Source organism: Pandoraea horticolens (assembly GCF_902459555.1).
GTDB classification, from domain to species: domain Bacteria; phylum Pseudomonadota; class Gammaproteobacteria; order Burkholderiales; family Burkholderiaceae; genus Pandoraea; species Pandoraea horticolens.
The window spans coordinates 171,364-229,034 of sequence record NZ_CABPSM010000010.1 but is presented as its reverse complement, the minus strand read 5'-3'; the positions used below and the strand labels follow the sequence as shown (position 1 = coordinate 229,034).

The following is a 57,671-nucleotide window of genomic DNA, read 5'->3' as shown; positions in this document are numbered from 1 at the left end:
GCATCTCCGGATGCAGACCGCTATGCCCATCCAGTTGCACCACCTGCTCACGTTTGATGCCAATACTCGGGCGCAAACTCGCATACATTGGGTCGGCATAAGGAATGACCGTGTTCAACCCGTCATTGCCACCTTTGAGTTCGATCAGGATCAGCAGATTGCCGTAGTTTCCGCCCGCCCCCGGCAGTATCCCGGACAGATCGCGTGCAGCCGCCAGGACCGGCATCGGTGCCAGCCATGCAGCGCCAAGGCCACCGGCAAAAGTCAGAAAATCACGTCGACGCATCTCACACCTCTCATGGCTCGTCCCGTACGAATGGATACGCAGACGTCGCCCAATGACACCCATCCCGTGCTGCCCGCCATCACATCATCACTTCAACTGATACGCGGGGTCCATCAATAACGCCTGCAAACAGGCTGCACTGTTCACGCCGACCGTTTGCGGCACCGCAGGCGCGAACGGCAACACCGCCCGCTGCAACGCCTCGCGCGACGCCTCATCCGGAACGTCGACCGGCCCCAGCCCGTAAGCTTGCAGCCAGCGCGACAGATCGAACCGCACACCCGCGACCGTTCTCGGCATCGCCGCCGCAGGACGAAGCGCCGTGCGTTGCACACCGGAACTCGCTGACGACGACGGCAACACCATCGACGGACCACCGGCATTCGCGTTCTCCGTCGCCCGGAACATGCGCTCCACGAACTGCTTTCGCGCCAGCAATGTGGTGCTGTCGATCCACGCGTCACCGCCGGGCCACCCCTTCACATTCGGCGGACGGAACAGGTCCTGCCCAAGCGCCCGCATCTGCTGAGCCAGCATCTGCGGGTCGTCGTAGCCGATGTCGAACTCACGCACGGTGTCCGTCACGAACTCCGACGGCGACTTGACCAACGTACCCCGTGTTCGCGCATCCCAGAAGGCAGGCGTCAGCAATAGCGCACGCATCGCCACGCGGATGTCGTATCCGCTCGCGCGAAAGGCGCCCGCCACACGTTGAACCTGCGACGGCTCGGGCGTCGGCGATACGAACTCGCGCCACAATTTGCCAGCGATGAACGTTGCCGTCTCCGGACGCGCCAGCAAAATGTCGAGCATCTGATCGCCATCGAAGTCGCCGGTCTGGTTCATCACGGTCTTCGCGCCCACGTCATGAACATTGGCGCGCCAGACGTAGCTCATCGTCGGCCGATCAATACTCCAGCCGGTATAGGCACGCGCCGCCTCACGGACGTCCTGTTCGGTGTAATGCCCCTCGCCCAGCGTGAACAGCTCCATGACCTCACGCGCGAAGTTCTCATTGGGATGCCCCTTCCGGCTGCCCGCACCGTCGAGATAGACGAGCATGGCCGGGTCCTTCGACACCTCATGCAGCAACACGCCGAAATTGCCCAGCGCATTCGCACGCAGCAGCACGTTCTGACGGTAAAGTGCGACCGGCTCGCGAACCTTGTCGTCGCTCGACACGAAGTGGTTGTGCCAGAACATCGTCATGCGCTCGGTGAGCGGCGACGGCGTGCTCGCCATCTCCTGCGCCCACCAGGCAGCCAACGACGCCGCCATGCGATCGCGTCGCTGGTTCAGTTCGCGGCGCTGCTCGTCGGTCATGTTCTTGGCAGGCGCGCCATAAAGCGGCGGATCGGCCGCCCAGGCGGGCGGTGGCGTCACGGCAGTACGGCGTGTTTGCTCCAGCAGGCGGTCGACGGCCTGCGCGCGCGTCAACCCGACGAGTGGCGCCAGCTCGCGAGCGTCGGGAGAGTAACCGGTGCGCGTGAGGAGGTAGCGGGCGTCGTCGGCCGTGAGGGCGCGCGTCGAGGGATCGACAGCGGTATTCGTTGCATGCGTCGACGTCGAACGCGCCGTATGCGCCACACCCGCGTGCTTCACCCCCGCAGCGTGGACCGCCAACGGCGACGCCAGCCAAAAGGCGACGAGCAAGCTCGGCACGAGCCGCCGGCAGGCGAGCGGTTTCAGGTGGACGAATAGCAACGGCGGCGGTACGATCCGTTGCCTCGCCGTCTCATTACGCTTGCGGCGAGCGCAAAAAAAGCCAGCGTCGACAGCGGCTGGCGGTGTTGGATTCGGCTTCATGGGACGCTCGCGTCAAAGTGACATCACTGGCGTTTTGGGAGAAGCGTTTGGCGACGTTTCCGACACTGATCTGACACCAACGTCGTGCGCGTCATATTAGTGACTGTACAACTCGCGCACAGCGTCTTGAATATGCTGACGAAGCAAGCGCCGGTCTTCCGGCGTCATATGACCATTCGGACGGCGGCCCGGCGGCGTGTTCTGCAGATCGTCGTTACGGCGCTCGGCGGAGGTATCCCCCTGCGACTGCCCATTCTTCGACGGATTGCGAGGCGACGGCGCCGGGCGCTGCTGTCCCGACGGACTCGCGTCATGAGATTGCGTACTGAAATAGGGCACGGGACGGGCATACGTCACACCCAGGTGTCCCCAGAGCATGATTCCCCCGAACAGTAACGTCAACTCAGCAGCCCATCTCATCTTGTGCGTATGTCCTTCATGCCATGCAGCAGGTTTTCGCCCTGGCAGGGGTGCAAGTGTACCCACTGCCTATGGTCAGCGCACAAGGGGTAGAGTAAATTGTGTAACCCTTTGTAACCCGCTTTGGCGGCCTCCTCAGTTCGCAACATTTCGGGCTAAGATACGTGGCATGGAAAACAAAAATTCTCCCAAAATTCTGGTTGTCGACGACGATCCGCGCCTGCGCGACCTGTTACGTCGTTACCTCGGGGAACAGGGTTTCAATGTCTTTGTGGCCGAAAATGCAACGGCCATGAACAAGCTTTGGGTGCGCGAGCGCTTCGATCTGCTCGTGCTGGACCTGATGCTCCCCGGTGAAGACGGTCTATCTATTTGTCGCCGCCTGCGTGGCGCGAATGACCGCACGCCGATCATCATGTTAACGGCCAAAGGCGAGGATGTCGACCGTATCGTCGGCCTCGAAATGGGCGCCGACGATTATCTGCCGAAGCCCTTCAATCCGCGCGAACTCGTCGCCCGAATTCACGCCGTGTTGCGCCGTCAGGCGCCGCCTGAACTTCCCGGCGCCCCCAGCGAAACCATGGAGACGTTCGAGTTTGGCGACTTCGCCCTGAACCTCGCCACGCGCACGCTCACCAAGAACGGTCAGGAAATCGCGCTCACGACGGGCGAGTTCTCGGTGCTCAAGGTGTTTGCACGCCATCCGCGCCAGCCACTGTCCCGTGAAAAGCTGATGGAACTCGCACGGGGGCGTGAATACGAAGTGTTCGATCGCAGCCTCGACGTGCAGATCTCGCGCCTGCGCAAGCTCATCGAACCGGACCCGGGCAGCCCGCGCTTCATTCAGACCGTCTGGGGCCTCGGCTACGTGTTCATCCCGGACGGCGGCGCGTGATCGGCCACCTTCGCGTCTCACGCAGCAAAACAACGCCGGTCGCGACAAGCTCGCGCACCGGCGTTGTGTCTTGTTTCACGTCGCATACCATGCTGCACATCGCGCTTCGCCCAGGCACCCGTCATCCGGCACACCGGGCCTGCGAACACGCACAAATCACGCTTTAGACGGAGCCACCCCATGCATCCGATCCGGATGGTACGCGGGCTGTTCGGCGGTCTTTTCTGGCGTACCTTTTTCCTCATCGCACTGCTCATCGGCGTCAGTCTGGCCGCCTGGTATCAGAGCTTTCGTGTGATCGAACGCGAGCCGCGCGCACAGCGGGTCGCGCAGCAACTCGTGTCGATCGTCAAGCTCACGCGCACCGCCCTGCTCTATTCCGAACCCGATCTGCGCCGCGCATTGCTCCAGGATCTGGAGAGCAATGAGGGCATCCGCGTATATCCGCGCGAACCGGCTGACAAGATCGAGAAGCAACCCGGCGGCGTGGTGCAGGATCTGATCGTGCGCGACGTGCAACGGCGTCTTGGCACGGACACGATCATCGCCGCCTCGGTCAACGAGATCCCGGCCATGTGGATCAGCTTCAAGATCGACGAAGACGACTACTGGGTCGCTATCGAGCAAGACCGGATCGACACGGCCACCGGCCTTCAACTCTTCAGTTGGGGGACCTTCGCGCTGGCACTCTCGCTCATTGGCGCCGCCTTCATTACCGCGCTCGTGAACCGGCCGTTTGCCCGGCTCGCCCACGCCGCGCGTGCCATCGGTGAAGGGCAACGCCCCGACCCGCTACCCGAGCGCGGCATGGGCGAGGCCGCCGAGGCCAACCGCAGCTTCAACCAGATGGTGGACGAACTCGACCGCCTCGAAGCCGACCGGGCACTGATGCTCGCCGGCATCTCGCACGACCTGCGCACGCCGCTCGCCCGGCTGCGGCTGGAGACGGAGATGAGTCCGTCCGACGAGAATGTCAAACGCGACATGATCAGCGACATCGAGCAAATGGACGAGATCATCGGCCGCTTTCTCGATTACGCTCGTCCGGCGTCGCGCACGATGCAGGCACTGGACCTGTCGGATATCGTGCGCGAGACCGCCACCTCGTTCGACGGCCGGGAAGACCTCAACGTCACCGTCGAACTTGCCGAGGCCACCGCGGTGCTCGCCGAGCGCACCGACCTCAAGCGCCTGCTCACGAACCTGCTCGAGAACGCGCGCAAGTATGGCCGCGACGCGCAGACCGACATCGCCAACGTTCACATCACGACGCGCGTGCTCGGCGAACGCGTCGAGATGCGTGTACGCGATACCGGCCCCGGCATTCCCGAGGAGCAACTGGCCCTCGTTTTCCGCCCGTTCTATCGGGTGGACACCGCACGAACCAAGGCAGACGGCACCGGCCTTGGCATGGCAATCGTGCAGCGCATCGCCACGCGCTATAAAGGCATCGCCTCGCTGCGCAACGCTCGTCCGGGCACCGGCCTTGAAATCATCGTGTCATTCCCGCTTGCTAAATAGGTGTGATCGCACGGAAATTTGGCTATGCTCAAGGCTTCTTCCGCGCGGCATCGCGCAAAATCCTATCGACGGGATTTGATTTAACTATCCTCAACATAAAAATAAACTATTGCTGCTATTGATTTGATAGCGTATAGTGCTTTAGTTGACTGAGGATCGCATGATCCCGGTCAGTTGCTGGTTGCGATGTACCTGTGACATCTCGACATAAACCGCACTAATTTAGGAGTAAATCGATGAAGACTGTCGGCGACAAACTCGAAGCGTTCTCGGTAGTAGCTGCCAAGCCCGGTTTCAACAACCACGAAGAAAACGGTGTGTCGGCTTTCGAAACGATCACCGAAGCCTCGTTCCCGGGCAAGTGGAAGATCATTTACTTCTACCCGAAGGATTTCACCTTCGTGTGCCCGACCGAAATCGTTGAGTTCGCCAAGCTGGCCAACGACTTCGCAGATCGTGACGCTGTTCTGCTCGGCGGTTCGGGCGACAACGAATTCGTGAAACTGGCATGGCGCCGTGAGCACAAGGACCTGAGCAAGCTGAACCACTACTCGTTCGGCGACACCACGGGTGCTCTGATCGACCAACTCGGCGTGCGTGAAAAGGAAGCCGGCGTGGCCCTGCGTGCAACGTTCATCGTTGACCCGGACAACGTCATCCAGCACGTTTCGGTGAACAACCTGAACGTCGGCCGTAACCCGGAAGAAGTTCTGCGTATTCTGGACGGTCTGCAAACCGACGAACTCTGCCCGTGCAACCGCGCGGTCGGCGGTGCAACGCTGTAAGCGTCGTCTCGAAGCCCGCGCAAGCGGGCTTTTTCAGCCCAAAGCAATAGGAGAAATTTATGGAATTCATCACCGCGATTAAGGCGCAGATCCCTGACTACGCCAAGGACATTCGCCTGAACCTCGACGGCACGATCGCCCGCTCCTCGCTGGAAGGCAACGACGCCGTCGGTGTGGCCCTCGCGGCCGCCTTCGCCGCCAAGAGTCAGCCGCTCATCAAGGCGATTCGCGAAGCCGGCGTATTGTCCCCGGAAGAGCTTGAAGGCGCGTTGACCGCCGCCGCGCTCATGGGCATGAACAACACGTGGTATCCGTATCTCGAGATGGCCGATAACGCCGAACTCAAGAACGAGAAGGCTCAACTTCGCATGAACGGCTACGCCACACGAGGCGGCGTCGATCAGCGTCGCTTCGAGATGTATGCGCTGGCGGCGTCCATCATCGGCAAGTGCCACTTCTGCGTGAAGTCGCACTATCATCTGCTCGCCGCCGAGCATGGGATGAGCACCGCGCAACTGCGTGACGTCGGCCGTATCGCCGCTGTCATCAACGCCGCTGCGCAAGTCCTCGCCGCCGAGGCAGCGTAAGGTAAGGCTTGGCGCGGCGTCTCGACACCGCGCGAGCCATCAAAAGCAAAACGGCGCCACCGGGTTCGTCCGGTAGCGCCGTTTTACTTTGGGTCCGGCCGGCGCTCAGCGCCCGATGAGCAATGCCGCCGCCTGTGCTTCAATCCCTTCCTGGCGGCCGAGATAGCCCAACTTCTCGTTGGTCTTCGCCTTCACGTTCACCTGACCGGCGGTGATGCCCAGCGCATCGGCAATCGATTGGGTCATGGCGGCAATATGCGGTGCGAGCTTCGGCGCCTGCGCAATAACCGTGCAGTCCACGTTGACGATCTCGTAGCCATGCTCACGCACACGACGCATGGCTTCCTTGAGCAATACAACGCTGTTTGCGCCCTTGAACGTGGGATCGGTGTCCGGGAAATGACGCCCGATGTCGCCCAACGCCGCCGCACCAAGCACGGCGTCGGTGATGGCGTGCAGCAGCACGTCGGCGTCCGAATGGCCCAGCAGGCCGCGGTCGAACGGAATCGTCACGCCCCCCATCACGAGCGGGCGGCCAGGCACGAGGGCATGCACGTCGTAGCCCTGACCGATGCGGAGCTTGGACAACGTAGCGAGCGAGACATTGGAAACAGCGGGTTCAGTCATGGGGAATCGCCAAATGCGAAAAAACAGTACGTCGGATCAATGCAGCCTGTAATCACCCCGCCTTCACGCGGGCCTGGTCGCACCGAGGAATGCTTCGGCAAGCGCGAAATCTTCGGGATATGTCACCTTGAAGTTGCGCAGGCTGCCGCGAACGAGTTTCGGCGTGAGGCCGATACGCTCGATGGCGCTGGCCTCATCCGTGACTTCGGCCCCCGAAGCAAGCGCGTCTTCCAGCGCCTGACGCAACATGCCGAGGCGGAACATCTGGGGCGTCTGCGCCTGCCACAGCCCGTCACGCGATTCCGTGGTCTGTACGGCTGCCAGCCCGCCCTTCTCGGCCGGCGCCTGCTCACGCTTGAGCGTATCGGCCACCGGCAACGCGAGAATGCCGCCGACCGGATCGTCACGCAGCGCTTCGACGAGTGCGCGAATCAGCGCGGGAGTGATGCCCGGACGCGCAGCATCGTGCACAAGCACCCAATCGCTGTCCTGCGCCCCGAACTCGGTGAGCGCCTGCAGGCCGCCAAGTACCGACGCATGGCGCGACGGGCCACCGCAACGGCGCACCGCAAAGCGCAGCGTGCCGAAGCGCCGCCCGTCGAAGTGATCGTCGTCGGGCGCCAGCACCAGCACGGTCTGAGCGAACTCGGAACAGGCGTCGAACGCGGCAAGCGCATAGTGAAGCATGGCACGTCCGCCGACGCTTCGGTATTGCTTGGGCACGTCGGCCCCGGCGCGTACACCGGCCCCGGCACACGGGATGACGGCAAAAAGTCGGTCGCTCACGATAAAACGCAGGTAAGGGTAAAGCAGGGATTTTATAATAGACGCTGACTGTCACGGGGCCCCATGCGAGTGGAGCCCCGTGCTTTGCCATTTCTGCAACGTTTTCCTATGTCCTCCGCCAACGCCTTATCCCGTAGTACCGTGCCTGTGCCGCTCGTGAAAGCGGGACAGCGCTACGCTTTTGCCGGCTCGCACGCGTCCAGCGACGCCCTGCTCATTGCCCGCTATTTCGAAGAGAATCGCGAGCGCCTGCCGCTGCTCGCCGTCGTGTGCGCCCAGGCCACCGATGCCCTGCGCCTGCAGCAGGAGCTGAAGTGGTGTGCGCCCGAGGCGCGCGTGCGGCTGCTGCCCGACTGGGAGACGCTGCCCTACGACACGTTCTCGCCACACCAGGATCTCGTGTCTGAACGGCTTGCCACCCTGCACGATCTCGGCGAGAAGCGCTGCGACATCGTGCTGGTGCCCGCGACCACTGCGCTCTATCGCATGGCGCCGGCAAGCTTCATGGCGGCCTATACGTTCTTCTTCACGCAGGGCGAACGTCTTGACGAGGCCCGGTTGAAGTCTCAACTCACGCTCGCGGGCTACGAGCATGTGAGCCAGGTAATGCGCCCCGGCGAGTACTGCGTACGCGGCGGGCTGATCGATCTCTTCCCGATGGGCTCGGCACTGCCCTATCGCCTCGACCTGTTCGACGATACCGTCGACAGCATTCGTGCGTTCGATCCCGACACGCAGCGCAGCCTGTATCCGGTCAAGGAAGTCCGTCTGCTGCCGGGGCGCGAATTCCCGTTCGACGAACCCGCGCGCACGGCGTTTCGCGGCCGCTGGCGCGAAGTCTTCGAAGGCGATCCGAGCCGCAGTCCGATCTACAAGGACATCGGCAGCGGTGTGCCGTCGGCAGGCATCGAGTACTACCTGCCGCTGTTCTTCGAAGAGACGGCCACGCTGTTCCACTATCTGCCTGCCGACGCTCAACTGGTGTTCGTGGGCGATCTCGACGCGGCAATCCACCGCTTCTGGAACGATACGCGCCAGCGCTACAACTTTCTGTCGCACGATCGCGAGCGTCCGGTGCTGCCGCCCGAGCAATTATTCCTGCTCGATCAGGACTTCTTCACGCTCGCCAAGCCGTTCGCACGGCTGACGCTGCCCGCACCGGGCGATGGCAGTTGGGCTACCCCGCTGCCGCCGCTGGCGGTCAATCGCCGCGCCGACGACCCGCTCGCCGCGCTGCGCGCCTATCTGGCCCGCACACCGGCACGCGTGCTGTTGTGCGCCGATTCGGCCGGCCGCCGCGAGACGCTGCTGCAACTGCTGCACGATAACGATCTGCGCCCCTCCACGGTCGAGTCGCTCGAAGACTTCCTGACGTCCGACACGCGCTTCGCCATCGGCGTCGCCCCGCTGGCCGCCGGCTTCCTGCTGCCGGCCGAAAACCTCGCGTTCATCACCGAAAACGAGCTGTACGAAGGACTTGCGCGCCGTGCGGGCAAGCGCCGCCAGGAACAGGCGACGTCGGTCGATTCGATGGTGCGCGACCTTGCCGAACTCAAGGTCGGCGACCCCGTGGTTCACAGCCAGCACGGCATCGGCCGCTATCAGGGCCTGGTCAGCATGGATCTCGGCGAAGGCGAGACCGAATTCCTGCATCTCGAATACTCGGGCGCGAGCAAACTGTATGTGCCGGTCTCGCAGTTGCACCTGATCTCGCGCTACAGCGGCGCCGATCCCGACACCGCGCCACTGCACTCGCTCGGCTCGGGCCAATGGGAGAAGGCGAAGCGCAAGGCCGCGCAGCAGATCCGCGATACGGCGGCGGAACTGCTCAACCTGTACGCCCGCCGTGCCGCGCGCTCGGGCTACGCTTTCGAGCTGTCGCCGCGCGATTACGAGAAATTTGCCGACAGCTTCGGCTTTGAGGAAACACCGGATCAGGCGGCCGCCATTGCCGCCGTCATGAGCGACATGACCAGCGGTCGCCCGATGGACCGCCTGGTGTGCGGCGACGTCGGCTTCGGCAAAACCGAAGTGGCCTTGCGCGCCGCATTCATTGCCGTGCTCGACAGCAAGCAGGTCGCCCTGCTCGCGCCTACCACGCTGCTCGCCGAACAACACGCGCAGACCTTCTCCGATCGTTTTGCCGACTGGCCGGTGCGCATCGCCGAACTCTCCCGTTTCAAGACCACGAAGGAAGTGAACGCGAGTGTGAAGGCGATCAACGAGGGACAGGTCGATATCGTGATCGGCACGCACAAGCTGCTCTCGAACGACATCCATTTCCAGCGCCTGGGCCTCGTCATCATCGACGAAGAGCACCGCTTCGGCGTGCGTCAGAAGGAGGCCCTCAAGGCACTGCGCGCCGAGGTCGACGTGCTCACGCTGACCGCCACCCCGATTCCGCGCACGCTCGGCATGGCCCTCGAAGGATTGCGCGACTTCTCCGTCATCGCCACCGCGCCGCAGAAGCGCCTGGCGATCAAGACCTTCGTGCGACGCGAGGAAGATGGGGTGATTCGCGAAGCCATGCTGCGCGAACTCAAGCGTGGCGGACAGGTGTATTTCCTGCATAACGAAGTCGAGACCATCGAGAACCGCAAGGCTCAGTTGGAAGCCCTTGTGCCCGAGGCCCGCATCGTGGTCGCCCACGGCCAGATGCACGAACGCGATCTCGAGCGCGTGATGCGCGACTTCGTGACACAGCGCGCCAACGTGCTGCTGTGTACGACCATCATCGAGACCGGCATCGACGTGCCGACCGCCAACACCATCCTGATGCACCGCGCCGACAAGTTCGGTCTCGCGCAGTTGCACCAGTTGCGTGGCCGCGTGGGCCGCTCGCACCATCAGGCATACGCCTATCTGCTCGTGCACGATCCGAAGGCGCTGACCAAGCAGGCACAACGCCGTCTCGAAGCGATTCAGCAGATGGAAGAACTCGGCGCGGGCTTCTACCTCGCCATGCACGATCTCGAGATTCGCGGCGCGGGCGAGGTGCTGGGCGACAAACAGTCGGGCGAAATCCATGAAATCGGCTTCCAGCTCTATACCGACATGCTGGCCGACGCCGTGAGTGCGCTGAAAGCCGGCCGAGAGCCGGATCTCACCGCGCCGCTCGCCGTGACGACCGAGATTAATCTGCACGTTCCGGCCATTCTGCCGAGCGATTACTGCGGCGACGTGCAGGAGCGTCTCTCGCTCTACAAGCGGCTCGCCAACGGTACGAATCCCGATGCCATCGACACAACGCAGGAAGAACTCGTCGACCGCTTCGGCAAGTTGCCGCAACAGGCGCAGGCACTCATCGAGACGCACCGTCTGCGGTTGCTGGCCAAGCCGCTGGGCATCGTGAAGATCGACGCGAGCGAAGAAGCCATCGCCCTGCAATTCGAGCCGACACCCGCCGTCGACCCGATGCGCATCATCGAGCTGGTGCAGAAGCATCGCCACATCAAGCTCGCCGGGCAGGACAAGCTGCGCATCGAAGTGAAACACGCAGAGCTGACCGACCGCGTGCGCGCGATCAAGGAGACGTTGCGAGCCCTCGGCTCACCCGGCGCAAAAGCCGCCTGACACACCCGACAGCGACGGCACACCGAAGCGGTCGAAAAGACCTCGAATCCGGTGTGCACCGCAGCAATTTCAGCCGTTCGCCGGGCTAGCGCATCCGGGCAAACCCCCGCCCGGCGCGCGAATTCTCGCGAGGCAGGAATGGTTGTTCACACAACCTTTTACCTCTAAATTATTTTTGAGTACCATTTCCCAGTACGTATGACTGGAAGATTCCCGGAGATTCGAATGACAAGCGCTTCCCCTCAAGCCATCGCGCCGCAAGCCGCTAGCGAGGCCCAGCCGGCATCGCTCGACTGGATCACGAAGCTGGTCAGCATCGACACCACCAGCCGCGAATCGAACCTCGGCCTGATCGAGACGGTGCGCGACAGCCTCAAGCATGCGGGTGTCGAGCCGTGGCTCTCGTATGACGCCACCAAGCGCAAGGCCAATCTGTTCGTGACGCTGCCCGCCGCTGACGGCAACACCCAGGGCGGCATCGTGCTGTCGGGGCACACCGACGTAGTGCCGGTTGACGGCCAGCCGTGGGATACCGATCCGTTCAAACCCGTGGTGCGCGACGGCAACCTGTATGGCCGCGGCACCTGCGACATGAAGGGCTTCATCGGCTCGGTCATGACGATGCTGCCGGAAATGCGTGACGCCAAGCTCAAGACGCCGTTCCATTTCGCTTTTTCCTACGACGAAGAGATTGGTTGCGTGGGCGCGCCCGTGATGCTGGCCGAGTTGCGCGAGCGCGGCATTCGCCCGGACGGCTGTATCGTCGGCGAGCCTACGAGCATGCGCGTGATCGTTGCCCACAAGGGCATCAACGCCTACCAGTGCTGCGTACGCGGTCACGCAGCGCACTCGTCGCTCACGCCGAAGGGCTCGAACGCCATTGAGTACGCGGCACGTCTGATCTGCTACATCCGCGATCTGGCCGACCACTTCAAGCAGAACGGCCCGTTCGATGAGTTGTTCGACGTGCCGTTCACCACGGCGCAGACCGGCACGATCTCGGGCGGCATCGCCCTCAACACGATTCCGGCACTGTGCGAGTTCGTTTTCGAATACCGCAATCTGCCGGGTGTTGACGCCGACGGCATCTTCCAGCGCATTCAGCAATACGCGCTGGACGAGCTTGTGCCGAAGATGCAGAAAGAACACCCGAACGCCGGCATCGAGTTCAAGCGGATTGCCGCCGCCCCGGCGCTGGACGCCTCGGAGCAGGACGCCATCACGCAACTCGTGCGCGCCCTGACCAAGGACACCGACAAGCGCAAGGTCGCCTACGGCACCGAAGCCGGTCAGTTCCAACTGGCGGGCGTGCCGTCGATCGTGTGCGGCCCGGGCAATATCGAGCAAGCGCACAAGCCCAACGAGTTCGTTTCGCTCGAACAGATCGCGCAGTGCGAGTCGTTTCTGCGCAAGCTGATTCGCAGCAACACCGTCGACGCCTGAGCTATCGCCTGAATCATTTCGGGCCAAGGCACCGACTGCCGTCTTACCGGGCCGTATTCCGCTAGCGGGATGCGGCCCGTTGCCTTGGCGACGCCGATCCGGCATCGCCAAGGCAACAAAGCAGCACGCTGTACACCGTCACAGACGCCTATTGCAAAGGCGCACAGGACATCCCTCCGCAAGATAACAAAGCACATACGTCAGACAGGTATTGGAGATCTCGCCCATGAGTGCAAGCGCAGCCCCCGACGCGACGGCCCCGTCCGCCCGCACCACCCCGCACGCCTGGCGTGTGATCGTATCCGCATCGATCGGTAACGCCCTCGAGTGGTTCGATCTCGTGGTGTACGGCTTCTTCGCCGTGACCATTGCGAAACTGTTCTTCCCGACCGGCAACGACACGGTGTCGCTGCTGCTCACGCTCGGCACGTTCGGCGTGTCGTTCTTCATGCGCCCGCTCGGCGCCATCGTGATTGGCGCCTACGCCGACCGCGCCGGTCGCAAAGCCGCGCTCACGCTGTCGATTCTGTTGATGATGGTCGGCACGCTGCTCATCGCGCTCATGCCCACGTACACCACCATCGGGGTGCTGGCGCCGGTGGGTATCGTCATCGCCCGCATGGTGCAGGGCTTCTCGGCCGGCGGCGAATTCGGTAGCGCCACGGCGTTCCTCGCCGAGCACGCGCCGCAACGTCGCGGCTTCTTCTCGAGCTGGCAGGTCGCCTCGCAAGGTCTCACCACGCTGCTCGCCGCAGGGTTCGGCGCGCTGCTCACCGGGAATCTCTCGCCGGAAGCGATGGCGTCGTGGGGGTGGCGTGTCCCGTTCTTCTTCGGCTTGTTGATCGGCCCTGTGGCGTATTACATTCGCCGCCGTCTGGACGAGACGCCCGAGTTCCTCGACATCGAGCCCACACAAAGCCCCCTGCGCGATACGTTTGCCAGCCAGAAAGAACGCCTGCTGCTCGCCATCGGCGTGGTCGTGATGGCCACCGTCGCGACCTATCTGGTGCTCTACATGCCGACGTATGCCGTCAAGCAGTTGGGTCTGCCGTCCTCGGCCGCATTCTCGGCCGTGCTGCTCACGGGTGTCGTGCAACTGATCGTCGCACCGATCGTCGGCCACTGGTCGGATACACACGGCCGGATCAAGCCGATGCTCGCCGCCGCCGTGGCGTTGCTGGTGCTCGTCTACCCGATGTTTCGCTTCCTCGATGCGAACCCGACGTTCGGCTCGCTGATGGTGTTCCAGATCGTGCTCGGCCTGCTGATGACGACGTACTTCGGCGCCCTGCCCGCACTGCTCACCGAATTGTTCCCGACACAGGTGCGCACCACGGGCCTCTCTCTAGGCTATAACATTGCAGCAACGGTGTTCGGCGGCTTCGCACCGTTTATCATCACGTGGCTCATTGGCGCAACGGGCAACAAGCTCGCGCCGAGCTTCTATCTGATTTTCGCTGCCGTCATCAGCATTACCGCGCTGCTGCGCAGCCGCAAGCTCGGCCTTCGCTGAACCATCGAGCCCGGCAACGCCAGGCGGCTACGGGAGCCGCGGCGCACATCCGCTCACCGGTGTGCGCCCCCCTCCCGGCATTTCACCACTAAGGAGACAACGCCCAAGTGACGCAATCGACCCACGACCTGCACGCCGAAACCATCGACGGGCAACCCGCGCCGACGAAAGACGCCATCGCCGCCTTGCACGAGAAGCTGCTTCCCTATGTGCGAACGACGCCGGTATTCACCCGCAGTGACTTTCCGACGCTCGGCGACACCCAGGTGACGTTCAAGTACGAACTGTTGCAGGCGTCGGGCACGTTCAAGGCACGCGGGGCGTTCTCGAACCTGCTCTCGCTCGACGAAGCGCAGCGCAAGGCGGGCGTGACATGCGTGTCCGCCGGCAACCACGCCGTGGCGGTGGCCTACGCTGCGCAAGCAACGGGCATCGGCGCCAAGACGATCATGCTCAAGACCGCCAGCCCGGCACGTTCCTCGCTGTGTCGCGAATACGGTGCGGAACTGATACTCGCTGAAAACGTTCACGAAGCGTTCGATATGGTCAAGCGCGTCGAACAGGACGAGGGCCGCTACTTCGTGCATCCGTTCAACGGCTACCGCACGGTGCTCGGCACGGCCACGCTGGGCTACGAGTGGGCGAAGCAAGCCCCCGACCTCGACGCCGTGATCGTACCCATCGGCGGTGGCGGCTTGATTGCCGGCGTAGCCACCGCGTTCAAGCTGTTCGCGCCGCACGTGAAGGTGTACGGTGTCGAACCGGCCGGCGCCGACGCCATGGCGCAGAGCTTCGCCGCAGGCGGCACTGTCAAGATGGGGCCGATGACCGGTATCGCCGACAGCCTGATGGCGCCGCACACGGAGTTGTATAGCTATACGCTGTGCCGCCGTCATGTCGACGAGTTGGTCACGGTCACCGACGACCAGATGCGTGCGGGCATGCTCACCCTGTTCCGTCAATTGAAGCTGGCGGTAGAACCCGCGTGTGCGGCGGCGACCGCTGCGCTGATGGGGCCGCTACGCGAGACACTCATGGGCAAGCGCGTCGGCGTGCTGCTGTGCGGCACCAACACCGACACGGCGACGTTCAACCGCCACATCGAAGCGGCACTCGCGGCCGAAGCGAACGGCTGAGCGCCTTCGCCCCCTCTGACGAAGCGCCTGACGCGACCTAACGGTCGCGTCTTCGCTTCGCACCTCGGCCACTGCCCGCACGTTCACAAGGATCTCGCATGTCCGCCACCTCCTCAACGCCGCCCGTCCTGCTGCTCGACGCTGCGCAAATCGCCGCGCTCATGCCCGTGGCCGACGCGATCCCCGTCATGTCCGACATGTTCGGCGCACTCGCCCGTGGGCAGATTCACCTGCCGTTGCGCCAGATCATCCGTCCGCCGGAAACGCTCGGCGCGAAAGGCATGCTCGGCATGATGCCCGCGTTCCTCGGCAGCGCAGCGTCCGGCATGCCGGTCTACGGCGCCAAGGTCGGCACTTTCTTCCCCGGCAACAGCGCGCTCGGCAAGGACCCGCATCAGGGCTGCGTCCTGTTGATGAGCGGGGAGACGGGCGAACTCCTCGCCGTCATGAACGCGGCGGAGATCACCGGTATTCGCACCGCCGCCGTGACAGGACTAGCGACGCGTCTGCTCGCCCGCCCCGACGCCTCTCGTCTTGCCCTGATCGGGGCAGGTCATCAGGCGCACTGGCATCTCGCAGCGCTCGCGGCGGCGCGCCCGCTGAGGCACGTGTACGTGGCAAGCCGCTCGCTCGCCACGGCGCAGGCTTTCGTCGACAAGGAACAGCCGAACTACAGCTTTCCCCTCGAAGCCGCCGAGAGCGCGAAAGCGGCCGTGTGCGACGCCGATATCGTCGTGACGGTGACGAACGCGACGGACCCGGTGCTGCAAGCCGGCTGGATCGCGCCGGGCACACACGTCAATCTGGTCGGCAGCAGCACCCCTCGTCATCGTGAAGCCGATACGATGCTCATGGCGCGAGCCCGGTTGTTCGTCGACCGGCGCGAATCGACGATCAACGAGTCCGGCGACTATCTGGCGGCGGCCGCCGAAGGCCGTATCGGACCGGAGGACCTGCTCGCAGAACTCGGGGAACTGGTCATTCACACGCATCCCGGGCGCACCAACGCCGAAACCGTCACCTTGTTCAAGTCGCTCGGCATGGGGGCGCAGGACGTCGCACTCGCCGCCGCGCTGTATCAGCGGGCGCAAACCACCGGCATTGGCGCGCGCGCCGCGATCTGAACGCCTGTCTCTCCGGCATCCGGGCGTTCGATCGGTTTGATAGGCGCTAACAGCCGATGTCCGGATACGTCCGATTCCGGTCCGCAGGCGGTCTGTCGTAGTCCCTAAGCGCCTCGTAACATGGCCTCACCGTCACCCGACCTTACGGAGTCGCTCATGTCGCAAGATCAAACCGCCCAAACGTCCCGCACCGCCCTGCTCGTCATCGACGCCCAGGAATCGTTCCGTCAGCGTCCGTACTGGCGCGAAGACGATCTCGCCACGTACTTCAGCCGCCAGCAAGCGCTCGTCGACGGTGCGGTGGCCCGTGGCGTCCCCGTCGTGCAGGTGTTCCATATCGATTCGGGCGTGTTCTCGCGTGACTCGGGCTTCGTGCGCACGCTCGAAGAACTTCGTATCGCCCCGGCATTCACGGTGGACAAGGTGAAGCACAGCGCGCTGGCCGGCTCTACCCTCGGCGCGTGGCTCGTCGAGCACGGCATTACGCGTCTGATCGTTTCCGGCATCCGCACCGAGCAATGCTGCGAGACGACGACCCGTGCGGCGTCCGATGCGGGTTACGAAGTGGACTTCGTCACGGAAGCCACCCTCACCTTCCCGATGCAACACCCGCGCACCGGACGCGAGTTGTCGGTCGCCGACCTCAAGGAGCGCACCGAAATGGTCCTCGTCGATCGCTTCGCCCGTATCGTGACGGTTGAGGAAGCGCTCGCGGCGGTGTAATGTCGCTCTCGAACCGACGTTGTCTGAATTTGTCCTGAAGGCCTGCTGCGATGCCACGACTGCAACCCGTCTATCTGCTGGTCATGCCCGATACGCTGCTGCTCGACATCGCAGCGCCGGCCGAGGCGTTGCGCATCGCTAATCACCAGCAAGACGACGTGCGCTTCGCGTTGCGCTATGTTGGCACGCAGCGCTCGGTGACCACCTCCATCGGCCTGCGCCTCTCGCCGCTGGACGTGCTGCCAGGCGACGTGCCCGACGACGCCTGGCTGGTCGTCGCGGGCACCGTCGAGAAGCCGCTGCCGGAGCAGGTGGCGGCCGATGACACGATGACGGACTTATCGCGTTTATCGGACTTATCCGACTTATCGGACGCCCCGACGAAAGACGCCGAAGCCCGCGCCGTTGCGTGGCTTCGGCAAGTGGTGCGCCCCACGCACCAACTGGCTTGCATCTGCACGGGCGCGCTGCTGGCCGCGCGCGCGGGACTGCTCGATACGCGCGCCTGCACCACGCATCACGGCAGTTGCGACGAATTGCGTGCGCTGGCCCCAAGTGCGCGCGTAGCGGACAACCGGCTCTACGTGCATGACGGGAACGTGTGGACGAGCGCCGGCGTCACCACCGGGCTGGATCTGATGCTCACCCTCATTGCCAATGCCGCCGGGCCGCTGTGCGCGGCTGCGGTGGCGCGTCAGATGGTTGTCTACGCGCGGCGTGCCGGTGCCGACCCACAGTTGTCTCCCTGGCTCGAAGGCCGCAATCACCTGCATCCGGCATTGCATCGGGTACAGGACGCCATCGCCGCCGATCCCGCCCACGACTGGACACTCGCCACCATGGCCGACATCGCCTGCGCCAGCGAACGGCACGTGACGCGACTCTTCCGCGAACACGCCGGCGTCGCGCCCATCGACTACCTGCATCGACTACGCATCGCGCTCGCGCGTGAGATGCTCGGCAACAGCCATCTCGATCTGGAGCGCATTGCCGAGCGCACCGGTTTCGGCTCCAGCCGCCATCTGCGGCGCGTCTGGCACAAGTTCGAGGCACTTCCGCCGAGCCGCGCGCGTCGCACCACCCACGACGGCTGAGGCCGCGCCCCGTGCGACGGATGGGCATCCGGAATCTCCCGCCCGTCAGGGAAACCGGCGCGAGGCCGCCGCAACCCGGTAGAATGTCGGTCGCACGTAAAACGCACGACTCTCGACTTCAAGATGGCCAACGACCTCGTCATTCTGGGCAGCGCTTCACCCGCCGCGCACGCCGCTCCTGCTACGGCATTCCCGTCTCACCTGCAAGCCGCCGTCGGCGCACTCGTGCCCGGTGCCAACGTTACGTTTACGCCGGGTGCGGCACGCATCGCCGATGTCACCGACAGCCCGGCCCTGCGTACCGCGATGAGTGCGTTTGCCCAGCAGCACGAGGTAGATGCCGTACTCGTCGACAGCCAGCGCCGTCTCACGGATTTCAAGCTGGTGGCCATGGATATGGACTCCACGCTCATCACCATCGAGTGCGTCGACGAAATCGCCGATTTCTGCGGATTGAAGGCGGAAGTCTCGGCGATCACCGAGGCCGCCATGCGCGGCGAGATCAAGGACTTCAACGAAAGTCTCACGCGTCGCGTGGCCCTGCTCAAGGGGCTCGACGCCAGTGCTTTGGAGAAGGTGTTCGACGAGCGCCTGCAACTCTCGCCCGGCGCGCAGACCATGCTGCGCGGCGTGCAGTCGCTCGGCATTCGCACGCTGCTGGTGTCGGGTGGCTTCACCTTTTTCACGGAACGCCTGAAGACGCGCCTGAATCTGGATGTCGCCCGCGCGAACACGCTGGAGATTGTCGACGGCAAGCTCACCGGCCGGGTGCTGGGAGAGATCGTCAACGCCGAAGTGAAGGCGCGCACCGTGACCGAAGTGGCGGCCCAATTCGGCATCCGCCCCGATCAGGCCATCGTCATGGGCGACGGTTCGAACGATCTTCAGATGATGGCGATTGCCGGGTTGTCGGTGGCGTTCCGTGCCAAACCCGTGGTGCGCGAGAAGGCGTCTGTCGCGTTCAATTACGCCGGGCTGGACGGCATTCTCTCGCTGTTCCGTAAGGACTGAACGTGAACCCCGGGCGGACACGGCTTGCGCAGTCCGCGTGCCGTTCCTCCGCCCCGGACCGCAGCATCAGGCGCCGAGATGCGCCTTGAGGCTCGCCTCGATATCCGCCTGCAAATCGCGCACATCTTCGAGACCGATGTAGAAGCGCACCAGCGCGCCCTTATGCTGCCACGGCGTTGCCGTACGCATTGATGGCACGCGATACGGCACGACAAGGCTGTGCGCCCCTCCCCAACTGAAGCCGATCTTGAACAAGCGCAGCGCTTCGACGAACGCATCGATCTGCGCTTGCGAGTAGCGCTCGTCGAACACCACGGAGAACAGGCCACCCGCTCCCGAGAAATCGCGACGGAAATGCTGATGGCCCGGACAGTCCTCGAATGCCGGGTGCAGCACCGCCACAATCTCGTGACGCGTTTCCAGCCACGTGGCCAGTGTCATCGCAGCGCGATCGTGCGCCTCGAAGCGCAGTTGCATATTTGGCAGACTGCGCAGCACGAGACTGCAATCGTCGACCGACACCCCCACGCCCATCAGCATGCGAGCACGCTTCAGACGATGATGCACGTCGTCGTCGACGGTCACGACGGCGCCCATCAGCACATCGCTGCCGCCCGACTGGTATTTGGTCAGCGCCTGCACCGAGATGTCCACGCCGTGATCGAACGGGCGGAACGCCAGGCCGGCCGAATAGGTGTTGTCGATGGCGGTGAGCACACCGCGCTCGCGCGCGACGCGTGCGATGGCCGGCACGTCCGGCACTTCCATCGTGACCGAACCCGGCGCTTCGAGCCAGATTACCTTCGTGTTGGGTTGAATCAGCGCGCCGATGCCGTCGCCGATCATCGGATCGTAATAGCGCACCGTGACGCCGAACGATTCGGCAAGCCAGTCTCCGTGCTCACGATTCGGGCCGTAGGCGTTGTCGGGAATGAGCACGTCGTCGCCGCCCTTGACGAGGCCGAAGTACACATTGGAAATGGCCGCGAGGCCAGACGGGAACAGCAGGCAATGCTTGCCGCCTTCGAGTGCCGCCAGACGCCGCATCAACTCCATCGACGTCGGGGTCGCATGCAGGCCGTAGCGCCACTGGCTGTCGTTCTTCCAGTCGAGCGCACGCATGGCGGCCAGATCGGGGAAAATCACCGTCGACGCGCGGGCGACAGGCACCGGCATGGCGGCAAACCCTGCGGGTAATTGTGTGTCGGTGTGCAGAATATTGGTCTGCCAGTGCCAGCCGTTGGCTTCCGGCGTATCGAGGGGCTTGCGGTTGTCTTGCGTCATCACGGCTCCGGAATGGCTCGGGCCGGCAACACCGCCGACCCCCGGGGTGTAACTTACACGCGCTCGAACACGGCTGCAATGCCCTGCCCACCGCCGATACACATGGTCACCAGCGCATAACGGCCGCCGACGCGCTGCAACTCATGCAGCGCCTTGACCGTGATGAGCGCACCGGTGGCGCCGATCGGGTGACCCAGCGAAATGCCGGAACCATTCGGGTTCACCTTGGCCGGATCGAAGCCGAGATCGCGCGTGACGGCGCATGCCTGCGCCGCAAACGCCTCGTTGGCTTCCACCACGTCGATGTCATCCACCTTGAGACCAGCACGCTCCAGCGCCATGCGCGACGCCGGCACGGGGCCGATGCCCATGTAATTCGGATCGACACCGGCGTGGGCGTAGCTCACCAGCCGTGCCAGCGGCTTGGCGCCGCGACGCTCGGCTTGCGCACGCTCCATCAGGATGAGAGCCGCGGCGGCATCATTCAGCCCGGAAGCATTACCGGCGGTGACCGTACCGTCTTTCTCGAACACGGGGCGCAGCTTCGCCATGTCTTCCATGCTCAAGCCCGCGCGCACGTGCTCGTCGGTCGTGAATGAGATATCGCCCTGCTTCGACTTGATCGCGATCGGCACGATCTGATCGTTGAAATAGCCGGCCGCCATCGCGTGCGCGGCACGCCGATGCGACTCGACTGCCAGACGGTCCTGATCGTCGCGCGTGATACCCCACTTCTTCGCGATGTTCTCGGCCGTCACGCCCATGTGGATGTCGGCAAACGGGTCGTGAAGCGCGCCAAGCATCATGTCGACGAGACGCGATTCGCCCATGCGCGTACCCCAGCGGGCACCCGGCATGACGTACGGCGCGCGGCTCATGCTCTCGGCGCCGCCCGCCATCGCTATGTCGGTGTCACCCAGCAGGATCGACTGCGCCGCGGAGACCACCGCTTGCAGACCTGAGCCGCACAGGCGATTCACGGTCATCGCGGGCGCGTGCTGGCTCACCCCTGCCTCGATGGACGCCACGCGCGCCAGATACATGTCTTTCGGCTCGGTATGGATGACGTTGCCGAACACGACCTGGCCGACCTCCTCGCCGCCGACGTTCGCACGGGCCATGGCCTCGCGGGCGACAATGGCGCCAAGTTGCGTTGGCGCGAAATCCTTCAGGCTGCCGCCAAAATCACCAATGGCAGTGCGCACACCGCTGACGATCACGACCTCTCGTTGCATGTCTCTTCTCCTAGTGGATATAGGTTCGCAACGAGTATAGCGCTATGGGGGTTACCGCGATGGCAGGGTCTGTGGAGGGAAACTTCGATGAGATGGCTTGTTCAGAGGGCGGCGCGGTCGTGCGCCGCCCGTCGCTCGCTAGGACTGCGGGAAGCCGGGGCAACGGTTGTGCCCCGTGGAGTCATGCGTTGACGGGGCTCAGCCTTCAGCCCGCCAGTTGCCGGAGCACCTGCTCCGCACGGGGCACCGGTGCAACCGCACCGTATCCGGTCGTCGACAATGCGGCGCACACATTGGCGTAGCGCGCCGCCGTAAACGGATCGTCGCCCAGCGCCAGACGGGCCACGAACGCGCCGCCAAAGCAGTCGCCCGCCCCGGTGGCGTCAATCGCCTGCACCGGGTACGGTGCGACGATACGACGTTCCTCCGGCGTGGCGACGTAGCACCCCTCGCGGCCCAGCTTGAGCGCCACGACCTTCACCCCATGGGAGAGAAGCTCGTCGAGGATGGCGTCGCGATCTTCCAGTCCGGTGATCGCCGTCACGTCGTCCCAGCTCGGCAGGCAAACATCGGTCAGACTGAACGCTTCGCGCATCGTGGCGCGAGCGCGGGCCAACGGCCACAGTTTCAGACGCAGATTGGTATCGAACGACACGTTGCCGCCAGCAGCGCGGATCTTCGACATGGCGTCGAAGGCGGCATCGCAGGCGCTCACACTGATCGCCAGACTGATGCCGGACAAATGCAGAAACGATGCCCCCGCCAACGCCTCGCACGGCAGGTCCTGCGCGCGATAACGGCTGGCAGCGGAACCCGCGCGCAAGTAATCGAAATGGTGCCCGCCCTCGTCGTGCGACACGAAATAGACCCCGGTCGGCGCCTGCGCATCAACGCGAACGTAACGCGTATCGACCTCTTCCTCACGCCACAGATCGAGCAGCATCCGGCCGAAGAGATCATCGCCAACCGCGCTCACGAAACCCGTGCTCACCCCTTGACGACGCGCCGCGATGACAAAATTGGACGTATCGCCGCCGAAGCCCTGCAAGTACTGACGGGCATCGTCGGGCGACTGATTGAATTCCACCATGGCTTCTCCCATGGCGAGCACTTGCGGAATGGACGAACCCACTTGCATCATCAGACCACCTCACCCCACAGGTCGTGGCCGTCGGCGCCGGTCACGGTCACATTCACGAACTCGCCGACCTTCAGGCGCTTGGCCGATTTCGGCGTGGGTTCGATGTACACAAGGCCGTCGATTTCCGGGGCGTCGGCCGCCGAACGGGCGACGCCGCCGTCCTGATTGATCTCGTCGACAATGACCTGAATCGTGGTGCCGACTTTGCGTTGCTGGCGCTCCGCCGAAATCTCCTCGGCCACTTCCATGAAGCGCGCGCGACGTTCTTCGCGAACTTCGTCGGGCAACGCACCCGGCAGTTCGTTGGCCTTCGCGCCCTCGACCGGCGAATAGGCAAAGCAACCCACGCGGTCCAGCTCGGCCTCGCGCAGGAAGTCCAGCAGATACTCGAATTCGGCTTCGGTCTCGCCCGGGAACCCGGCAATGAACGTGCTGCGAATCGTCAGGTCCGGGCACAGCTTGCGCCACGCCTGAATGCGCTCGAGATTCTTCTCGCCCGAGGCGGGACGCTTCATGCGCTTGAGCACGTCCGGATGCGCGTGCTGCAGCGGCACGTCGAGATACGGAAGGATATGGCCCTGAGCCATCAGTGGAATGATTTCGTCAACGTGCGGGTACGGATACACGTAATGCAAACGCACCCACGCGCCGTATTGCTTGGCCAGTTCGCCCAGCGCCGTCACCAGTTCGGTCATGCGTGTCTTGAGGGGACGGCCCGCCCAGAAACCGGTGCGGTACTTCACATCGACGCCATACGCGCTGGTGTCCTGCGAGATCACCAGCAACTCCTTCACGCCGGCCTTGAAGAGGTTCTCGGCCTCGAGCATCACTTCGGCGACGGGGCGCGAATCGAGATCGCCGCGCATCGACGGGATGATGCAGAACGTGCAGCGATGATTGCAGCCTTCGGAGATTTTCAGATACGCGTAGTGACGCGGCGTGAGCTTGATCCCGGCCGGCGGCACGAGATCGGAGAAAGGATCGTGCGGCTTGGGCAGGTGCAGGTGCACCGCGCTCATCACTTCACCCACGGCGTGGGGACCGGTCACGGCCAGCACCTTCGGGTGCACAGCGCTCACGATGTCCTGACCCGCAGCGTCCTTCTTCGCGCCCAGACAACCGGTGACGATCACCTTGCCGTTCTCGGCGAGCGCCTCACCGATGGCGTCGAGGCTTTCCTGCACGGCGTCGTCGATGAAGCCGCAGGTATTGACCACCACGAGGTCTGCGCCGTCATAGGTGCCGGAGATGGCGTAACCTTCGGCGCGCAACTGGGTCAGGATCTGCTCGGAGTCGACCAAAGCCTTGGGGCAGCCGAGCGAAACGAAGCCGACTTTGGGGGTGCCGGCGGGCAATGGGCGGGACATGGGGCGAAATCCTGATCTAGAAAATACGTGTGACGATCGAGCGGCGAAACACCGGAGAAGCCTCGGCCATTCCGTCTGCGTCACGCGCAATGCCAACGCAATGCCCAGGAACGCGAAAAACCGCTTGCCGCCGAAACCGCCGCAAGACCTAACCTGCGGCGAAGAACCGCGTATTTTACCTTGTTCGCCAGCGGCGCGTTCCAACTATCGTTGCGATGTGCCCTCGTGCCACATCGCAACGTCGCCAAACCGGTCAGGGCTTCTTGCTCGGGTCATTGCCCGGTGCGCCGGGTGCACCCGGCGTTCCGGGGAACGGGAACGTGCTGAACATGTTCTTCGCCTGGCTCTGCATCTGCTCCTGCATCTGCACGAACAGGTTCTTCGACTGCTCGATGTAGTTGGTCATCATGCCCTGCATCATCGGCGCCTGCATGTTCATGAATTGCGCCCAGACGTCCGGGTTGAAGGCGGCGCCTTCATAGATGCCCTTCGACTGATCGGCCAGCTTGTTCTGAATTTCGATGAACGTCTGGATGTTCTTCTCGAGATACGTGCCCATCATCCCTTGCAGCGCATGGCCATAGAAGCGGATGATCTGAGACAGCATGGCGCTCGAGAACATCGGCACGCCGCCGGTCTCTTCTTCCAGAATGATCTGCAGCAGAATGCTGCGGGTCAGGTCCTCGCCCGTCTTGGCGTCGACGACCTTGAACTCCTCGGTCTCAAGCACCAATTGCTTCACATCGGCAAGGGTGATGTACGTACTGGTTTGGGTATCGTACAGACGCCGGTTCGGATACTTTTTGATCAGGCGTTCGTCAGTCTTCTTGCTCGCGGTCATGCGGTGGGTTTCCTGCATTTATGAAGGACTTCCCCGACCGACGGTCGGGGTTAGTCACATATTATCGATTCTAGGACGTTTGCTGCTATGCGGCAAAGCCCTAACCCGCAACGGGGCGCGTTGCTCACCTCGGCCCTTGCCAGCGCCCGCCCCACTACCGCTCACCCCATGTGCAGGCCGCCGTTCAGCGAGAAGTCTGCGCCCGTCGAAAAGCCCGAATCGTCCGATGCCAGCCACGCTACGATGGAGCCGATCTCGCCCGGCTCGCCCAGGCGCCTGACCGGAATCGTCGCAATGATCTTGTCGAGCACGTCCTGACGAATCGAGCGCACCATGTCGGTTCCGATATAACCCGGCGATACGGTGTTGACCGTCACGCCTTTGGTCGCCACTTCCTGCGCCAGCGCCATCGTGAAGCCGTGAATACCGGCCTTCGCCGTAGAGTAGTTCGTCTGACCGAACTGTCCCTTCTGTCCGTTGACCGACGAAATGTTGATGATGCGGCCCCAGCCGCGCTCGCACATTCCTTCGATCACCTGCTTGGTGACGTTGAACAGGCTCGTCAGGTTGGTATCGATGACGGCATCCCAATCCTCGCGCGTCATCTTGCGGAAAACGATATCGCGCGTGATACCGGCGTTGTTCACCAGCACGTCGACTTCGCCGACTTCGGCTTTCACCTTGTCGAACGCGGCCTTGGTCGAGTCCCAATCGCCGACGTTACCTTCGGACGCGATGAAATCGAAGCCCAACGCCTTTTGATCTTCCAGCCACTTCACGCGGCGCGGCGAATTCGGACCGCACCCTGCCACGACCCGGAAGCCATCCTTGTACAGCCGCTGGCAAATGGACGTACCAATACCGCCCATCCCGCCTGTCACATATGCAATGCGTTGAGTCATGGAACGCTTCCCCCTAAATAACGGCATATCTGTCGCCTGTTGCGACTGCCGATTGACCGACGCACAGGCCACGCGTTCCCGCGCGCCCCTTTCGTCTCCTGACTACCCCGGCATGAACCCGTGCGCGTTGCACGCACGGGCGATGCCGATTCGATTCTTTTGCGCTGCGGTTCGGCCGCGCGTCAGACGCGCTCAACGGCCAGTGCCACGCCCATGCCGCCGCCGATACACAGCGAGGCCAGACCGCGACGGGCGTCGCGACGCGCCATTTCATGCAGCAGCGTCACGAGAATACGGCAACCCGACGCCCCGATCGGGTGACCGATGGCGATCGCACCACCATTCACGTTGATCTTCGAGGTGTCCCAGCCCATCTGCTTGTTCACGGCCAGTGCCTGTGCCGCGAACGCTTCGTTGATTTCCATCAGATCCAGATCGCTCGCCTTCCAGCCTGCACGTGCCAGGCAACGCTGCGAAGCCGGTACCGGACCGATACCCATCACCGACGGATCGACACCCGCGTTCGCGTAAGCCACGATGCGTGCGAGCGGCGTAAGCCCCAATTGCTCGGCACGCTTGGCCGACATCACAACCACAGCAGCAGCGCCGTCGTTGATACCCGAGGCGTTTGCCGCTGTCACCGTGCCGTCCTTCGCAAATGCAGGCTTCAGGCCGGCAAGCGACTCGGCCGTCACGCCATGGCGCACGAATTCGTCGGTCTTGAAAACGACCGGATCGCCCTTGCGTTGCGGAATCGTGACCGGCACGATTTCGGCGTCGAAACGCCCGGCCTTCTGGGCCGCTTCCGCCTTGTTTTGCGACGCCGCAGCAAAGGCATCCTGCATTTCGCGGGTAATGCCGTACTCCTTGGCGACGTTCTCGGCCGTAATGCCCATATGGTATTGGTTGTACACGTCCCACAGGCCGTCGACGATCATCGTGTCGATCAGCTTGGCGTCGCCCATGCGGAAGCCGTCGCGTGAGCCCGGCAGCACATGCGGCGCGGCGCTCATGTTCTCCTGCCCACCGGCCACGACGATGTCGGCGTCGCCCGTCGCGATCGCGTTGGCGGCGAGCATCACGGCCTTCAGACCCGAGCCGCACACCTTGTTGATGGTCATGGCCGGCACCATGGCGGGCAACCCCGCCTTGATCGATGCCTGACGCGCCACGTTCTGACCCGAGCCTGCCGTCAGCACCTGGCCCATGATGACTTCGCTGATGTCCTCGCCCTTGAGCTTCGCGCGCTTGAGAACCTCATCGATCACGATGGCCCCCAGATCCGGCGCTGCCACCTTGGCAATCGAACCCCCAAATTTACCGACTGCGGTGCGCGCAGCCGACACAATCACGATATCCGTCATGTCTCTTTCCTCGCTTTCAAATGAGTCGAACCAGGGGGATGCCCTTGAATTGCCGCTCGCTCACGCCTTGGTCTTGACGTAGCGGCCAGGCGCCGGTTCGATGGGTGCATAAGCAACATTACCATACGCTTTTGGCGGTTTGACGCGTTTTCCTGCGTAGCCTGCCAGCCACTCGCTCCAGTCGCTCCACCAACTGCCGGGGTGCTCCGTCGCGCCGGCAAGCCAGTCGCTTGAGTCGACACCGACGTCGTCGTTGCGCCAGTAGCTGCGCTTCTTCTTCACCGGCGGATTGACCACGCCGGCAATGTGACCTGACGCGCCCAGCACGAAGCGGCGTTCACCGCCCAGCAGCGGCAACGACCGGAACGCGGAGGTCCACGGCACGATGTGATCTTCGCGCGAACCGAACACATAGGCCGGGGCATCGATCGTCCCCAGATCCACAGGCACGCCGCACGTCTGCACCACGCCAGGCCGCTTCAGTTCGTTCTGCAAATAAAGATGACGCAGATACCAGCAGAACATCGGCCCCGGCAGGTTGGTGCCGTCGCCGTTCCAGTACAGCAGGTCGAACGGCTGGGGCGCATTGCCCTTCAGGTAGCTGTCGACCACATAATTCCAGACCAGATCGTTCGGACGCAGGAACGAGAACGTATTCGCCAATTCCACGCCGCGCATGAGGCCCGGCGGTTGACCCAGCACGCCCCCGATCGTCTGCTCGCGGAACTGCACATGCGGCTCGTCAACGAAGACGTCCAGCACGCCGGTATCGGAAAAATCGAGCAGCGTCGTCAGCAAGGTCACGCTCGCCACCGGCGACTTGCCGCCCTTTTGTCCCTTCGCCGCCAACACGGCGAGTGCAGCGGCGAGCAATGTCCCGCCGACGCAGAAACCGAGCGCGTTGATCTGCGGCTGTCCGCCGATTTCGCGAACGACGTTGATCGCTGCTATCGGCCCTTCGCCGACGTAGTCGTCCCACGTCTTGTGTGCGAGCGACGCGTCGGGGTTACGCCACGACACGACGAACACTGTATGCCCCTGCTCCACCGCATAGCGGATCAGCGAGTTCTCGGGTTGCAGATCGAGGATGTAGTACTTGTTGATACACGGCGGCACGACGAGCAACGGGCGCTGGTGCACCGTTGGCGTCAGCGGCTTGTACTGAATGAGCTGGATCAGGTCGTTCTCGAAGACCACGGCGCCTTCGGTCGTCGCCACGTTGCGACCGACTTCGAATGCCGCCTCGTCGGTCTGCGACACCTTGCCCTTGCCCATGTCGGCAAGCAGATGCTGCATGCCGGCCAGCAGGCTGTCGCCGTGCGTTTGCACGAGACGCTGCTGCGCATCTGGATTCGTCGCAATGAAGTTGGCCGGCGAACTGGCCGCCACCCATTGCTCGACCGCAAAGCGAATCCGTTCGCGCGTCTTGGCATCCGCGTCGACCAGATCGGCCATGCGCATCAGGAAGCGCCCGTTGAGCAGATAGAGCGCTGCGGGCAACGCGTAAAACGGGTTACGCCAGCCATCCCCGGCAAAACGCCGGTCACCTAACGCAGGCGCCGTGTCCAGACCGGGTTGATTGAAGCTCGCGACAAGTTCGGAAAATTCACGCGCGTATTCCGTCTGAAGTGTGTTCAGACGTGTCGGATCGACGTGCAGCGACGTCGGTGGCGGAAGGCTGCCCGCCTTGTTGAAAAGCTCGAAGAGTCCCGCGAACGGATTCGCGGCACTCGCTGCCCCATTGGCAGCGGAGAGCGACGGGCCGGCAGCTCCCGGCAAAGCCCCGAACAGTTGTTGCGCGGCCTTGAACCACTGCGACATGTCCTGAGCGGAGAGCGAAGCGGAGGGAAACTGCTGGGCAAACGAGGCGGCAAACGAGGCCGGATCGAAGTTGGCACTGGCGCGATTCATGATAGCCTGAGTGTCACGTCCATTGCGTTCACGGGCCGGCGCCCGAAACGCGGCAGCGTGCTTCGCTTTATGAGCGATGCGCCCCGCCTGTGAAACATTCTTGCGTGCGCGCGCAGGTGTGTCAATGCTTGCGGCGAACGTCCAGAGCGCATTGTCCCGTCGCCTCACCTTTTTTTGAATGCGCGTTTGTCCCGATGTTTATCGTCATTCTCGGCTGGCTCTATGTCATCGCGATGGTTGCCATCACGACGCCCTCCGCCTGGGTGGGACTCGCCATCTTTCTGGTGGGCGGGCTGGGCCCCGCGTTGCTAGGGTTGTACGTCGCGGGAAGTCGTGCACGACGCGCCCGCAAGATGCGACCCGATGACGCAGCGGCGCAAACGGCATCCCCTCCAGATCGCGGGCCCGCCCACACACACGACCGCGTTGAGTGAGCCTCGCTCAAGCGTGCATGAACAGCGTCACGCCGTGCGCCAGACCAGCGCAGCCATGCGCCCCGTCGTTCGATCACGCCGATACGAATAGAAACGCGCCGGATCGGCGACCGTGCACCACTGCCCGCCTGACACGCTTGTCACACCTTCGCGAGCAAGCCGCAAACGAGCAAGCGCACACAAATCCGCGAGCGACTTCCTCATGTCGGCTGCCCCATGCGCAACGAATGCGGCTTTCGTCGCGTCTCTTTCTTCCGGCGTCGCCGCGACGAGAAACGCCTCGCGTACTTCCGGACCAACCTCGAACGCCTGTGGGCCGATGCAAGGACCGAGCCACGCCATGACCTGCGCATCGGCCCCGCCTTGCGGCAAGCGGGCACGCAACGCCTGCACGGTTTGCTCGATCACCCCCGCACAAAGCCCGCGCCAACCGGCATGTGCAGCGCCTACCGCACGCCCCTGCGCATCGCATAGCAACACCGGCAGGCAATCCGCCACCATGACTGTGCTCGCCAGCGCTGCCGCGTTCGTGACGCTGGCGTCGGCCTGCAGAGGATCGCCAGCATCCGCCGCTTCGAGGGCCGCTTGTGCATCGACCACGCGAGGACCGTGAACCTGCGCCACCCACGCCGACGGCACGCCCGTGCGCTGCACGAGCAACGCACGATTAGTGCGTACTGCGACAGGATCGTCGTCTGCCTTGTCACCGAGATTGAACGTGGCTTGCGGCCCTTGGCTCACGCCACCGGCTCGCGTCGTAAACACGGCGCGAACATTCTCAGGGGCGGGCCAGTCGGGGACGATCCAGTCCGCAGGCATCGAGTCTTGCTCAGGCAGGGAAGAAGTCATCGAGCGAGTCGGGAAGCGTTGAGAAATCGAATTCGAGTCCGATCGCGGCTATGAGGTCGCGCATATCGTCAGGCAGCGGGGCTTGCCAGTGCATGGGACGGCCGTCGTCGGGATGGAGCAACCCCAATCGCCAGGCGTGCAACGCCTGACGTGCGAAATCGCCCGGCAACGCCGGGCGCTTGTGACGGGGTTTGTATAGTGGGTCGCCCAGCAACGAATGCCCCAGATGCGAGAGATGGACGCGAATCTGATGCGTACGCCCCGTATCCAGCGAGCAAAGGACCAAAGACACCGGGGAACCGTCCCATTCAGCGCTGGCGACGGTCACAACACGCGTACGCGCCGGTTTACCGCCTTGCCCCGGCACCACGGCCATGCGAGTGCGCTCGCGCGGGTCGCGGCCAATGGGGGCATCCACGACGGTGCGTTGCGGCGGGCGCCCCCACACCAGCGCGGCGTAGTGCCGCTTGACCGTACGTGCCTGCAACTGGCGAACCAGATCGGTCTGCGCAATCAGCGTGCGGGCCACGACCATCAGGCCCGACGTCTCCTTGTCCAGCCGATGAACGATGCCCGCGCGCGGCAAATCGGCAGCCGCCTGGCCATAGCGATGCAGCAGGCCGTTGAGCAATGTCCCGGACCAGTTGCCCGCCGCCGGATGCACGACCAGACCCGCAGGCTTATTGAAGACGGCAAGCGTCGCGTCCTCATAAATGGCGTCGAGCGGCACGGGCTCCGGCGCGAACGCGAGTTGTTCGGGCAACGCTGCCGGTGTGATGAGGACAGCCTCGCCGCCCGCCACTTTCTGGCGGACTTTTGCCATCTCGCCGTCAAGCGTGACGCGGCCGTCTTCAACCCACGCCTGCAAACGACTACGGGAATATTCAGGAAAACACTGCGCGAGCGCTTTGTCGAGGCGCTCTCCAGCCAGTGCATCGGGAAGCGTGACGCTGAGCGGCGCATTGACACCAGCACCGTCGTCCGACAATGCGGAACCGGCCAGCAAAGCCCCGGAAAGCGGGCCATGGGTAGGACTCGGGAGAGCCTCCGGAAGCAAGTCGAGGTCGTCGTCAGACGAATCCTCTGCATTTTCCGTGGCGAATGAGGCGGTTACGCTATAATCCGGCAGAATTGAACGGGTCATCGAGAAGTGAAGCTAACGAGCATGCAAGCCCTGAAACTTGTCAAACATCTGACGCTGGCCGCCTTCGTGGTCGGCGGCGTGGCCGCCTGCGGCATTCTGCCGGAGAAAGTCGACGAAACGGCCGGCTGGTCGACGAACAAATTATACTCGGAAGCCAAGGACAGCTTTGATAGCGGCGACTACACCAAGGCCGCCAAGTATTACGAGTTGCTTGAAGGGCGCGACCCGTTCGGCCCGCACGCGCAGCAAGCGCAGATCAATACGGCCTACTCCTATTACAAGGACAATGAGCCGGCGCAGGCCCTCGCTGCTGTCGACCGCTTCATCCGGTTGCATCCGGACAGCCCGTCGATCGATTATGCCTATTACCTCAAGGGCCTGATCAACTTCAATGACGACCTGGGTCTGTTCGGCCGCTTCTCGGGCCAGGATCTCAGCGAACGTGATCCGAAGGCACTGCGCGCGGCATACGACAGCTTCAAGTATCTGGTTGAGCACTACCCGAGCAGCAAGTACGCGAACGACGCCGCCCTGCGCATGCGCTATGCCGTCAACGCCATGGCCGCTCACGAAGTGCACGCCGCCGAGTACTACTATCGTCGTGGCGCCTACCTCGCTGCCGTCAACCGCGCACAAACCGCGTTGCAGGACTACGATCAGGCGCCCGCGCTGGAAGACGCACTGGGCATCATGATCAAGTCGTACGACAAACTCGGCATGACCGAACTGCGTGACGATGCTCGCCGCGTGATGGAAAAGACCTATCCGAAAAGCGGCTATCTGACCGTTGGCCGTCGCATCGACGGCGACGGCAGCGACAAGAAGTCCTGGTGGCAGATCTGGCGTTAAACCGCTGCCTCAGTTCGATTGCCTCACCGGAAAGCCCTCGCTCGCGAGGGCTTTTTGTTTCCGCTCAGTGTTCCACTGCCACCGAAGCCGTCATCGCATGTGCGTGAAGGCTTCCTACCTGGAGATGGTTTCGTGACTGCTTCCCCCGCCTCCCGCAAGACGTTGCTCGCCCTGCGCCACGTGCATTTCGAAGATCTCGGCACGCTCGCGCCGTACTTCACCGAACGGGGCTACACCATTGCCTACGTGGACGCACCGCTCGCCGATCTGCGTTCGATCGATGTTCTCGCTCCCGACCTGGTGGTTGTGCTGGGCGGACCGATCGGCGCCTTCGATGAAGCGACACACCCGTTTGTCGCAGATGAACTGGCGTTGGTGAAAGCGCGCCTGGGTGCTGGCGCACCGATCCTCGGCATCTGTCTCGGTGCGCAACTGATGGCGCGCGCGATGGGCGCGAAGGTGTATCCGCTCGGCGTGAAGGAGATCGGTTATGCCCCGTTGACGCTTACCGAGGCCGGGCAGACGTCCCCGTTGGCGGCACTGGGCGATGCCAGCGTGCTTCATTGGCACGGTGACCAGTTCGACATCCCGGCCGGTGCCGAGCATCTGGCGCGCACTGCGATTGGGGAGAATCAAGCTTTCGCTTCAGGCACGCATGCCTTGGGGCTGCAATTCCATCTGGAAGCCGACGCCGCGCGCATCGAAGCCTGGTTGGTGGGGCATGCTTGCGAATTGGGTGCCGCGAAGATCGATCCGGTCGCGTTGCGCGCTCAGGCACGCGAGCACCATGCTCGATTGTCCAAAGTGGCCCCGGCGGTCATTGGGCGCTGGCTGGATGCAATGCCGGCCTGACGCAGGTCCGTAGCGCGTCGCGCGTAGTCGTGAGGGCCAGACGCCCCCGTCTGGTCGCTGTCTCTGGGCGTGAGCGCATCAACTGTCCGCGTCGGCGGCAATCTCATCGAAGAAACCGCGCACGATGGGCAGTTCACGGGTGCGCTTGAACGGCGGCAGGCTCTGCCAGATCCGTCGCCCATAAGGCTTATCGACCAGACGCGGATCGCAGATCATCAGCACGCCGCGATCCCCCTCCGAGCGGATCAAGCGCCCGGCGCCCTGTTTGAGCGTGATGACCGCCTGCGGCAACTGATGCACGGCAAACGGGCTAAGCCCCTTCTTCGTGAGCGCGTCGAGCCGCGCAGCCAACACCGGATCGTCCGGCGGCGCGAACGGCAACTTGTCGATGATGACGAGCGACAACGCCTCACCACGCACGTCCACCCCTTCCCAGAAACTCTGACTGCCGATGAGCACGGCATTGCCAAGCGCGCGGAAACGGTCGAGCAACTCGGTACGGCTCGCCTCGCCCTGTACGAGCAATGGATAAGGCCAGCCACGACGGTCGAATTCCTCGCGCAAACGCTCAGCCGCCCGGTTCACCGCGCGCAATGTCGTGCACAGGACGAAGGCCCGCCCGCCGCTCACTTCCAGCACTGGCAAGGCCGCGTCGAGCACAGCGTCGGTGAATCCCGGCGAGGACGGCTGCGGCAATCCGCGCGGCACGTACAGCAAACTCTGGTTCGGGTAATCGAACGGGCTGGCGAGCGAGAGCGACTTGCCGGCATCAAGGCCCAATTGCGCCGCGTAGTGCATGAAGTTGCCCTTCACCGACAACGTGGCCGACGTGAATATCCAGGCTCTTGGCGCACCGGCGCGTTGTTTTGCGAAGATTGGTGCAATCGACAGCGGGGTCTGATGCAACTGCACCGCCTGCGAAAACACCTCAATCCAGCGCACGGTCTCCGGCGGCGTGTATGTCTTTTCCGCCCCGCCTTCGCCTGCCGACTTGTCCTGCGCCGCCTTGGCTTCGGCGGCAAGCCGCGCAGCTTCCGCCTCGCGGGCCTTGGCGGCCTTCTCGCGCTTGCCGTCGGTGACGCGCGGCACGTCCGGGTCCAGCAACGGCAACGGCTGCTCGCCGGGCACGGGCGGCGTCGCCCCCGTCTGCCAACGCTCCAGTTGCTGATCCAACTCCAGCGCACGCCGCAAGCACGTCGCCAGCGCCTCGGCGCGTTCGGACTGATGTTGGAGCGTCTCGATCATGTCCAGCAACGCGACATCCACACCGTCGAGTGCACCGAACAACTCGTGATCGTCCGCCAATTGCGCCACGGACATGCGCGTATTGTCTTGCCCGAACGTCAGTCGCACGTCGCGCGCCGCCCGCTCGAGATTCGCACCGAGCTTGACCCAATCGGCCGCATCGCGCGCATGAATCAGCCCTTCCGCCACGCAATCGCGCGCCAGTTCGAGCATCTGCCCCGTCGACACGGTCTCGCCGAAAAAGAGCGTGGCCGTCTCGGGCAACTGGTGCGCTTCGTCGAAGATCACCGTGTTCGCGCTCGGCAGCAGTTCGGCCATGCCGGTGTCGCGCAGCATCACGTCTGCAAAGAAAAGATGATGATTGACCACAACGAGGTCCGCCTGCTGCGCTTCCTTGCGCGCCTGCATCACGAAGCAATCTTTGTAACGCGGACACTCCTGACCAAGGCAGTTATCGCGGGTGGACGTGACTTGCGCCCAGATCGGCGCATTCTCGGGCACCGACGCCAACTCCGCCTTGTCGCCGCTGTGCGTGACTTGCGCAAACGTCACGATCTCACGCAATTGCGCCGCCTCGTGGCGCGAAGCAAAGCGCCCTTCCTGCTGGGCGCGCTCCAGGTAGTAATGGCAGAGATAGTTCGCGCGGCCCTTGAGCATGGCCACCGTCACCGGCACGGCGAGCGCCTTGCGCACCGTGGGAATGTCGCGCGCGAAGATCTGATCCTGCAAATGCTTGGTGCCGGTCGAGATGATTGTCTTGCCGCCCCACAACATGGCGGGCACGAGATAGGCGTAGGTCTTGCCTGTGCCCGTTCCCGCCTCGGCGATCAGCGTGTCGTGCGTGTCCATGGCCGCCGCCACGGCGCGCGCCATCTCGGTCTGCGGCTCGCGCGAGCGATAGCCGTCGATCGCGCGAGCGAGCATCCCGCCATCGCCGAAGATTTCCTGTAACTCGCGCTCGCGTTTTGCGGCAAGCGGCTTGAGTCCGTGGAAAGTGGGCGCGTCGGGGCTTTGGGAGATATCGGGAGAATCGCTGGATGCGGCGGCGGAATCGGTCAAAACGGCAAGAAAGCTCAAGGGCGCCGCAGATCCCACCAACAGGATTCACGACACCGGCAATGGAAAGAAACTGCGCGAACGTCCGGGTGAATGTCGCGAACGTCGCGCGGGGTACCCGCTCAGGCGGGTTGGTCCGGCATTTGCTGCACTTGCAGCAGGGTAATCGTGTCCTTGATTTTCAGACGGCGCTTCTTGAGCCGGGTGACCTGAAGTTCGTCGTACATGGGCTCCGTCAGCAATTTGTCGATCAGAAAGTCCAGATCCCGGTGCTCGATCTGCAACTCGATGATGCGACGCCCAATGGAGTGAAGATCGTGCTGCATCGTGGCAACTCTCCTGCAACTCTCAAATGTTCCGGTTCCTGCGGAAGGTGTGACGGACACAAACGCAGCAATCGCAGGCCGCGCGGCGCACAGCGCCGCCGGCCCGGCCATCGTTCATTGTCCCTGCAACGCCTTTTTCGCCGGCGAGTCGCCCGATTGCGATTCGTTGCGGCGCTCGTCGGACTTCTTCTGGCGCTCGATGGCGTCCTGCTGCTTCTGGTTGTACTTGCGCACGTTCTCTTCGCGCTCAGCCGCCTTTTTCGCCGCCGTTGCCTTCGCCTCGTCGAGCTTTTGTTGCTGCCCGGCCTGCTTGGCATTGTACTGTTCAGCGTTAGCCGCACGCTGCGGGGCCTCGCCCGTTCGCTCGGTCACACGCTGCTGATACTCGGCCTGCTTGGTCTCGTAATCCGAGACATTCTTTGCGCGTTCTGCGGCGCGTTGCGGCGCTTCAGCCGCCGTCTGTGCACGTTTTTCCGCCAGACGCTCGTCGCGCTCCTGCGCACGCGCACGGCGCTCCTGATCTTCGAGCACCAGCCGCTGGCTGCGAACGGCCTTCAACTCGTCGCGCTGCTTGTCGCGAGCGTTATCGATGCAGTAGTTCACAAAGAACTTCGTCGCGCAGTCGTACTTCGCTTGCTCGAAGCGATAGTCGATCCAGGCGCGCTGACGATCGAGCAGGGCATGGCGACCGGCGAAGTCGTCATCGGCAGGATGCTGATCGAGCTGGTCGTCGTAGGCAACGGGTTGATCGTCCTCGGCGGCTGCGGCGGCACTGGCTTTGCTGGCCGGCGACGGCGTGCGATCGGCCGTGGCGTCGAACGGGACATGCGGCACCCGGAGCTGTTCGGTCGTGCGGCCGGCAGCCTCGGCAGCCGAGAGCCCTTGTGCGAACGACGCACCGGGCATGACGGCCACCGCTGTCATGACGCCGAACGCCCCAACCGCGCACAGCGACACACGCGCGTGATGGCGTGGATACAGGCACGAAAACAATTTTTCGAAGGAAATCATGAAGTTGAGCAGAGTGATGCCAAATTTTAGCATTGCCTGCCCGGACGCGCCCGCGGTTTATGGCAAAATGCCCCGCTCCTGGCACTTGGGTAACTCGCAACACTCATGACGCAAAACGTAGCCCTTCAGATCGTTCAACGCATCGCCGACGAACTTAGCGTGCAGCCGCGTCAGGTCGCCGCCGCCGTGCAACTGCTGGATGAAGGCGCCACCGTGCCCTTCATCGCTCGCTACCGCAAGGAAGTGACCGACAACCTCGATGACACGCAGTTGCGCACGCTGGAAGAGCGCCTGCTTTATCTTCGCGAGTTGGAAGAGCGCCGTGCGGCGATCCTGTCAAGCATCGAAGAGCAAGGCAAGCTGACCGACGAACTGTGTACCGCCATCAAGGCGGCCGACACGAAGCAGACGCTCGAAGACCTTTATCTGCCCTACAAGCCGAAGCGCCGCACCCGCGCGCAAATCGCCCGCGAAGCCGGTCTCGACCCGCTCGCGCAGGCGTTGCTCGCCGATCCGACGCTCGACCCGCAAACCGAAGCCGCCAAGTTTGTCGACGCCGAAAAAGGTGTGGCGGACATCAAGGCCGCGCTCGATGGCGCTCGCGACATCCTGTCCGAACAGTTCGGCGAAACGGCCGACTTGCTCGGCAAGCTGCGCGATTACCTGTGGAATCAGGGTGTCGTGTCGTCGAAGGTCGTCGAAGGCAAGGAAAGCGAGGAAGGCGAGAAATTCCGCGATTATTACGACTACGCCGAGCCGATCGCTGCGGTGCCGTCACACCGTGCGCTCGCCCTCTTCCGCGGCCGTAACCTTGGCATTCTGATGGTCAAGCTGGGCCTGGGCGAGGAACTCGACGCCCAGATCCCGCATCCGTGCGAAGGCGTGATCGCCGGGCACTTCGGCATTCGCCAGCAGAACCGCACGGCCGACAAGTGGCTGGCGGACGTTTGCCGCTGGTGCTGGCGCGTGAAGGTGCAGCCGCATCTGGAATCGGAACTGCTCACGCAGATGCGCGAAAGTGCCGAGAACGAAGCTATTCGCGTGTTTGCGCGCAACCTCAAGGCGCTGCTGCTCGCAGCTCCCGCCGGCCCGAAGGGCGTGATCGGCCTGGACCCCGGCTTGCGCACCGGCGTGAAGGTGGCCGTGGTCGACCCCACGGGCAAGCTGCTGGGCACCGACACCATCTACCCGCACGAGCCGCGGCGCGACTGGGACGGCTCGCTCGCCCGACTCTCGAAGATCGCCGCCGCCACCGGCGCGGAACTCGTGAGTATCGGTAACGGCACGGCCTCACGCGAGACCGACAAGCTCGCGCTCGAGCTGATCAAGCGTCACCCCGAACTCAAGCTCCAGAAGATCGTGGTCTCCGAGGCAGGCGCCTCGGTGTATTCGGCCTCCGAATTCGCGGCGAAGGAATTCCCCGAACTCGACGTGTCGCTGCGCGGCGCAGTGTCAATCGCCCGCCGCCTGCAAGACCCGCTGGCCGAACTCGTCAAGATCGAGCCAAAGGCGATCGGCGTGGGCCAGTATCAGCACGATGTGAACCAGCGTGAGCTGGCGCGCATGCTCGATGCCGTGGTCGAGGATTGCGTGAACGCCGTGGGCGTGGACGTCAACACGGCCTCGGCGCCGCTGCTCGCCCGGGTCTCGGGTCTGAACAGCACACTCGCGAAGAACATTGTTGACTTCCGCGACAGCAATGGTCCGTTCCCGAACCGCGAGTCCCTCAAGAAGGTGCCGCGTCTTGGCGACAAGACTTTCGAGCAAGCCGCCGGCTTCCTGCGCGTGAACGGCGGAGACAACCCGCTCGATCGCTCGTCGGTCCACCCGGAAGCGTATCCGGTCGTCGAACGTATTCTGGACAAGATCAAGAAGACCATCGGCGACGTCATGGGCAACGGCTCGGTCGTGCGCAGCGTCTCGGCGAGCGAATTCGTCGACGAACGCTTCGGCCTGCCGACCGTCAAGGACATCCTGACCGAACTCGAGAAGCCGGGCCGCGATCCGCGACCGGAATTCAAGACGGCGACGTTCCAGGAAGGCGTCGAGAAGCTGAGCGACCTGAAGCCGGGCATGCAACTCGAAGGCGTGGTGACAAACGTGGCCGCGTTTGGCGCGTTCATCGACATCGGTGTACATCAGGACGGTCTGGTGCACGTCTCGGCCATGTCGACGAAATTCATCAAAGACCCGCACGAAGTCGTGAAGGCCGGCGACATCGTGAAGGTGAAGGTGCTCGAAGTCGATCCGCGCCGTCAGCGTATCTCGCTCACCATGCGGCTGAACGACGATCTGCCGGTCGCCGGCGCCTCCGACCGTCCGGGCAGCGGCGGTGGCGGTGGTGGTGGTGGTGGTGGCGCGCGAAGCGGTAACGGCGGCGGCCATCGTGGCGGCGGTGGCGGCGGTCGTCAACGCGAACCGGAAACGGTGAGCGCCATGGCAGCCGCGTTCGCCAAGCTCAAGCGGTAGGCACAGCATGTCGTGCAGCGGCGCGTCACCCACGCGCCGCGACAGGCCCGCCATCTTCGGATCGCGGGCCTTTTATTTTTCGGCCAGACGAAAAAAAGCCGGTGGAGATTGCGCGCCACCGGCTTCTTCTTTACCTCGCGCTGCACCTTCATCGAGAAGGCACAGCACCGCCATCAAATCTCGATCTTCGTTCCCAACTCAACCACACGGTTCGCGGGAATGCTGAAGAAGTCGGTCGGCTTGGCTGCGTTCTGATGCATCCATGCGAACAGGCGCTCGCGCCAGATCGACATGCCCGGCAGCTTCGTCGGCACGACAGTCTCGCGCGCGAGGAAGAACGACGTATCCATCAGCTCGAAGTGCATGTCCGTCTTCGCTTCGAGCAGATGCAGCACTTCCTTCACGTCGGGTGTCTCGTTGAAACCGAACGTGGCAACCACGCTATACAGGCCGCCCGTGTGATCCTTGGCCTCGATACGGTTGGCGTCCTCGACATACGGCACGTCGACCGTCCGGAACGTCAGGAAGATGGTGCGCTCGTGCAGGATGCGGTTGTGCTTGAGGTTGTGCAGCAGACTCACCGGCACTTGCGTGTTGCCGCCGGTCAGGTAAATCGCGGTGCCCGCCACACGATGCGGCGGATGCGCGAGCAGACCCTGCAGGAACGGCCCGAGCGGAATACCATCGGCCGCCGTGCGCTCGCGCAGCAATTGGCGCCCCTTGTGCCACGTCATCAGCATGAAGAACAGGAACGCGCCCAGCGCCAGCGGCAACCAACCGCCTTCTTCCACCTTGATCAGGTTCGCACCGAAGAACGCGAAGTCGACCACGAGGAAGCCGGTAATGATCAACGCCACCAGGAACTTGTTCCAGTTCCAGACCTTGACCATGACCACGCAAGCGAGAATCGTCGTGATGACCATCGTCGTCGTTACGGCGATACCGTACGCCGCCGCCAGATTGCTCGACGACTTGAACGCCAGCACGATCCAGATGATGACCAGCAGGAGCGCCCAGTTGATCACCGGCATGTAGATCTGTCCGATCTCACGATCAGACGTATGCATGATCTTCATGCGCGGCACGTAACCGAGCTGAATGGCCTGACTAGTGAGCGAAAACGCCCCCGAGATCACGGCCTGCGAAGCAATCACGGTAGCCGCCGTCGCCACGATCACCAGCGGCAGCAGCGCCCACTCCGGGGCCAGCAGGAAAAACGGGTTCTCGATGGCTTTCGGATTCGTGAGCAGCAGCGCGCCCTGCCCGAAGTAGTTCAGCACCAGCGCCGGGAACACCAGCGCCGTCCACGCGAAACGGATCGGACGAATCCCGAAGTGCCCCATATCGGCATACAGCGCTTCGGCACCGGTCAGCACCAGGAACACCGAGCCGAGCACGATATAGGCTTGCAGCGCGTGTGTGCGAATGAAATGGATGCCGTAGTACGGATTGATCGCCTTGACGATCTCGGGCGCCGCGACGATGTTGTACACCCCGAGCACGCCGAGAATCACGAACCACGTCACCATCACCGGTCCGAACAGGCGGCCGACCTTGGCCGTACCTGACTTCTGCATCGAGAACAGGACGATGAGAATGACGATGGTGATCGGCAGCACGAAGCGCGTAAGCGAGGGTGCGGCAATCTCCAGCCCCTCGACCGCCGACATCACGGAGATGGCCGGGGTAATGACGGCGTCGCCATAGAACATGCAGGCGCCGAACATACCGAGCATCATCAGCACCGATGCCCACCTGCTGCCGGAACGCACGCTGCGCAGGCTGAGCGCCATCAGCGCGAGCACGCCGCCTTCGCCACGGTTGTCCGCACGCATCACGAACAGCACGTACTTAAGGGAAACAACGATCACCAGTGCCCAGAAGATCAGCGAGATGATGCCGAACACAGCTTGTGGAGTAAACGGAATGCCATGCTGTGGATCAAAACACTCCTTGAGCGCATAGAGCGGGCTGGTGCCGATATCGCCGAAGACCACGCCGATGGCCGCCACCATGAGCGCAGGCATGGCCTGAGGGCGCTGCCCGTGTCGTATGTTTTGCGTCATAAGGTTTGGGTAATCGCTTTATTGCGCTGCACAAAATGGGCGCTATTCTAACTGGGCGCCGGCTCCCTCGCCAGTCCGGACAGGTGCTGAGTGCCGGGGGTCTCACATGACATGGTTCACTAGGATAATTCGAGCCGCGCCCCATGACCAGTGCGGCGCAGCAAGGGTTTAGCCTCCCTGGCACGCTGCGCCATGGCGCGCGCGGCGCCGCAGTTCGAGTTGCAAATGCGAGACATCTGTCAGACATGGGGCGATTCGTGTGTCGACAGTCCCGCCAATTGCGTGTAATGACCGCGCGCACAACACGGCGCCGCCCCACCGGGCGGGTGCCTGCGGATCAAGCGATTGTGCGCTCCCCCATGAAAAAAGCCGCCCGAAGGCGGCTTTCCCATACTGCGAGACGCCAACCGGCTACCGGTCGACGTGCAACGCACTTAATGACGGCGCGTCGTTTTGCGGTTGCCTGTGCCCTTGATCGAGCGCACGAGATCCGAGTCGGCGCTGTTCTGCTCGGCTTCCAGCGAACGAATCTGGCCTTGCAGGTCCGTCAGGCGAATACGCGCGGCGGTACGTTCCGTTTCCAGTGCCGAGGCCTGCTCACGCACGGCCTGCTGGTTCTGGGCCAGTGCCTGCTCCTGCTCACGCTGGATCGCCAGGTCGCTCTGCACGGCGTTCAGACGCGCTTCGCTTTGGGCGAGTTGGCGCTCCATCATCGTCTTTTGGGCTTCGAGCTTGATGCGGCGGATTTCAACGTCGGCAAGCACCTGCGTCTGACGGACGAAGTCGCCATACAGCGCTTCGGCCTTCTTCTCGTTGTTCACCTTCACAACGCGCCAGAACTGCCCTTCATGGAACAGGGCAACGTAGTAGCCCATCGTTTGGGGATAGAACAACAGGCTTGCGCCGTAGCGGCCGTTATACGTGGTGCGAAGTTCGGTGACTTCCTTGTTCTGGATACGATCGCGCAGTTCCTGAAACGCCCCCGAGGCCGCTGCCGGAGCCGAGGCCGATTGCGCAGGCACTGCCGGAGCCGCGAGCTGAGCGGACGTCGCGCCGGTCACATCCCTGACTGCATCTGCTGCACCCGCTGACGTTCCCCAGGCTGCCAGGCATGCCACCCCCACGCCCAACCAAAACCGCCCCCGGCAATCACTGATTTTCATCTGATCTGTTTTCCTGTTATCGACCGGATCGTTTCACGACCCTTATTCGTCGCATTCAATCGCCACCCCGGACTCCGTTCCGAGGATCTGAGACCTGCGTATTCGTGGAATGATAACCGCATGCCCGCAACAGCCGACAATTCTATCCATTGCGACGCGCTCTTCCAAGCAGGGAATGCGTAATTGTGCCCGCTAGATTTCATCTGTTGATACCACGCAACTACGGGGTCCGCGCCAGTTCCTCGAAACAGAACTTCTTTGTCAGACAAATCCCGTCATACAAACGAAAATCGGGCCGTTGCCCACGCAAAACACGGAGCCCCTCACGCCTGATACTCGTTGGCCAGTTCCGAATCGTTGTCGAGGATCTGATATTTGCGCATCTTCTCCCACAGCACCTTGCGGCTGATGCCTAATGCGTTGGCCGTATCCTGACGCCGCCAGCCATTGGCATCGAGCGCCGCGACGATGCGAGCCCGCTCGGTGGCGTCCCAACGGGCACGCTCGTTCAGCGCCCCGCCACGTGACGAATCGTCGCCACGTGCGGCGGTGCCAATCGAAAGCGCGTCGAAGATCGGGCGGATGCGCCGTTCGTCCCAGCCGCCCAGTTGCCGGTAGATGATGCCCACGCGCTCGGCGATATTGCGCATCTCGCGCACGTTACCGGGAAACACGCCCCCTCGACCCGCTCACGCAGCCACGGCGGCACTTGCGCGCCCACTTCGCTGTCGCCCACCACCTTACCGAGGTAGGTCGTGAAGACGGCCAGCTTATCGACCGGTCCGCGCGCCTCAAGGTTCGGGATATGCAACTCGATCACCGCGAGCCGGTAGAACAGGTCGGCGCGGAACAGTTCGTCGCGCACCATCGTCTTGAGGTTCTTGTTGGTGGCCGCCACGAGGCGGAAGTCGAGCTTCACCGGTTGCGCCGACCCCAGACGCGTCATCGCACTGTCTTCGAGCACCCGCAGCAGCTTGACTTGCTGATACAGCGGCAAGTCGCCGATTTCGTCGAGGAAGAGCGTGCCGTCGTTGGCCTGCTCGAAATAGCCCTTGTGCGAATAGAGGGCGCCGGTGAAGGCCCCTTTGGCGTGCCCGAAGAAATGCGACTCGAACAGGCCATCGGGAATCGCGCCGCAGTTCACGGCAACGAAAGGCCCCTGCCCGTAGCGACTCTGCTTGTCGTGCAGCAAGCGGGCGATGCGCTCTTTGCCCACCCCCGTCTCACCATGGATGAGGACGTTCGAATCGCAGTCGGCGAAGGCGTCCACCTCGGCGAGCAGCCCGAGCATGGTGCTCGACTGCGCGACAAGCGGGTCGGCCGGCACCCGGGCTCTGTCAGCTTCCGCAATGACGCCCGAGAGCTTGAAGATGAGCGTGCGCAGCTCCGCCCCCGTAAAGTCGAGCGTGAGGATGTTGTTGTACTCGGGCGGATAGACGCGCGGATCGTTCTCGCGCGGCGTGGCGGCAACCCAGATGACGGGCATGCCGTGACCCAATTGCCACTCCTGTGCGTTGGTCGATGCGCCTTCGATCACCGACACGCTGACCACCGCGATGGACGGACGCGTCTTGGTGCGCTCGCGCGACAGATCCACACCGTCGGCGCGAATGACCTCCATATCGAAGCTCGCGAGGCAATGCGCCACACGGTCGGCAATGTCCGACTTGCCTTCCCACACGTACACGTCGAGATCTTCACGTACTGGCTTGCTTTTCATGCTTGTCCGCTGGTCGACGACTGCCTTCGGCGATCGAACAGCTCGGCCTGAACGTCACCGATCTGAACGCCCTCGATCTGATTCTCGAACTCGAATCGATCACCGCAGGCCAGCTCGCCGAACTCATGGGCGTGAGTTCCGGCGGCATTACCACGGTCATCGACCGGCTCGAACGTGCAGGCTTTGTCGAGCGTGAGAAAAATCCGCACGACCGCCGCATGGTGATGATTCACCCCATCGAAGCGCGTTGTGCGCAGATCGAGCAGTTCCTGTCCTCGGTGTCGCGTGAACTCACCGCAGTGAGCGCTGCGTACGACCACAGCGAACTCGCCGCGATTCACGATTTCCTGGTGCAGAGCATCCGCACCCTGAAGAGCGAAACCTTCCGTCTTCGTTTCGAGGCCGATCAGGACATCGCCGGTCTTGTCTCGAACAGCCGGGGCGCGTCAATCAAGGTCTGAGCGCGCGGCAACTGCCCTAACGAGGAGAAACGTCATGTCGAAGATTCTGCGCCCCGAATTGCTCGCTGCGATGGTGGCGGGAATCGTCGGTGTCACCGGCTGCTCCAGCTCGGGAGGTGGCAGCGGAGCCACGGCCAACACCCCGGCCACGCCCCCACGAACCCGACGAATCCGACGAATCCGGCGACCACCAGCAATGGCGTGGCCGGTTCGGTCGGCTCGGTGGGCTCGGTAGGTAAAGCGAGGCGTCGAAGAGAATCGCGAGAGGGGGCGTCGGCGGGGTGCAGGCCCTAATGACGACGGCAAACCCGGACAGTGAAGCGACACTGCCCGGGCTTTGTCGTATCTGCGCCCTGAACGATGTGCCGCGTCGAACGCACGGAGGACAGCAAAAAAGACACGTAAAAAAACCCGGACTGCAATCGCGTCCGGGTCTTTGTTTTTTGGCGCTTGCGCCGAAGCCACTACGGCACGGTCATTGTTCGCGGATCCATGTCTGCGTGCGACCGATCAACGAGATGCCGATGAAGCCGCGAACATCGAGCTTCTTGCCTCCGTCGACCACGGTCATCTTGCAGTTGTACTCTTTGCCGTTTTCCGGATCGAGAATCTTGCCGCCGCCGTAAGTGTCGCCGTCTTTACGCACGCCGCGAATGATCTGCATGCCGAGCATCTTCTGGCCCTTGCGTGCGTCGGTGCAGGCCGAGCACACGCGCTCCGGATCATCGCTTTCGCCAAGACCCTTGGTGATGGTGCCGACGTATTCGCCATCCTTCTCCGAAATCGTCACGAGGGCTTTCGGCTTGCCAGTGTTGTCGTCGATGGTCTTCCATACGCCGATCGGCGACGTATCGTCGGCCGCCATTGCCGCATTGGCCCCCCCCCCCAACAGCGCCACTGCGACGAGCGCGTGAGCACCCAGACGTCGCCACGACGTCGCGTTAGAAATCTGCTTCACGGTTGTCATCCTCCCGGATACGGAATTGATTGTCGTAGGACTCGCGATAGCCGCCATTGCCACCCGGCCGCATGCGTGAGTCGCTTTGAAGATTACGCCAAAGGCATGACGCCGTGCTGAGGAAGTCCTCTAGCCGACAAGCGTTCCGTTCCTCTGATCGATACCGACAATTGCACCGGGAGGCAACGTTACCGCTCCCGTATCCAGGTCTGCGTGCGGCCCAGCAGCGAGATACCGAAATAGCCTCGAACTTCGAGTTTTTCGCCGCCGTCGACAACGCGCATCTTGACGCCGTATTCGCTGCCGCTGTCCGGATCAAGAATTCTCCCGCCGGTGTACTCGTCGCTCTCCGGGGCCTTGCGCAGGCCACGAATGATCTGTAACCCCTGGAGCTTCTTCCCCTTGCGCCAATCGGTGCAGTCGTTGCAGCGACGCTCGAGCGCGTCGCTCCTGCCGAGGCTCTTGGTCAATGATCCCGTGTATTCACCGTCTTTCTCGGTGATGGTGATAAGCGCCTTCGGGTCGCCGGTTTCGTCGACGATTTGCCATACGCCGACAGGCGTCTGCATATCCGCAGCGGCCATCGCGAAGAGCGTGTTGCCCGACAAGGCAACGGCTACGCACAGACGTCGCCACGACGACGCATTCAAAATCGCTTTCAAGATGACTTACGTACCCGAGACAAGAGTGAGATTGACGATTACAGGGGCGGCAAGGCAATCGCGGTCAGACGCCACTGCACGAGATTGCGTCGCGTGAGCGTAAACGTCACGACACGCTCCGGACGGTCACTACGCGACACATGCACGAGGAAGTGACTGAAATCCTGAAACTTGGTTCGCGTGATAGTACGCGGCGGCTCATTACCCGAGGGTGACGATTGGCTCGATTCGCCGCCCGCCGGGGGTGCCGGCGGCGAACTGCTCTGCGCTTGCGACGGCTGTGGCGCCTGGGGCGCCGCATCGCGCGGGGCCGGGGCACCCGGTGCCGGCGGCAGCCCCGTGCTGTCACCGCGCAGCATAGCGGCCACGGCCTCCGGCGTCAGCAATGCCTCGACCACACGATCCGACACCCAGCCGCCAAGCGCGAGCGCCAGCGCGCCGAAGGCGTTGCCGCGTTGTTTGTCCATCTGACGCGCGAGTTCGTCATGCAAACTCATCTTCAGACTCTCCCGAACTGCGGGATAGTCCACGTACGACGACAGTGCCGTGGCGTCACGGGCGTTGGCGGCGTCGCGCGCGCGCCACAAAGTGTAATACGGCGAGCCGAAGAGCAACCCCAGCACCACAACCAGCGCTCCAATGGAAATGCCGGCAATTGACAGCTTACGCATCGTAAAACTCCCTCGATCAAACAGCGCATGGTAGGCGACGTACCGCCCCCCCACCCGCTGGCTTACATTGCTTTACAAATCATTACAGCACGCAGGCTTGTGTCCTCTTACTCTCAAAGCGTAGCTGCAAGACCGTGACACATGCCGGCATACGCCGATCCGGGTGGCGAGACATGTGTGCGGGCACGCGGCAGTTCAACCGACAAGGAGGTGGCAACATGCGTCACACTCGACTTGTCCGGATAATGTGTTTCGTCATGCTGGCCGGTGCCGCTTTCTGCGCATCGGCCCGATCGTCGTCGGACAGCCGCTTTTTCCAAAGCTGGTTCGCACAAGCGGCCGATCGTCCTGACGGGCGAGGCGACAACCATGGTGGCGCACGGCCCGGACCATCACGAGCACCGCAGCAGCAAGAAGTGCGCCCGCAAGGCGATTTGCGCAGCGATATCTACAACCATATCCGCGAACAGCGGCAACCGCCACCACCGTCGCCCCCGTCCGACCCGCGACAGCGTCAGCGCGATCGCAATGGGCGCTGAGCGTTCATGTCGGATATAGCAGGCATCCCCCGGCGCCGCAAACGTCGCGGTGATTGTGGCGTGCGCTCAGGTGAGCGACGTATCCACCACACGGCGCGGTGCCTCGAGATACTCCAGCGACTGCATCTCCACGAGACGCGACACCGTGCGCGTAAATTCGTTGGCCAGCGTACCCTCGGTGTACAGCGCCTCTGGCGGCACTTCTGCCGACATCAACAGCTTGACCTTGTGGTCGTAGAACACGTCGACGAGCCATGTGAAACGACGCGCTTCCGAGGCCATGCGCGGGGTCATCTTGGGCACATCCGACAGCACGACGGTGTGGAAGCGGTTGGCCAGTTCGAGATAGTCGTTCTGCGAACGCGGGCCGCCACACAGCGTATGGAAGTCGAACCACACGACGCCGCCCGCGCGGCGCAGGGCCTTGAGCTCGCGCTGTTCGATATGCAGCAGCGGACTCTCGTCGGGCACCCCGGCGATCTCGGCAAACGCCGCGCGCAGTGCACGGTTGGCCTCGTTCCCGAGGGGATAGTGATACACCTGCACCTGCGCCAGCGTGCGGCGGCGGTAGTCGACACCGGCGTCGACATTGAGCACGTCGAGCTTCTCTTCGAGCAGACGGATCGCAGGCAGTACACGATCGCGATGCAGGCCGTCCGGGTACAGCGTGTCAGGACGATAGTTCGACGTCATGACGAACTGCACACCGTTCTTGAACAGCTCGGCGAGCAGACGGTGCAGGATCATCGCATCGGCCACATCCGAGACGTGAAACTCATCGAAGCAGATCAGGCGATATCGTTTGGCAATGCGCTTGGCCAGTTCATCGAGCGGATCGGGCAGCCCTTTGAGCGCCTGCAATTGGTGGTGCACCTCGCGCATGAACTCGTGGAAGTGCAGACGCGTTTTACGCTTCAACGGCACCACCGAATAGAAACTGTCCATCAGGAAGCTCTTGCCGCGACCCACGCCGCCCCAGAGGTACACGCCTTTGGGCAGATCGGGATGCACGAGCCACTTCTTGAGGCTATTCGAGCGCTTGGCCTTGTAAGCCGCCCATTCGTCGTAGCACTGCTGCAAACGCTCGACGGCGCGCTCCTGCGCCTCATCGGGCTGGTAGCCGCGCGCGGCCAATTCTTGTTGGTAATATTCGCGAACGTTCATGCGGTGCGGCGACGGGCCGGGGGGCAGAGAAAATCAGGAAAAAACAAAGGCGAGTTACCTCGCCTTTGTTCATACACGTCAGCGTAAAGCGACTTACTTGTTCAGCGCGCGCTTCTCGACGTCGAGGGCAGCCTCACGCATCACTTCCGATAGCGACGGGTGCGGATGGCAGATACGGCCGATGTCCTCCGACGCGGCCTTGAATTCCATGGCCACCACGGCTTCTGCGATCAGGTCCGAGGCGTTCAGGCCGATCACGTGCACGCCGAGGATTTCGTCGGTCTTGGCGTCGGCCAGCACCTTCACGAAACCGTCCGACGAGCCCATGCCCAGCGCACGGCCGTTGGCCGCGAACGGGAACTGACCCGGCTTGAACTCACGGCCTTCGGCCTTCAACTGCTGCTCGGTCTTACCGACCCAGGCAATTTCCGGCGACGTGTAGATCACCCACGGAATGCAGTTGTAGTCGATATGCGGCTTCTGGCCGGCGATGACTTCGGCCACCAGCACGCCTTCGTCTTCGGCCTTGTGCGCGAGCATCGGACCACGCACCACGTCACCGATTGCGTACACGTTCGGCAGCTTGGTACGGCAGTGATCGTCCACCGGAATGAAGCCGCGCTCGTCGGTCGACAGATCGATGCTTTCCAGGCCCAGATTGTCCGTGTTCGGCACGCGGCCGACCGACACGATCAGACGGTCGACGTCGAGCGTCTTGGCGTTGCCGTCTTTGTCCGTGTAGTTGACAGTGACGTTGTTCTTGCCGGTCTTGACTTCGCCGACCTTCACGCCCACGTTGATGTCCAGACCCTGCTTCTTGAACTGCTTGGCAGCTTCCTTGGCAACGCCCGCATCGGCGGCGGCCAGGAATTCCGGCATGGCTTCGAGCACGGTGACTTCGGCACCCAGACGGCGCCACACCGAGCCCAGTTCCAGACCGATCACGCCGGCGCCGATCACCCCCAGCTTCTTCGGCACGGTGTCGAACGAGAGCGCACCTTCGTTGTCCGAGATGAGCTTGTTGTCGACCGGCATGCCCGGCAGGTGACGCGCCTTCGAACCCGTGGCGATGATGACGTTCTTGGCGGTGACCGACTCGGGTGCCTCGCCCGACACGTCGATCTGGTAACCGCCGTCGCTCTTGGCGACGAACTTGCCGTGGCCCTTGAGCCACGTGATCTTGTTCTTCTTGAACAGATACTCGATACCACCCGTCATCTTGTCGACGATGCCTTGCTTGCGCGTGAGCATCTTCTCGATGTCGATCGAGACACCCGACGTGGTGATACCGTGGTCGGCCAGGTGATGACCGACCTTTTCGAATTCTTCCGACGAGGCCAGCAGGGCCTTCGACGGAATGCAACCGACGTTCAGGCAGGTGCCGCCAAGCACCATCTTGCCGGCCGGGTTGGTCCACTTTTCGACGCAAGCGACCGAGAAGCCAAGTTGCGCGGCGCGAATGGCGGCGATATAACCACCAGGGCCTGCGCCGATAACGACTACATCAAATTCTTTATTTGCCATTTTGAGACTCAGTGAAGGTTGACGGCAGGGAAAGGCGCGGTGCGCCGGCCACATGGCGCATGCAGCGCGTGGCCGGCCAATACCGCGCAGTGCGCGCTAACGCTTACAGGTCGAGCAGCAGGCGAGCCGGATCTTCCAGCGCTTCCTTCATGGCGACGAGGCTCAGCACGGCTTCGCGGCCGTCGATGATGCGGTGGTCATAGCTCATGGCCAGGTAGTTCATCGGGCGGATGACGATCTCGCCGTTCTCCACCACAGCGCGGTCCTTCGTGGCGTGCACGCCCAGAATGGCCGATTGCGGCGGGTTGATGATCGGGGTCGACAGCATCGAGCCGAACACACCGCCGTTCGAGATCGAGAACGTACCGCCGGTCATTTCTTCGATCGACAGCTTGCCGTCGGCAGCCTTCTTGCCGTACTCGGCGATCTTCTTCTCGATGTCGGCCAGGCTCATCTGGTCGGCATTGCGCAGGATCGGCACCACCAGACCGCGCGGCGAGCCGACAGCGATACCGATGTCGAAGTAGCCGTGGTAGACGATGTCGTTACCGTCGATCGAGGCGTTCACGGCCGGGTACTTCTTGAGCGCGTGGACAGCCGCCTTGACGAAGAACGACATGAAACCCAGCTTCACGCCGTGTTCCTTCTCGAACTTGTCCTTGTACTTGTTGCGCAGATCCATCACCGGCTTCATGTTGACCTCGTTGAACGTGGTCAGAATGGCGTTGGTCTGTTGCGATTGCAGCAGGCGCTCGGCGATACGGGCACGCAGACGCGACATCGGCACGCGCTGTTCCGGACGGCCTTCCAGCGACGTGTCGCGGCCCACCGGGGCGGACACCGACGGCAGCGCGGCACGCGGTGCCGGTGCGGGAATCGACGAAGCGGCGGCAGCCGGCTTGGCGCCAACGGCCAGGGCATCGCCCTTGGTCACGCGGCCGTCACGGCCCGAGCCGGCGACGTCGGTCGCCGACAGGTTCTTCTCAGCCAGCACCTTGGCAGCGGCCGGGCTGGCGATCCCCCCCGAAGCACCACCGGCTGCGGCAGCAGCGGCCGGGGCAGCGGCAGCGGCCGGCGCAGCGGCTTCCGCCGGCTTGGCGGCGACCGGTGCGGCAGCGCCTGCCTTGGCTTCGGTGTCGATCTTGGCAATGACTTGTTCCGACGTCACGGTGTCGCCTTCGCCGGCGCTCACTTCGACGATCACGCCAGCGGCGGGCGCCGGCACTTCGAGCACGACCTTGTCGGTCTCGACTTCGATCACGGTTTCATCTTGGGCGATGGCTTCGCCGACTTTCTTCTTCCAGCCGAGCAGCGTGCCTTCGGAAACCGACTCGGAAAACTGGGGGACTTTGACTTCAACAATGGCCATTTCTGGATCCTGGATTCGATAAACGTTCAATTCGGAAATACGGCAGCGGCCGTCCTTGGGGGAGGACGACCGCTGAAAGACCTAACCGGTTACTGCACCACGGTCGCGCCCTTGAGGCGACCGAAAGCCGTATCGAGCAACTGCTTGAGCTGTTCGTAGTGCTTGGCGTAGTAGCCCACGGCAGGCGAGGCCGAGGCCGCGCGACCCGCGTAAGCCAGTTTCTGACCGGCGCTCATGCTTTCGATCAGGTGGTGTTCGATGTAGAACCACGGACCCTGGTTTTGCGGCTCGTCCTGGGCCCACACCACTTCGGCGAGGCTTTCGTACTTCTTCAGCTCGTTCTCGAACGCCTTGTGCGGGAACGGATAGAGCTGTTCCACGCGGATGATCGCGACGTCGTTCAACTTCTCTTCGCGACGGCGAGCGATCAGGTCGTAGTACAGGCGGCCCGAGCAGGCGACAACGCGCTTGACCTTCTTGGCGTCGATCGAAGCATCGGTTTCGCCGATGATCGTCTGGAAGCCGCCCTTGGCGAGTTCCGACAGATCGCTCACTGCTTCCTTGTGACGCAGCAGCGACTTCGGCGTGAACACGATCAGCGGCTTGCGCAACTGGCGGATCATCTGACGACGCAGCAGGTGGAATATCTGCGCCGGCGTGGTCGGCTGGACCACTTGCATGTTCGTGTCGGCGCACAGTTGCAGGTAGCGCTCGATACGTGCCGACGAGTGCTCCGGACCCTGACCTTCATAGCCATGCGGCAGCAACATCGTCAGGCCCGACACGCGGCCCCACTTCACTTCACCGCTCGAGATGAACTGGTCGATCACGACCTGTGCACCGTTGGCGAAGTCGCCGAACTGGCCTTCCCACAACACCATCGTGTTCGGCTCGGCAGTCGAGTAACCGTATTCGAAGCCCAGCACGGCTTCTTCGGACAGCACCGAGTCGATCACCGTGAAGTTGGCCTGGCCCTCGGCCACGTGTTGCAGCGGCACGTACGTACCGTCGTTCCAACGCTCGCGGTTCTGGTCGTGAAGTACCGAGTGGCGGTGCGTGAACGTACCGCGGCCCGAATCCTGACCGGTCAGGCGCACAGCGAAGCCCGACGAGACCAGCGACGCGAATGCCAGATGCTCGCCCATCCCCCAGTCGAGCGGCTGCTCGCCCTTGCCCATCCGGCTACGGTCGTTGATGACCTTCTCGACGAGCGGGTGAACCTTGAAGTTCGCCGGGATCGTGGTGATGCGCTCGGCCAGACGCTTGAGTTCGTTCAGCGGCACAGCCGTATCGCCGGCATCGGTCCACTTCTTGTTCAGGAACGGCACCCAGTCAACCGCGTACTTGCTCTTGTAGTTCGAGAGCACCGGGTCGATGGTGTGATGACCGTCGTCCATGGCCTTGCGGTAAGCCGCAACGAAGCCATTGCCTTCTTCCGCAGTGATCACGCCTTGCGTGACCAACTTCTCGACGTACAGTGCGCGCGTGCCCGGGTGTTGGGCAATCTTCTTGTACATCAGCGGCTGCGTGACCGCCGGGGTGTCTTGCTCGTTGTGGCCCAGTTTGCGGTAGCAAACGATGTCCACGACGGCGTCCTTCTTGAATTCCTGACGGAACTCGAGCGCCAGTTGCATGGCCAGCACGACCGCTTCCGGATCGTCGCCGTTCACGTGCAGCACCGGAGCCTCGATCATCTTGACCACGTCCGAGCAATATGTCGTCGAACGCGCGTCACGCGGATCCGACGTGGTAAAGCCGATCTGGTTGTTGATGACGATGTGCACCGTACCGTGCGTACCGTAACCACGCGTTTGCGCGAGGTTCAGCGTTTCCATCACGACGCCCTGACCCGCGAACGCGGCGTCACCGTGAACCTGCACCGGCAGCACGCTGGCCGCATCGGCGTCGCCGCGGCGATCCATACGGGCCTTGGCCGAGCCTTCGACCACCGGGTTCACGATTTCAAGGTGCGACGGGTTGAACGCCAGCGACAGGTGGACCGGGCCGCCGCTCGTCGAGACGTCGCTCGAGAAGCCCTTGTGGTACTTCACGTCACCGGCCGGCAGGTCGTCGACGTGCTTGCCTTCGAATTCGGCAAACAGGTCCGACGGCATCTTGCCGAGGGTGTTGACCAGCACGTTCAGACGGCCACGGTGGGCCATGCCGATCACGATTTCCTGCACGCCCTTGGCACCGGCGTGGTGGACGAGTTCGTCCATCGCCACGATGAAGGATTCGCCGCCTTCGAGCGAGAAGCGCTTCTGGCCGACGAACTTGGTGTGCAGATAACGCTCGAGGCCTTCAGCGGCCGTCAGGCGTTCGAGGATGTGCTTCTTCTTTTCAGCGGTGAAGTTGGGCGTTGCACGCACCTTCTCCAGACGCTCTTGCCACCAGCGCTTTTGCACCGGATCGCTGATATACATGTACTCGGCGCCGATCGAGCCGCAGTACGTGTCGCGAAGCGACTTGAGCAGGTCGCGCAGGCTGGCTTGTTCGAAACCGAAGTACGTGTTCTCGGCCGAGTACACGCTATCCATGTCGGCTTCGGTCAGGTCGTAGAACGCGGGTTCCAGTTCCGGAATGGCGGGACGTTCCTGACGCTTGAGCGGGTCCAGATTGGCCCAGCGTGCGCCCAGGAAGCGGTAGGCGGCGACGAGCGACTGCACGTGAACCTGCTTGCGGGCCACGGCCAGGTCGGAAGCACCAGCTCGCGACACGAAGGCGTTGGCCTTGGCGCGCTGGGCGAACGACTCCACGATCGGGGCGTGAGCCACGTCGTTGGCGTTGGAACCATCAACAGCGGGAACGTTTTGCAGCGCGTCGAAATACTGGCGCCAGTTGTCCGGCACCGAAGCCGGATTATCTAGATACGACTCGTACAGCTCTTCGACGTACGGGGCATTGCCACCGAAGAGGTACGAGTTCGCTTGGAATTGTTCCATCAAACTCATTTTGCGCTCACCTTTTCTACGAGTATCTCGAGAAATAGCGGGTTACGAAACCTTCCGCGACACGGCCTGACCGATTAGCGGATTGCGAGAATCAAGTGGTGCTTGGAAGGACCTGATCAATCACGGCGTGGAGCATAGCACGTTTTCCCGGCCCCGACCGAGCGGGGAAGCCGTCGTACGGGGACTTGCGGCGTGCCCGCCGCATGCGTTGCAGACGGCGCGGCGCCCGCAGCCGAACCAGCGTTCGCTGCTGGACCCGCATGCGCACATCCGGCCCCGATTTCACATCACCTGAGCGCGAATTGACCGCGAACGTGCCGTCATCGCACGCATTTTCACGATGCCTCCCAGAGCCGCCCGCCCCCTCGCGCCTTATTCCAATATGTAAATTAGATATATAAAAATTAAATTTTATTATTTTAATTTCTAAAGGCTAGCCGATATGGTGATGAATATCCCCTTGCCGGTTCATCGGGGAGTGGCTTGACGGGGCTGCCCCGCCGAGGCTTCCACACGGGTCCGGCCCCTGGAGTCAGGAACGACATGCAAGAGACGACGCCGCTTAACGCCCAGCAGGCCCTGTTGCTCAGCCAACTGGTCGATGGCCTTTCCACCGAGCAGCTCGCGTGGGTGCGAGGGTTTCTCGCCGGCATCAACCACTCGGTGCGGCATGCGGGCGCGCAGACGCCGGCATTCGCCACGGCCAGCGCCGCCGCCCCGCACCTGACCATTCTGTACGGCTCGCAAACCGGCCATGCCCAGGAAGTTGCCGAGCACGCCAAGGCGCGTGCGGTGGACGCGGGCTTCAAGGTCGATCTGTTTGCGATGGGAGATTACAAGGCGTCGCGTCTGAAGACCGACAAGTTGCTGCTCGTTACCGTGTCGACACAAGGCGAAGGCGAGCCACCGGACGACGCCCGCGATTTTTGCGATTTCCTGCATGGCGCGAAGGCGCCCAAGCTCGAGGGCACACGTTTTGCGGTGCTCGGGCTGGGTGATTCGAGCTACGAGAAGTTCTGCCAGGCCGGCAAAGACTTCGATGTCAGGCTGGCCGAACTGGGTGGCGAGCGCCTCGTCGCCCGTGTCGATAGCGACGTCGACTATGACGCACCGGCCGAGCGATGGATCGAAGACGTCATCGAGGCGCTCAAGCGCGTGGCGGCGCCGGCTGCCCCCTCCCCCGCCAAGGGCATCGGGTCGGCCGAGAGTCTGACCCTCGCCGCCCTGACAAGCGGTACGCCGTCTGCCGCCGCATCGAGTCAATACAGTCGCAAGCGCCCGTTCGAGGCCACGGTGATCGAGAACATCACGCTGTCGGGTCGGGGCTCGTCGAAGGAAGTGCATCACGTCGAACTCTCGCTCGAAGGGTCTGGCCTCACCTACGAGCCGGGCGACGCGTTAGGCGTCGTCGTGACGAACGACGACGTGCTGGTCGACAACCTCATCGACGCGCTGGCCCTGGACCCGCAGGCCACCACGACCACACAGGACAGCACCTTGTCCTTGCGCGACGCCTTCCTGCGCGCTTACGACATCACTACGCTGTCGCGCGGATTTCTGGAGAAATACGCTGCCCTCACAGACGCGACCGAACTCAAGGCGCTGCTCGCTGCCGGCAACGAAACGGCGTTGCGCGATTACCTGTATGGACGTGATGTCCTCGACGTCGTGCGCCAGTTCCCGGCCCGCAAGGTGAAGACGGCCGAGTTTGTCGGCACCCTGCGTACGCTCCAGCCACGTCTGTACTCGATTGCGTCGAGTCTGGCGGCCAATCCGGACGCCGTGCATATCACCGTAGGCGCGGTGCGCTATGAGAGCCACGATCGTTCACGCCGTGGCGTGGCGTCGACATATCTGGCCGACGTTGCCCGCGAAGGCGAGACCGTGCCGGTCTACATTGAAGGCAATCGCAATTTCAAGTTGCCGTCGGATACCAATGCGCCGGTCATCATGATTGGCCCGGGCACCGGCATCGCGCCATTCCGGGCGTTCGTCGAGGAGCGTCAGGCGCTGGACGCGCCGGGCAAGAACTGGCTCTTCTTCGGCGACCGCAACTTCCGCACCGACTTCCTGTATCAACGCGAATGGCAGCGCTACGTGAAAGACGGCGCGCTCACCCGGATCGACCTCGCGTTCTCACGCGACTCTGAAGACAAGGTCTACGTGCAGCACCGCATGCGCGAGCAGGGCAAGGCCCTGTATGCATGGTTGCAGGAAGGAGCGCACCTGTACGTGTGCGGCGACGCCGACCAGATGGCGCGTGACGTGAACACCGCGCTTATCGACATCGTCGCGGAACACGGCGCGCTGACGCAGGATGCTGCGGCCGAGTATGTGAAGACGTTACAACGCGAAAAGCGTTATCAGCGCGACGTCTACTGACCGCCGCGCGCGCCCGACAAGACCCGAGCGGCAAGCCCGCGCTCACCGAGACAGCAGCCCACATGACACAACCTACGCAAACCAGCGCCGCCCCGCCGGCGGCACGCTCCGAGGTCGAGAAGATCAAAGACGCCAGCCATTACCTGCGCGGCACGATTGCCGAGGGTCTGGCCGACCCGCTCACGGGCGCCATCTTCGAGAAGGACGCCCAACTACTCAAGTTTCACGGCTCCTACATGCAGGACGATCGCGACCTGCGCGGCGAACGTCAGAAGCAGAAACTCGAACCGGCGTACCAGTTCATGATCCGTCTGCGCATGCCGGGCGGCGTATGCACGCCAGCGCAATGGCTCAAACTCGACGACCTCGCGCAGAAGTACGGTGGCAACACGATTCGCCTGACCACGCGCCAGACGGTGCAGTATCACAAC

Annotated in this window: 46 protein-coding genes and 1 pseudogene (2 of these 47 only partly in view); 19 read left to right on the top strand and 28 right to left on the bottom strand. The window is 63.1% G+C overall.

Going from position 1 to position 57,671, the window contains the following annotated elements; all coding sequences use genetic code 11:
• The 3 genes from PHO31112_RS17420 to PHO31112_RS17410 form a co-directional block, all read right to left on the bottom strand.
• A protein-coding gene (locus tag PHO31112_RS17420; RefSeq protein WP_150621617.1) for a DUF1501 domain-containing protein crosses the window boundary here: on the bottom strand, positions 1-286 show its 5' end (the start). The gene continues 941 nt to the left of window position 1, outside the view; 286 of the gene's 1,227 nt are visible here — the first part of the coding sequence; it begins with the start codon at positions 284-286; the stop codon falls past the left edge of the window.
• Between the two features lie 87 nt (positions 287-373).
• Positions 374-2,092 carry a DUF1800 domain-containing protein gene (locus PHO31112_RS17415; protein ID WP_150621616.1) on the bottom strand — a complete coding sequence of 573 codons (1,719 nt, stop codon included), beginning with the start codon at positions 2,090-2,092 and terminating at the stop codon, positions 374-376.
• 96 nt (positions 2,093-2,188) lie between these two features.
• Positions 2,189-2,512, bottom strand: a complete 324-nt coding sequence (locus tag PHO31112_RS17410; protein ID WP_150621615.1) for a hypothetical protein — start codon at positions 2,510-2,512, stop codon at positions 2,189-2,191.
• A 169-nt stretch (positions 2,513-2,681) separates the two neighbouring features.
• On the opposite strand from PHO31112_RS17410, the gene ompR reads away from it, so the two are divergent.
• From ompR to PHO31112_RS17390, 4 genes are all read left to right on the top strand, one after another.
• A complete protein-coding gene (gene ompR / locus PHO31112_RS17405; RefSeq protein WP_010808867.1) occupies positions 2,682-3,407 on the top strand; it encodes an osmolarity response regulator transcription factor OmpR in 726 nt (241 codons plus the stop codon).
• Between the two features lie 180 nt (positions 3,408-3,587).
• Complete coding sequence (locus tag PHO31112_RS17400; RefSeq protein ID WP_150621614.1) at positions 3,588-4,928, top strand: ATP-binding protein; 1,341 nt, start codon at positions 3,588-3,590, stop codon at positions 4,926-4,928.
• Positions 4,929-5,164: 236 nt separating this feature from the next.
• The gene (locus tag PHO31112_RS17395) at positions 5,165-5,713 is read left to right on the top strand and encodes a peroxiredoxin (RefSeq protein ID WP_010808865.1); all 549 of its coding nucleotides are present in this window, start codon (positions 5,165-5,167) and stop codon (positions 5,711-5,713) included.
• A gap of 59 nt (positions 5,714-5,772) precedes the next feature.
• Positions 5,773-6,300 (top strand): carboxymuconolactone decarboxylase family protein, encoded by a 528-nt coding sequence (locus PHO31112_RS17390; RefSeq protein WP_150621613.1) that lies wholly within the window; start codon positions 5,773-5,775, stop codon positions 6,298-6,300.
• Between the two features lie 105 nt (positions 6,301-6,405).
• Here PHO31112_RS17390 and ispF read toward each other — a convergent pair whose 3' ends face one another.
• Both ispF and ispD read right to left on the bottom strand, forming a co-directional pair.
• Positions 6,406-6,927, bottom strand: coding sequence for a 2-C-methyl-D-erythritol 2,4-cyclodiphosphate synthase (gene ispF / locus PHO31112_RS17385; RefSeq protein ID WP_150621612.1), 522 nt, complete (start codon positions 6,925-6,927; stop codon positions 6,406-6,408).
• Between the two features lie 63 nt (positions 6,928-6,990).
• The gene (gene ispD / locus PHO31112_RS17380; protein WP_150621611.1) at positions 6,991-7,713 is read right to left on the bottom strand and encodes a 2-C-methyl-D-erythritol 4-phosphate cytidylyltransferase; all 723 of its coding nucleotides are present in this window, start codon (positions 7,711-7,713) and stop codon (positions 6,991-6,993) included.
• A 108-nt stretch (positions 7,714-7,821) separates the two neighbouring features.
• On the opposite strand from ispD, the gene mfd reads away from it, so the two are divergent.
• From mfd to serB, 8 genes are all read left to right on the top strand, one after another.
• A complete protein-coding gene (gene mfd / locus PHO31112_RS17375; protein ID WP_150621610.1) occupies positions 7,822-11,286 on the top strand; it encodes a transcription-repair coupling factor in 3,465 nt (1,154 codons plus the stop codon).
• Between the two features lie 225 nt (positions 11,287-11,511).
• Positions 11,512-12,729 carry an acetylornithine deacetylase gene (gene argE, locus PHO31112_RS17370; RefSeq protein ID WP_150621609.1) on the top strand — a complete coding sequence of 406 codons (1,218 nt, stop codon included), beginning with the start codon at positions 11,512-11,514 and terminating at the stop codon, positions 12,727-12,729.
• Between the two features lie 226 nt (positions 12,730-12,955).
• Complete coding sequence (locus PHO31112_RS17365; RefSeq protein WP_150621608.1) at positions 12,956-14,242, top strand: MFS transporter; 1,287 nt, start codon at positions 12,956-12,958, stop codon at positions 14,240-14,242.
• A gap of 107 nt (positions 14,243-14,349) precedes the next feature.
• Entirely contained in the window at positions 14,350-15,378 is a 1,029-nt protein-coding gene (locus PHO31112_RS17360) for a threonine/serine dehydratase family protein (protein ID WP_150621607.1), read from the top strand.
• Between the two features lie 98 nt (positions 15,379-15,476).
• The gene (locus PHO31112_RS17355; RefSeq protein WP_150621606.1) at positions 15,477-16,502 is read left to right on the top strand and encodes an ornithine cyclodeaminase family protein; all 1,026 of its coding nucleotides are present in this window, start codon (positions 15,477-15,479) and stop codon (positions 16,500-16,502) included.
• A gap of 156 nt (positions 16,503-16,658) precedes the next feature.
• Positions 16,659-17,225, top strand: coding sequence for a cysteine hydrolase family protein (locus tag PHO31112_RS17350; protein ID WP_150621605.1), 567 nt, complete (start codon positions 16,659-16,661; stop codon positions 17,223-17,225).
• 50 nt (positions 17,226-17,275) lie between these two features.
• Positions 17,276-18,319: a GlxA family transcriptional regulator gene (locus tag PHO31112_RS17345; RefSeq protein ID WP_150621604.1), complete on the top strand. Its 1,044-nt coding sequence runs from the start codon at positions 17,276-17,278 to the stop codon at positions 18,317-18,319.
• Between the two features lie 123 nt (positions 18,320-18,442).
• Positions 18,443-19,330 (top strand): phosphoserine phosphatase SerB, encoded by an 888-nt coding sequence (gene serB, locus PHO31112_RS17340; protein WP_150621603.1) that lies wholly within the window; start codon positions 18,443-18,445, stop codon positions 19,328-19,330.
• A 66-nt stretch (positions 19,331-19,396) separates the two neighbouring features.
• Here serB and PHO31112_RS17335 read toward each other — a convergent pair whose 3' ends face one another.
• The 8 genes from PHO31112_RS17335 to phaC form a co-directional block, all read right to left on the bottom strand.
• Positions 19,397-20,614 carry a cystathionine beta-lyase gene (locus PHO31112_RS17335; RefSeq protein ID WP_150621602.1) on the bottom strand — a complete coding sequence of 406 codons (1,218 nt, stop codon included), beginning with the start codon at positions 20,612-20,614 and terminating at the stop codon, positions 19,397-19,399.
• A gap of 53 nt (positions 20,615-20,667) precedes the next feature.
• Entirely contained in the window at positions 20,668-21,849 is a 1,182-nt protein-coding gene (gene bktB / locus PHO31112_RS17330; RefSeq protein ID WP_150621601.1) for a beta-ketothiolase BktB, read from the bottom strand.
• Positions 21,850-22,054: 205 nt separating this feature from the next.
• Positions 22,055-22,990 (bottom strand): sugar kinase, encoded by a 936-nt coding sequence (locus PHO31112_RS17325; protein ID WP_425495213.1) that lies wholly within the window; start codon positions 22,988-22,990, stop codon positions 22,055-22,057.
• On the bottom strand, positions 22,990-24,357 hold the full coding sequence (gene rimO / locus PHO31112_RS17320; protein WP_150621600.1) for a 30S ribosomal protein S12 methylthiotransferase RimO: 1,368 nt from the start codon (positions 24,355-24,357) through the stop codon (positions 22,990-22,992). Before rimO ends, PHO31112_RS17325 begins: the two co-directional genes overlap by 1 nt.
• Before the next feature lie 253 nt (positions 24,358-24,610).
• The gene (gene phaR / locus PHO31112_RS17315) at positions 24,611-25,198 is read right to left on the bottom strand and encodes a polyhydroxyalkanoate synthesis repressor PhaR (RefSeq protein ID WP_150621599.1); all 588 of its coding nucleotides are present in this window, start codon (positions 25,196-25,198) and stop codon (positions 24,611-24,613) included.
• Positions 25,199-25,359: 161 nt separating this feature from the next.
• On the bottom strand, positions 25,360-26,100 hold the full coding sequence (locus PHO31112_RS17310) for a 3-ketoacyl-ACP reductase (protein ID WP_150583815.1): 741 nt from the start codon (positions 26,098-26,100) through the stop codon (positions 25,360-25,362).
• Between the two features lie 182 nt (positions 26,101-26,282).
• A complete protein-coding gene (locus PHO31112_RS17305; protein ID WP_150621598.1) occupies positions 26,283-27,464 on the bottom strand; it encodes an acetyl-CoA C-acetyltransferase in 1,182 nt (393 codons plus the stop codon).
• Between the two features lie 60 nt (positions 27,465-27,524).
• Complete coding sequence (phaC, locus tag PHO31112_RS17300; protein WP_425495212.1) at positions 27,525-29,375, bottom strand: class I poly(R)-hydroxyalkanoic acid synthase; 1,851 nt, start codon at positions 29,373-29,375, stop codon at positions 27,525-27,527.
• A 194-nt stretch (positions 29,376-29,569) separates the two neighbouring features.
• Here phaC and PHO31112_RS17295 point away from each other — a divergent pair, with 194 nt between their 5' ends.
• The gene (locus PHO31112_RS17295; protein WP_150621596.1) at positions 29,570-29,809 is read left to right on the top strand and encodes a hypothetical protein; all 240 of its coding nucleotides are present in this window, start codon (positions 29,570-29,572) and stop codon (positions 29,807-29,809) included.
• A 27-nt stretch (positions 29,810-29,836) separates the two neighbouring features.
• Here PHO31112_RS17295 and pgeF read toward each other — a convergent pair whose 3' ends face one another.
• Both pgeF and PHO31112_RS17285 read right to left on the bottom strand, forming a co-directional pair.
• The gene (gene pgeF, locus PHO31112_RS17290) at positions 29,837-30,658 is read right to left on the bottom strand and encodes a peptidoglycan editing factor PgeF (protein ID WP_425495211.1); all 822 of its coding nucleotides are present in this window, start codon (positions 30,656-30,658) and stop codon (positions 29,837-29,839) included.
• Entirely contained in the window at positions 30,639-31,802 is a 1,164-nt protein-coding gene (locus tag PHO31112_RS17285) for an RluA family pseudouridine synthase (protein ID WP_174995762.1), read from the bottom strand. Before PHO31112_RS17285 ends, pgeF begins: the two co-directional genes overlap by 20 nt.
• 21 nt (positions 31,803-31,823) lie before the next feature.
• Between PHO31112_RS17285 and PHO31112_RS17280 the strand changes: the two genes are divergently transcribed.
• Positions 31,824-32,651, top strand: a complete 828-nt coding sequence (locus PHO31112_RS17280; RefSeq protein ID WP_150621595.1) for an outer membrane protein assembly factor BamD — start codon at positions 31,824-31,826, stop codon at positions 32,649-32,651.
• A 132-nt stretch (positions 32,652-32,783) separates the two neighbouring features.
• Positions 32,784-33,503: a glutamine amidotransferase gene (locus PHO31112_RS17275; protein WP_150621594.1), complete on the top strand. Its 720-nt coding sequence runs from the start codon at positions 32,784-32,786 to the stop codon at positions 33,501-33,503.
• Between the two features lie 78 nt (positions 33,504-33,581).
• Here PHO31112_RS17275 and PHO31112_RS17270 read toward each other — a convergent pair whose 3' ends face one another.
• From PHO31112_RS17270 to PHO31112_RS17260, 3 genes are all read right to left on the bottom strand, one after another.
• Complete coding sequence (locus PHO31112_RS17270) at positions 33,582-35,807, bottom strand: ATP-dependent DNA helicase (RefSeq protein ID WP_150621649.1); 2,226 nt, start codon at positions 35,805-35,807, stop codon at positions 33,582-33,584.
• Between the two features lie 119 nt (positions 35,808-35,926).
• Positions 35,927-36,130 carry a YdcH family protein gene (locus tag PHO31112_RS17265; protein ID WP_150621593.1) on the bottom strand — a complete coding sequence of 68 codons (204 nt, stop codon included), beginning with the start codon at positions 36,128-36,130 and terminating at the stop codon, positions 35,927-35,929.
• 114 nt (positions 36,131-36,244) lie between these two features.
• A complete protein-coding gene (locus PHO31112_RS17260; RefSeq protein WP_150621592.1) occupies positions 36,245-37,141 on the bottom strand; it encodes a hypothetical protein in 897 nt (298 codons plus the stop codon).
• Positions 37,142-37,246: 105 nt separating this feature from the next.
• Here PHO31112_RS17260 and PHO31112_RS17255 point away from each other — a divergent pair, with 105 nt between their 5' ends.
• On the top strand, positions 37,247-39,610 hold the full coding sequence (locus tag PHO31112_RS17255) for a Tex family protein (protein WP_150621591.1): 2,364 nt from the start codon (positions 37,247-37,249) through the stop codon (positions 39,608-39,610).
• Positions 39,611-39,783: 173 nt separating this feature from the next.
• Here the strand turns inward: PHO31112_RS17255 and PHO31112_RS17250 are convergent, their stop codons facing one another.
• The 3 genes and pseudogenes from PHO31112_RS17250 to PHO31112_RS17240 all read right to left on the bottom strand — a co-directional run bounded on the left by PHO31112_RS17250 (position 39,784) and on the right by PHO31112_RS17240 (position 44,559).
• On the bottom strand, positions 39,784-41,676 hold the full coding sequence (locus tag PHO31112_RS17250) for a potassium transporter Kup (protein ID WP_174995761.1): 1,893 nt from the start codon (positions 41,674-41,676) through the stop codon (positions 39,784-39,786).
• Positions 41,677-42,110: 434 nt separating this feature from the next.
• Positions 42,111-42,737 (bottom strand): DUF2968 domain-containing protein, encoded by a 627-nt coding sequence (locus PHO31112_RS17245; RefSeq protein WP_174995760.1) that lies wholly within the window; start codon positions 42,735-42,737, stop codon positions 42,111-42,113.
• 425 nt (positions 42,738-43,162) lie between these two features.
• Positions 43,163-44,559 (bottom strand): annotated as a pseudogene (locus PHO31112_RS17240) (sigma 54-interacting transcriptional regulator).
• 2 nt (positions 44,560-44,561) lie between these two features.
• On the opposite strand from PHO31112_RS17240, the gene PHO31112_RS17235 reads away from it, so the two are divergent.
• Positions 44,562-45,020 carry a MarR family winged helix-turn-helix transcriptional regulator gene (locus PHO31112_RS17235; RefSeq protein ID WP_174995759.1) on the top strand — a complete coding sequence of 153 codons (459 nt, stop codon included), beginning with the start codon at positions 44,562-44,564 and terminating at the stop codon, positions 45,018-45,020.
• A 475-nt stretch (positions 45,021-45,495) separates the two neighbouring features.
• On the opposite strand, the gene PHO31112_RS17230 is transcribed toward PHO31112_RS17235, so the two are convergent.
• From PHO31112_RS17230 to PHO31112_RS17200, 7 genes are all read right to left on the bottom strand, one after another.
• Complete coding sequence (locus PHO31112_RS17230) at positions 45,496-45,885, bottom strand: DUF2147 domain-containing protein (protein WP_246178324.1); 390 nt, start codon at positions 45,883-45,885, stop codon at positions 45,496-45,498.
• A 281-nt stretch (positions 45,886-46,166) separates the two neighbouring features.
• Positions 46,167-46,640, bottom strand: a complete 474-nt coding sequence (locus tag PHO31112_RS17225) for a DUF2147 domain-containing protein (RefSeq protein WP_150621587.1) — start codon at positions 46,638-46,640, stop codon at positions 46,167-46,169.
• Between the two features lie 38 nt (positions 46,641-46,678).
• Positions 46,679-47,311, bottom strand: a complete 633-nt coding sequence (locus PHO31112_RS17220) for a DUF2939 domain-containing protein (protein ID WP_150621586.1) — start codon at positions 47,309-47,311, stop codon at positions 46,679-46,681.
• Positions 47,312-47,916: 605 nt separating this feature from the next.
• Positions 47,917-49,014 carry a cell division protein ZapE gene (gene zapE / locus PHO31112_RS17215; RefSeq protein ID WP_150621585.1) on the bottom strand — a complete coding sequence of 366 codons (1,098 nt, stop codon included), beginning with the start codon at positions 49,012-49,014 and terminating at the stop codon, positions 47,917-47,919.
• 93 nt (positions 49,015-49,107) lie between these two features.
• Positions 49,108-50,538: a dihydrolipoyl dehydrogenase gene (lpdA, locus tag PHO31112_RS17210; protein WP_150621584.1), complete on the bottom strand. Its 1,431-nt coding sequence runs from the start codon at positions 50,536-50,538 to the stop codon at positions 49,108-49,110.
• 103 nt (positions 50,539-50,641) lie between these two features.
• A complete protein-coding gene (odhB, locus tag PHO31112_RS17205) occupies positions 50,642-51,907 on the bottom strand; it encodes a 2-oxoglutarate dehydrogenase complex dihydrolipoyllysine-residue succinyltransferase (RefSeq protein WP_150621583.1) in 1,266 nt (421 codons plus the stop codon).
• 89 nt (positions 51,908-51,996) lie between these two features.
• Positions 51,997-54,858 carry a 2-oxoglutarate dehydrogenase E1 component gene (locus PHO31112_RS17200; protein ID WP_150621582.1) on the bottom strand — a complete coding sequence of 954 codons (2,862 nt, stop codon included), beginning with the start codon at positions 54,856-54,858 and terminating at the stop codon, positions 51,997-51,999.
• 543 nt (positions 54,859-55,401) lie between these two features.
• Between PHO31112_RS17200 and PHO31112_RS17195 the strand changes: the two genes are divergently transcribed.
• Positions 55,402-57,240, top strand: a complete 1,839-nt coding sequence (locus tag PHO31112_RS17195) for an assimilatory sulfite reductase (NADPH) flavoprotein subunit (protein ID WP_150621581.1) — start codon at positions 55,402-55,404, stop codon at positions 57,238-57,240.
• Between the two features lie 62 nt (positions 57,241-57,302).
• On the top strand, positions 57,303-57,671 hold the start of the coding sequence (locus PHO31112_RS17190; protein WP_150621580.1) for an NADPH-dependent assimilatory sulfite reductase hemoprotein subunit. Its footprint extends 1,356 nt past the window's final position; the window shows 369 of its 1,725 coding nt (coding positions 1-369); it begins with the start codon at positions 57,303-57,305; its stop codon lies off the right edge, out of view.

Coding starts and splice junctions, on each gene's coding strand:
- PHO31112_RS17325 (WP_425495213.1), bottom strand. CDS start 22,990: ATGATGCAAGTGGGTTCGTCCATTCCGCAAGTGCTCGCCATGGGAGAA.
- odhB (WP_150621583.1), bottom strand. CDS start 51,907: ATGGCCATTGTTGAAGTCAAAGTCCCCCAGTTTTCCGAGTCGGTTTCC.
- PHO31112_RS17250 (WP_174995761.1), bottom strand. CDS start 41,676: ATGACGCAAAACATACGACACGGGCAGCGCCCTCAGGCCATGCCTGCG.
- ompR (WP_010808867.1), top strand. CDS start 2,682: ATGGAAAACAAAAATTCTCCCAAAATTCTGGTTGTCGACGACGATCCG.
- PHO31112_RS17400 (WP_150621614.1), top strand. CDS start 3,588: ATGCATCCGATCCGGATGGTACGCGGGCTGTTCGGCGGTCTTTTCTGG.
- PHO31112_RS17305 (WP_150621598.1), bottom strand. CDS start 27,464: ATGACGGATATCGTGATTGTGTCGGCTGCGCGCACCGCAGTCGGTAAA.
- PHO31112_RS17260 (WP_150621592.1), bottom strand. CDS start 37,141: ATGATTTCCTTCGAAAAATTGTTTTCGTGCCTGTATCCACGCCATCAC.
- PHO31112_RS17355 (WP_150621606.1), top strand. CDS start 15,477: ATGTCCGCCACCTCCTCAACGCCGCCCGTCCTGCTGCTCGACGCTGCG.
- pgeF (WP_425495211.1), bottom strand. CDS start 30,658: ATGACTTCTTCCCTGCCTGAGCAAGACTCGATGCCTGCGGACTGGATC.
- PHO31112_RS17365 (WP_150621608.1), top strand. CDS start 12,956: ATGAGTGCAAGCGCAGCCCCCGACGCGACGGCCCCGTCCGCCCGCACC.
- bktB (WP_150621601.1), bottom strand. CDS start 21,849: ATGCAACGAGAGGTCGTGATCGTCAGCGGTGTGCGCACTGCCATTGGT.
- PHO31112_RS17350 (WP_150621605.1), top strand. CDS start 16,659: ATGTCGCAAGATCAAACCGCCCAAACGTCCCGCACCGCCCTGCTCGTC.
- ispF (WP_150621612.1), bottom strand. CDS start 6,927: ATGACTGAACCCGCTGTTTCCAATGTCTCGCTCGCTACGTTGTCCAAG.
- mfd (WP_150621610.1), top strand. CDS start 7,822: ATGTCCTCCGCCAACGCCTTATCCCGTAGTACCGTGCCTGTGCCGCTC.
- serB (WP_150621603.1), top strand. CDS start 18,443: ATGGCCAACGACCTCGTCATTCTGGGCAGCGCTTCACCCGCCGCGCAC.
- zapE (WP_150621585.1), bottom strand. CDS start 49,014: ATGAACGTTCGCGAATATTACCAACAAGAATTGGCCGCGCGCGGCTAC.
- PHO31112_RS17410 (WP_150621615.1), bottom strand. CDS start 2,512: ATGAGATGGGCTGCTGAGTTGACGTTACTGTTCGGGGGAATCATGCTC.
- PHO31112_RS17255 (WP_150621591.1), top strand. CDS start 37,247: ATGACGCAAAACGTAGCCCTTCAGATCGTTCAACGCATCGCCGACGAA.
- PHO31112_RS17230 (WP_246178324.1), bottom strand. CDS start 45,885: ATGGCGGCCGACGATACGTCGCCGATCGGCGTATGGAAGACCATCGAC.
- phaR (WP_150621599.1), bottom strand. CDS start 25,198: ATGACCGCGAGCAAGAAGACTGACGAACGCCTGATCAAAAAGTATCCG.
- PHO31112_RS17345 (WP_150621604.1), top strand. CDS start 17,276: ATGCCACGACTGCAACCCGTCTATCTGCTGGTCATGCCCGATACGCTG.
- PHO31112_RS17390 (WP_150621613.1), top strand. CDS start 5,773: ATGGAATTCATCACCGCGATTAAGGCGCAGATCCCTGACTACGCCAAG.
- lpdA (WP_150621584.1), bottom strand. CDS start 50,538: ATGGCAAATAAAGAATTTGATGTAGTCGTTATCGGCGCAGGCCCTGGT.
- PHO31112_RS17415 (WP_150621616.1), bottom strand. CDS start 2,092: ATGAAGCCGAATCCAACACCGCCAGCCGCTGTCGACGCTGGCTTTTTT.
- PHO31112_RS17335 (WP_150621602.1), bottom strand. CDS start 20,614: ATGACGCAAGACAACCGCAAGCCCCTCGATACGCCGGAAGCCAACGGC.
- phaC (WP_425495212.1), bottom strand. CDS start 29,375: ATGAATCGCGCCAGTGCCAACTTCGATCCGGCCTCGTTTGCCGCCTCG.
- PHO31112_RS17200 (WP_150621582.1), bottom strand. CDS start 54,858: ATGAGTTTGATGGAACAATTCCAAGCGAACTCGTACCTCTTCGGTGGC.
- rimO (WP_150621600.1), bottom strand. CDS start 24,357: ATGTCCCGCCCATTGCCCGCCGGCACCCCCAAAGTCGGCTTCGTTTCG.
- PHO31112_RS17295 (WP_150621596.1), top strand. CDS start 29,570: ATGTTTATCGTCATTCTCGGCTGGCTCTATGTCATCGCGATGGTTGCC.
- PHO31112_RS17220 (WP_150621586.1), bottom strand. CDS start 47,311: ATGCGTAAGCTGTCAATTGCCGGCATTTCCATTGGAGCGCTGGTTGTG.
- PHO31112_RS17280 (WP_150621595.1), top strand. CDS start 31,824: ATGCAAGCCCTGAAACTTGTCAAACATCTGACGCTGGCCGCCTTCGTG.
- PHO31112_RS17265 (WP_150621593.1), bottom strand. CDS start 36,130: ATGCAGCACGATCTTCACTCCATTGGGCGTCGCATCATCGAGTTGCAG.
- PHO31112_RS17310 (WP_150583815.1), bottom strand. CDS start 26,100: ATGACTCAACGCATTGCATATGTGACAGGCGGGATGGGCGGTATTGGT.
- argE (WP_150621609.1), top strand. CDS start 11,512: ATGACAAGCGCTTCCCCTCAAGCCATCGCGCCGCAAGCCGCTAGCGAG.
- PHO31112_RS17395 (WP_010808865.1), top strand. CDS start 5,165: ATGAAGACTGTCGGCGACAAACTCGAAGCGTTCTCGGTAGTAGCTGCC.
- PHO31112_RS17195 (WP_150621581.1), top strand. CDS start 55,402: ATGCAAGAGACGACGCCGCTTAACGCCCAGCAGGCCCTGTTGCTCAGC.
- PHO31112_RS17285 (WP_174995762.1), bottom strand. CDS start 31,802: ATGACCCGTTCAATTCTGCCGGATTATAGCGTAACCGCCTCATTCGCC.